Source organism: Streptomyces sp. CB01249, assembly GCF_001905735.1.
GTDB lineage: Bacteria > Actinomycetota > Actinomycetes > Streptomycetales > Streptomycetaceae > Streptomyces.
Map to the genome: position 1 here is coordinate 63,909 of NZ_LISW01000006.1, position 57,671 is coordinate 121,579.

Annotated in this window: 50 protein-coding genes (2 of these 50 cut by a window edge); 32 read left to right on the forward strand and 18 right to left on the reverse strand. The window is 72.1% G+C overall.

The features are described from left to right. The 4 genes from AMK18_RS25160 to AMK18_RS25175 form a co-directional block, all read right to left on the reverse strand. A protein-coding gene (locus AMK18_RS25160) for a DUF4126 domain-containing protein (RefSeq protein ID WP_018104435.1) crosses the window boundary here: on the reverse strand, window positions 1–439 show its 5' portion. Its footprint begins 191 nt before the window's first position; 439 of the gene's 630 nt are visible here — the first part of the coding sequence; its start codon is at window positions 437–439; the stop codon falls past the left edge of the window. A gap of 355 nt (window positions 440–794) precedes the next feature. Beyond that, window positions 795–1,406, reverse strand: a complete 612-nt coding sequence (locus AMK18_RS25165) for a TetR/AcrR family transcriptional regulator (RefSeq protein WP_073864598.1) — start codon at window positions 1,404–1,406, stop codon at window positions 795–797. A 29-nt stretch (window positions 1,407–1,435) separates the two neighbouring features. Then, window positions 1,436–3,523 (reverse strand): YhgE/Pip family protein, encoded by a 2,088-nt coding sequence (locus AMK18_RS25170; RefSeq protein WP_073864599.1) that lies wholly within the window; start codon window positions 3,521–3,523, stop codon window positions 1,436–1,438. Continuing rightward, window positions 3,495–4,262: an ATP-binding cassette domain-containing protein gene (locus AMK18_RS25175; protein ID WP_073864600.1), complete on the reverse strand. Its 768-nt coding sequence runs from the start codon at window positions 4,260–4,262 to the stop codon at window positions 3,495–3,497. Before AMK18_RS25175 ends, AMK18_RS25170 begins: the two co-directional genes overlap by 29 nt. A gap of 166 nt (window positions 4,263–4,428) precedes the next feature. On the opposite strand from AMK18_RS25175, the gene AMK18_RS25180 reads away from it, so the two are divergent. From AMK18_RS25180 to AMK18_RS25190, 3 genes are all read left to right on the forward strand, one after another. Further along, window positions 4,429–4,956: an SAV_6107 family HEPN domain-containing protein gene (locus tag AMK18_RS25180; protein ID WP_018104439.1), complete on the forward strand. Its 528-nt coding sequence runs from the start codon at window positions 4,429–4,431 to the stop codon at window positions 4,954–4,956. 97 nt (window positions 4,957–5,053) lie between these two features. Then, window positions 5,054–5,812, forward strand: a complete 759-nt coding sequence (locus AMK18_RS25185; protein WP_073864601.1) for a class I SAM-dependent methyltransferase — start codon at window positions 5,054–5,056, stop codon at window positions 5,810–5,812. 282 nt (window positions 5,813–6,094) lie between these two features. Next, the gene (locus tag AMK18_RS25190; RefSeq protein ID WP_018104441.1) at window positions 6,095–6,493 is read left to right on the forward strand and encodes a DUF3040 domain-containing protein; all 399 of its coding nucleotides are present in this window, start codon (window positions 6,095–6,097) and stop codon (window positions 6,491–6,493) included. A gap of 159 nt (window positions 6,494–6,652) precedes the next feature. On the opposite strand, the gene AMK18_RS25195 is transcribed toward AMK18_RS25190, so the two are convergent. The 4 genes from AMK18_RS25195 to AMK18_RS25210 form a co-directional block, all read right to left on the reverse strand. Then, window positions 6,653–9,067 carry a transglutaminase TgpA family protein gene (locus tag AMK18_RS25195; protein WP_073864602.1) on the reverse strand — a complete coding sequence of 805 codons (2,415 nt, stop codon included), beginning with the start codon at window positions 9,065–9,067 and terminating at the stop codon, window positions 6,653–6,655. A gap of 10 nt (window positions 9,068–9,077) precedes the next feature. Continuing rightward, a complete protein-coding gene (locus AMK18_RS25200) occupies window positions 9,078–10,448 on the reverse strand; it encodes a DUF58 domain-containing protein (protein ID WP_018104443.1) in 1,371 nt (456 codons plus the stop codon). Further along, a complete protein-coding gene (locus AMK18_RS25205; RefSeq protein WP_026171700.1) occupies window positions 10,448–11,497 on the reverse strand; it encodes an AAA family ATPase in 1,050 nt (349 codons plus the stop codon). The genes AMK18_RS25200 and AMK18_RS25205 overlap by 1 nt, the downstream gene beginning before the upstream one ends. A gap of 259 nt (window positions 11,498–11,756) precedes the next feature. Further along, window positions 11,757–12,287: a beta-class carbonic anhydrase gene (locus tag AMK18_RS25210; protein WP_018104445.1), complete on the reverse strand. Its 531-nt coding sequence runs from the start codon at window positions 12,285–12,287 to the stop codon at window positions 11,757–11,759. A gap of 377 nt (window positions 12,288–12,664) precedes the next feature. Here AMK18_RS25210 and rsmH point away from each other — a divergent pair, with 377 nt between their 5' ends. The 16 genes from rsmH (at window position 12,665) to AMK18_RS25295 (ending at window position 30,396) form a co-directional block, all read left to right on the forward strand. Continuing rightward, window positions 12,665–13,630 carry a 16S rRNA (cytosine(1402)-N(4))-methyltransferase RsmH gene (gene rsmH, locus AMK18_RS25215; RefSeq protein WP_018104446.1) on the forward strand — a complete coding sequence of 322 codons (966 nt, stop codon included), beginning with the start codon at window positions 12,665–12,667 and terminating at the stop codon, window positions 13,628–13,630. A gap of 94 nt (window positions 13,631–13,724) precedes the next feature. Next, window positions 13,725–14,198, forward strand: coding sequence for an FtsB family cell division protein (locus tag AMK18_RS25220; RefSeq protein WP_073864786.1), 474 nt, complete (start codon window positions 13,725–13,727; stop codon window positions 14,196–14,198). Between the two features lie 4 nt (window positions 14,199–14,202). Then, a complete protein-coding gene (locus AMK18_RS25225) occupies window positions 14,203–16,170 on the forward strand; it encodes a peptidoglycan D,D-transpeptidase FtsI family protein (protein WP_073864603.1) in 1,968 nt (655 codons plus the stop codon). Window positions 16,171–16,187: 17 nt separating this feature from the next. Next, entirely contained in the window at window positions 16,188–17,906 is a 1,719-nt protein-coding gene (locus tag AMK18_RS25230; RefSeq protein ID WP_073864604.1) for a UDP-N-acetylmuramoyl-L-alanyl-D-glutamate--2,6-diaminopimelate ligase, read from the forward strand. Window positions 17,907–17,910: 4 nt separating this feature from the next. After that, window positions 17,911–19,317: a UDP-N-acetylmuramoyl-tripeptide--D-alanyl-D-alanine ligase gene (locus AMK18_RS25235; protein ID WP_018104450.1), complete on the forward strand. Its 1,407-nt coding sequence runs from the start codon at window positions 17,911–17,913 to the stop codon at window positions 19,315–19,317. Beyond that, the gene (mraY, locus tag AMK18_RS25240; protein ID WP_018104451.1) at window positions 19,314–20,384 is read left to right on the forward strand and encodes a phospho-N-acetylmuramoyl-pentapeptide-transferase; all 1,071 of its coding nucleotides are present in this window, start codon (window positions 19,314–19,316) and stop codon (window positions 20,382–20,384) included. Before AMK18_RS25235 ends, mraY begins: the two co-directional genes overlap by 4 nt. After that, window positions 20,366–21,808, forward strand: a complete 1,443-nt coding sequence (gene murD, locus AMK18_RS25245) for a UDP-N-acetylmuramoyl-L-alanine--D-glutamate ligase (RefSeq protein WP_241836643.1) — start codon at window positions 20,366–20,368, stop codon at window positions 21,806–21,808. The genes mraY and murD overlap by 19 nt, the downstream gene beginning before the upstream one ends. 49 nt (window positions 21,809–21,857) lie before the next feature. After that, window positions 21,858–23,192, forward strand: a complete 1,335-nt coding sequence (gene ftsW, locus AMK18_RS25250) for a putative lipid II flippase FtsW (protein ID WP_018104453.1) — start codon at window positions 21,858–21,860, stop codon at window positions 23,190–23,192. Window positions 23,193–23,198: 6 nt separating this feature from the next. Continuing rightward, complete coding sequence (gene murG, locus AMK18_RS25255; RefSeq protein WP_018104454.1) at window positions 23,199–24,293, forward strand: undecaprenyldiphospho-muramoylpentapeptide beta-N-acetylglucosaminyltransferase; 1,095 nt, start codon at window positions 23,199–23,201, stop codon at window positions 24,291–24,293. Between the two features lie 51 nt (window positions 24,294–24,344). Beyond that, on the forward strand, window positions 24,345–25,139 hold the full coding sequence (locus tag AMK18_RS25260; RefSeq protein ID WP_073864606.1) for a cell division protein FtsQ/DivIB: 795 nt from the start codon (window positions 24,345–24,347) through the stop codon (window positions 25,137–25,139). 276 nt (window positions 25,140–25,415) lie between these two features. Further along, window positions 25,416–26,639 carry a cell division protein FtsZ gene (gene ftsZ / locus AMK18_RS25270; protein ID WP_018104456.1) on the forward strand — a complete coding sequence of 408 codons (1,224 nt, stop codon included), beginning with the start codon at window positions 25,416–25,418 and terminating at the stop codon, window positions 26,637–26,639. Beyond that, on the forward strand, window positions 26,636–27,394 hold the full coding sequence (gene pgeF, locus AMK18_RS25275) for a peptidoglycan editing factor PgeF (RefSeq protein WP_376456011.1): 759 nt from the start codon (window positions 26,636–26,638) through the stop codon (window positions 27,392–27,394). Before ftsZ ends, pgeF begins: the two co-directional genes overlap by 4 nt. A 6-nt stretch (window positions 27,395–27,400) precedes the next feature. Then, complete coding sequence (locus AMK18_RS25280) at window positions 27,401–28,120, forward strand: YggS family pyridoxal phosphate-dependent enzyme (RefSeq protein ID WP_018104458.1); 720 nt, start codon at window positions 27,401–27,403, stop codon at window positions 28,118–28,120. A 124-nt stretch (window positions 28,121–28,244) separates the two neighbouring features. Then, window positions 28,245–28,862, forward strand: a complete 618-nt coding sequence (locus AMK18_RS25285) for a cell division protein SepF (RefSeq protein WP_018104459.1) — start codon at window positions 28,245–28,247, stop codon at window positions 28,860–28,862. A gap of 72 nt (window positions 28,863–28,934) precedes the next feature. Then, window positions 28,935–29,219 carry a YggT family protein gene (locus AMK18_RS25290; protein ID WP_018104460.1) on the forward strand — a complete coding sequence of 95 codons (285 nt, stop codon included), beginning with the start codon at window positions 28,935–28,937 and terminating at the stop codon, window positions 29,217–29,219. Between the two features lie 49 nt (window positions 29,220–29,268). Beyond that, window positions 29,269–30,396, forward strand: a complete 1,128-nt coding sequence (locus tag AMK18_RS25295) for a DivIVA domain-containing protein (protein WP_018104461.1) — start codon at window positions 29,269–29,271, stop codon at window positions 30,394–30,396. Between the two features lie 325 nt (window positions 30,397–30,721). Here AMK18_RS25295 and ileS read toward each other — a convergent pair whose 3' ends face one another. After that, window positions 30,722–33,865 (reverse strand): isoleucine--tRNA ligase, encoded by a 3,144-nt coding sequence (ileS, locus tag AMK18_RS25300; RefSeq protein ID WP_073864609.1) that lies wholly within the window; start codon window positions 33,863–33,865, stop codon window positions 30,722–30,724. Window positions 33,866–34,415: 550 nt separating this feature from the next. Between ileS and AMK18_RS25305 the strand changes: the two genes are divergently transcribed. The 5 genes from AMK18_RS25305 to AMK18_RS25325 all read left to right on the forward strand — a co-directional run bounded on the left by AMK18_RS25305 (window position 34,416) and on the right by AMK18_RS25325 (window position 38,943). Then, window positions 34,416–35,057: a TraR/DksA family transcriptional regulator gene (locus tag AMK18_RS25305; protein ID WP_018104463.1), complete on the forward strand. Its 642-nt coding sequence runs from the start codon at window positions 34,416–34,418 to the stop codon at window positions 35,055–35,057. Window positions 35,058–35,114: 57 nt separating this feature from the next. After that, window positions 35,115–35,768 carry a signal peptidase II gene (gene lspA, locus AMK18_RS25310; RefSeq protein WP_018104464.1) on the forward strand — a complete coding sequence of 218 codons (654 nt, stop codon included), beginning with the start codon at window positions 35,115–35,117 and terminating at the stop codon, window positions 35,766–35,768. A gap of 64 nt (window positions 35,769–35,832) precedes the next feature. After that, complete coding sequence (locus AMK18_RS25315; RefSeq protein ID WP_018104465.1) at window positions 35,833–36,774, forward strand: RluA family pseudouridine synthase; 942 nt, start codon at window positions 35,833–35,835, stop codon at window positions 36,772–36,774. Further along, window positions 36,771–37,247 (forward strand): GNAT family N-acetyltransferase, encoded by a 477-nt coding sequence (locus AMK18_RS25320; RefSeq protein WP_073864610.1) that lies wholly within the window; start codon window positions 36,771–36,773, stop codon window positions 37,245–37,247. Before AMK18_RS25315 ends, AMK18_RS25320 begins: the two co-directional genes overlap by 4 nt. A gap of 109 nt (window positions 37,248–37,356) precedes the next feature. Further along, window positions 37,357–38,943, forward strand: coding sequence for a Na+/H+ antiporter (locus tag AMK18_RS25325; protein ID WP_018104467.1), 1,587 nt, complete (start codon window positions 37,357–37,359; stop codon window positions 38,941–38,943). A gap of 2 nt (window positions 38,944–38,945) precedes the next feature. Here AMK18_RS25325 and AMK18_RS25330 read toward each other — a convergent pair whose 3' ends face one another. After that, a complete protein-coding gene (locus AMK18_RS25330; RefSeq protein WP_073864611.1) occupies window positions 38,946–40,079 on the reverse strand; it encodes a mechanosensitive ion channel family protein in 1,134 nt (377 codons plus the stop codon). A gap of 37 nt (window positions 40,080–40,116) precedes the next feature. Between AMK18_RS25330 and AMK18_RS25335 the strand changes: the two genes are divergently transcribed. Beyond that, entirely contained in the window at window positions 40,117–40,695 is a 579-nt protein-coding gene (locus AMK18_RS25335; protein WP_079199341.1) for a dienelactone hydrolase family protein, read from the forward strand. Window positions 40,696–40,746: 51 nt separating this feature from the next. On the opposite strand, the gene AMK18_RS25340 is transcribed toward AMK18_RS25335, so the two are convergent. The 3 genes from AMK18_RS25340 to AMK18_RS25350 are packed head-to-tail and all read right to left on the reverse strand — an operon-like array spanning window position 40,747 to window position 43,725. Then, window positions 40,747–41,571 (reverse strand): thioredoxin domain-containing protein, encoded by an 825-nt coding sequence (locus tag AMK18_RS25340; RefSeq protein ID WP_073864612.1) that lies wholly within the window; start codon window positions 41,569–41,571, stop codon window positions 40,747–40,749. Window positions 41,572–41,621: 50 nt separating this feature from the next. Further along, window positions 41,622–42,341, reverse strand: a complete 720-nt coding sequence (locus AMK18_RS25345) for a hypothetical protein (protein ID WP_198957083.1) — start codon at window positions 42,339–42,341, stop codon at window positions 41,622–41,624. Between the two features lie 58 nt (window positions 42,342–42,399). Then, on the reverse strand, window positions 42,400–43,725 hold the full coding sequence (locus AMK18_RS25350; protein ID WP_073864614.1) for a DUF2252 domain-containing protein: 1,326 nt from the start codon (window positions 43,723–43,725) through the stop codon (window positions 42,400–42,402). A gap of 201 nt (window positions 43,726–43,926) precedes the next feature. On the opposite strand from AMK18_RS25350, the gene dnaE reads away from it, so the two are divergent. Continuing rightward, complete coding sequence (gene dnaE, locus AMK18_RS25355; protein WP_073864615.1) at window positions 43,927–47,463, forward strand: DNA polymerase III subunit alpha; 3,537 nt, start codon at window positions 43,927–43,929, stop codon at window positions 47,461–47,463. Window positions 47,464–47,544: 81 nt separating this feature from the next. On the opposite strand, the gene AMK18_RS25360 is transcribed toward dnaE, so the two are convergent. After that, the gene (locus AMK18_RS25360) at window positions 47,545–47,724 is read right to left on the reverse strand and encodes a hypothetical protein (RefSeq protein ID WP_018104474.1); all 180 of its coding nucleotides are present in this window, start codon (window positions 47,722–47,724) and stop codon (window positions 47,545–47,547) included. Window positions 47,725–47,946: 222 nt separating this feature from the next. Here AMK18_RS25360 and AMK18_RS25365 point away from each other — a divergent pair, with 222 nt between their 5' ends. From AMK18_RS25365 to AMK18_RS25380, 4 genes are all read left to right on the forward strand, one after another. Then, window positions 47,947–49,257, forward strand: coding sequence for an NYN domain-containing protein (locus AMK18_RS25365; RefSeq protein ID WP_073864616.1), 1,311 nt, complete (start codon window positions 47,947–47,949; stop codon window positions 49,255–49,257). Between the two features lie 154 nt (window positions 49,258–49,411). After that, window positions 49,412–50,386 (forward strand): ABC transporter ATP-binding protein, encoded by a 975-nt coding sequence (locus AMK18_RS25370; RefSeq protein ID WP_026171704.1) that lies wholly within the window; start codon window positions 49,412–49,414, stop codon window positions 50,384–50,386. Beyond that, complete coding sequence (locus AMK18_RS25375; RefSeq protein ID WP_018104477.1) at window positions 50,383–51,168, forward strand: ABC transporter permease; 786 nt, start codon at window positions 50,383–50,385, stop codon at window positions 51,166–51,168. Before AMK18_RS25370 ends, AMK18_RS25375 begins: the two co-directional genes overlap by 4 nt. 34 nt (window positions 51,169–51,202) lie before the next feature. After that, the gene (locus tag AMK18_RS25380; protein ID WP_026171705.1) at window positions 51,203–51,940 is read left to right on the forward strand and encodes a hypothetical protein; all 738 of its coding nucleotides are present in this window, start codon (window positions 51,203–51,205) and stop codon (window positions 51,938–51,940) included. Between the two features lie 103 nt (window positions 51,941–52,043). On the opposite strand, the gene ybaK is transcribed toward AMK18_RS25380, so the two are convergent. The 4 genes from ybaK to AMK18_RS25400 form a co-directional block, all read right to left on the reverse strand. Continuing rightward, window positions 52,044–52,544 (reverse strand): Cys-tRNA(Pro) deacylase, encoded by a 501-nt coding sequence (gene ybaK / locus AMK18_RS25385; protein WP_073864617.1) that lies wholly within the window; start codon window positions 52,542–52,544, stop codon window positions 52,044–52,046. Window positions 52,545–52,548: 4 nt separating this feature from the next. Further along, window positions 52,549–53,292 carry an LON peptidase substrate-binding domain-containing protein gene (locus tag AMK18_RS25390; protein ID WP_073864618.1) on the reverse strand — a complete coding sequence of 248 codons (744 nt, stop codon included), beginning with the start codon at window positions 53,290–53,292 and terminating at the stop codon, window positions 52,549–52,551. A 5-nt stretch (window positions 53,293–53,297) separates the two neighbouring features. Further along, the gene (locus AMK18_RS25395) at window positions 53,298–54,338 is read right to left on the reverse strand and encodes a hypothetical protein (RefSeq protein WP_073864619.1); all 1,041 of its coding nucleotides are present in this window, start codon (window positions 54,336–54,338) and stop codon (window positions 53,298–53,300) included. Between the two features lie 224 nt (window positions 54,339–54,562). Further along, complete coding sequence (locus AMK18_RS25400) at window positions 54,563–56,164, reverse strand: oxidoreductase (protein WP_073864620.1); 1,602 nt, start codon at window positions 56,162–56,164, stop codon at window positions 54,563–54,565. A gap of 146 nt (window positions 56,165–56,310) precedes the next feature. Between AMK18_RS25400 and hisD the strand changes: the two genes are divergently transcribed. Next, window positions 56,311–57,633 (forward strand): histidinol dehydrogenase, encoded by a 1,323-nt coding sequence (hisD, locus tag AMK18_RS25405; RefSeq protein ID WP_026171706.1) that lies wholly within the window; start codon window positions 56,311–56,313, stop codon window positions 57,631–57,633. Then, window positions 57,630–57,671: the 5' end (the start) of a histidinol-phosphate transaminase gene (locus AMK18_RS25410; RefSeq protein ID WP_073864621.1), read on the forward strand. 1,095 nt of this gene lie beyond the right edge of the window; 42 of the gene's 1,137 nt are visible here — the first part of the coding sequence; its start codon is at window positions 57,630–57,632; its stop codon lies off the right edge, out of view. The genes hisD and AMK18_RS25410 overlap by 4 nt, the downstream gene beginning before the upstream one ends.

Sequence of the window (57,671 nt, forward strand, 5' to 3'; positions counted from 1 at the left end):
CGATCCCCGCGACGCCCAGGTCCTCGACGGCGCTCAGCGCGATGTTGCTGAAGGGCTCGGGCGATGTGTTGACCGCCATCCGCGTCCCGGCCTTCACCAGATGGCTCACCAGGGCGGTCGAGCCCCCGATGGCACCGGCCGCGATCTCCGGGAGCGAACCGCTCTCGCCGGCCAGCAGGGCCGCGACCACCGCGCCCGCCACCGGCCTGACGACCGTGTGCACCGCGTCCCACGCGGTGTCGACATAGGGGACCTTGTCGGCGACCACCTCGCAGAGGAAGAGGACCGCGACGACGACGAGCACGTCGGTGCGCTGCAACGAGGCGGGCACCTCGTCGCTGACACCGGTCGCGCCGAATATGCCGAGCAGGAGGACCACCGCGTACGCGTTGATCCCGCTCGCCCAGCCGCTTGTGAACACCAGAGGGAGTACCGACACGCAGGCGATCGTAGCCAGCAGGTCTGGCCCTCCGGCAGGGCGCGGGAAACCCGGCTCTGAGTACCCGTACTCAGTGCGCGGGATGAGTAGCCGTACGGATGGGCCGTGACCTGCCGGAACGGCAGAGTGGGTGTCCACGGAAGGGGCGCCGCCCCGCCACCGCCGGCACGGGGCGGCGGAGCGGGGCGGCACCTCCCTTCCGAACGGGGGTGCGCGACGGAGGACTTCGGGACCACGGGGGACACGGGGTCACGGGGGACGGTCCTCCGGCAGCACGGAAGGCGCCGGTCGGGCGGGCTCGGGGGACGGGCCACGCGCGACCGGCGCCTTCGTGCGTACGGGTGCGGGCGCGCCCTCAGTGCCCGCTGACGCGGCCGCGCAGCAGCAGGGACAGCGCCGAGTGCACATCGTCGATCGAGCGCTCCGGCTGGAACGCCTGCCAGTCGAGGGCCGCCACCAGCACCATCCCGACGAGCGCCGCCGCCGTCAGCGGCACGTCGATCTCCTCGCTCAGCTCGCCGTTCGCCACGCCCTCCGCGATGACGCCCTCCACCACGGCGACCGCCTCGCGGCGCACCACAAGGAGCGTGGACTGCCAGGCGCGGTTGGTGCGCCAGAGCTCGGCCACGTACAGCTGGGTGAAGGCCGGGTAGCGGTCGATGAAGACGAGACCGGCCCGGATCATGGCGTCCAGCGCCTCGACCCGGCTGCCGCCGCGGGCGCCGGTCTCCTCGGCCGCCGCGCGCAACGAGGAGGTGAGCAGCCCGACGCCGTGGCGCAGCAGCTCCTCGAAGAGCTCGGTCTTGCTCTTGAAGTTGTAGTAGACCGTGCCCTTGGCGACCCCGGCCCGGTCGGCGATCTCGTCCACCGTGGTCGCCGAGAAGCCCTTCTCGGCGATGAGCGTGACGGCCGCTTCGTAGAGCCTCTGCCGGGTGGCCTGGCGGCGCGTGCTGCTACTGCTTTCCATGGACCTGATTCTCACAGGTCCCGGCACGGTCACAGGCTCAGCTCCGGATGCAGCCGCTCCAGTGTCCACATCTGCTTGCGGCGGGCCGACAGGGCGGTCAGCGCGAGCGCCCCGGCGGTGAAGGCCGCGAGCACCGCGCAGCCCTGCCAGACCGGGCCGAGCCCGCCGCCCGTGATGAGCCGGCGCAGCCCCTCCACGACGTAGCTCATCGGCAGGTACGGGTGGATCGCGTTGAAGAAGCCCGGACTGGTCTGTACGGGGTAGGTGCCGCCGGCCGAGGTCAGCTGGAGCATCAGCAGCGCGAGGACGAGGATGCGCCCCGCCGCGCCGAAGCAGGCGTTCAGCCACTGCACGATCGCCGCGAAGCAGCAGGTGACCAGCGCCAGGAAGCCGAGCGTCCCGGCGGTGTGCGCCATGTCCAGGCCGGGGCCCCAGTGCAGGACGGACATCAGCGCGGCCGTCTGGAGCAGCCCGACCCCGGCCACCGGCAGCCAGCCCGCGAGGGCGATCCGCCAGGCCGGTGCCCCGGCGGCCAGGGCGCGCCTGCTGAGCGGCTGGATCAGCATGTACGCCACCATCGCGCCGACCCAGAGGGAGAGCGGGATGAAGTAGGGCGCGAAGCCGGTGCCGTAGTTCGGGGCGGAGTGCAGCGACTGCGAGGCCAGTCGTACGGGGTCGGCCATGACCTCCGTACGGGCGTCGCGGTCCTTCTTCCCGTAGTCGGGGATCTTGCCGACGCCGTCGCCGAGCCCCTGGGCGAGCGTGGTGGACCCGTCCTTCAGGCGGACCAGGCCCTTGTCGAGGTCGGTGGCGCCCGTCTTGAGCTTGCCGACGCCCGTGTCCAGGTCGGACGCGCCGGTCTTCGCCGTGCCCAGCCCGGTGTGCAGCCGGTCCGCGCCGGTGGCGACCTTGTGCGCGCCGGTGTTCAGCGCGTTGATCTTCTTGACCGCGGCTTCCAGATCCTCGTCCAGGTGCGGGGAGCGCGTGGCGAGTGCCTTCGCCTGCTTCTCCAGCGTGGTCAGCTGGGTGCGGAGCTTCGTCAGGTCCCCGTTCTGGTTCTTGACCAGGGCGTTCACGTCGTCGGCCACGGCGGCGACGTCGTCCGCCGCCGTCACGGCCCGCTTCAGCGGCGGGCAGACGGTGGGGTCGGGGACCGGCTGCTCCTCGCAGCGGGTGCGGTGGATGTCGGTGAGGTCGTCGGCGGCGGTGTGCGCGGCGGTGGCGGCGGTGGGCGCCGCCTTCACGAGCAGGTCCAGGTTGTCCCGTACGGTCTTCGAGGTGTCGGCGACCAGCCGGGCGGTGTCGCCGATGGCCTTCCCGTTGTCCTTCAGGAACGGGCGCACGTCGGCGGCGACCCCGTTGACCTTGTCGGCGAGGAGCTGGGTGCCGTCGGCGACCTGGCGCGAACCGGTCTCCAGGTCGCCCGCGCCCTTGTCGAGCTTCACGATCCCGCCGGACAGCTTCTTGCTGCCCGCCTTCGCGTCCTTCAGCCCGTCCGCGAGGTCCTTCGAGCCCTTCTTCGCCTTGCCGGTCCCGTCCCTGAGGTCGGCCGCGCCCTTGGCCGCCTTCGCGGTCTCGTCGTGCAGGTCGGAGAAGCTGATGAAGATCCGGTCGAGGAACCCGCGCGAGGCGTTCGCGGACGCGGCCGTGCGGACCTCGGAGAACACCGTCCGGGATATCTGCCCGACGATGTAGTTGTTCGCGTCGTTGGTCCGCACCTCGAGCGCGCCGGTCTCGGGGGAGTCACCGGCGCTGGAGGCGATGCGACTGCTGAAGTCCGACGGCATGCGCAGCGAGAGGTAGTACGTGCCGTCCTCGACGCCCCGGTCCGCCTCCTCGGCGCTCACCTCGTGCCAGTCGAAGGTCTTCGAGTCGAGGAGCTTGCCGGTGATCTGGTCACCGGCCGCGATCCGCTTGCCGTCGGCGGTGGCGCCCTTGTCGTCGTTGACCAGGGCGACCGGGATGCGGTCGAGGCGTCCGTACGGGTCCCAGAAGGACCACAGGTACAGGGCGCCGTAGAGCAGGGGGAGCAGCAGGAGCGCGGCGAGCGCGGCGCGCGGCAGCCGCCCCCTGCCGAAGCGCCTCAGCTCAAGCGCGGCCAGTCTCGGCGAACGCATCGGCCGGTTCCTCCTCGTGGGTGGTGGCTTCGGTGGTTTCCGGGGCGGTGCCCGTGCGTACGGTGACGGCGTCCTCGGGGGCCTCGCTGCAGACGGCCAGGACGGTGGTGCCGGCGGCGGCCACGGAGCGCAGCAGCTCCCACACCTCGGCCCGCTCGGCGTCGGAGAGCTTCAGGTCGGTGTCGTCCACCGCGAGCAGCCGGGGCCGGCCCATCAGCGCGAGGGCCACGGACAGCCGCAGCGCCTCGGTCCGCTCCAGATCGCGTACGGCGGTGCGCTCGGCCTTGGGCAGCGTGGCGGGGTCGAGCCCGGCGGCCTCCAGGGCGGCGTCGATCCGGGTCCGGGCGGCGGCGGCCCGCTCGCGGGGGCGGCGGAGCAGGGCGCGCGGGGAGCCGTCGTAGCGGCGCAGCAGCAGGGCCCGTTCGCGCAGGTGCTCGGCGACCGTGAACGCCGGGTCCAGCTCGCTGACCCCGGGCACCGGGCCCAGGGCCGTGACGCGGCGGACGGCGGCGGCCCGGCGCGGCAGGACGAGGCCGGCGGTCGCGGCCTCGCCCTCGGTGGGGCGCATACGGCCGGTGAGGGCGAGCAGAAGACAGGTACGGCCGGAGCCGGACGGGCCTTCGACGGCGATCAGGGCGCCGGGTTCCGCGCGGAGGCTCACCCCCCGGAAGGCCCAGCCGCGCGGCCCTTCGAGCCCCAGGTCCTCGGCGGTGACGGCCGCCCCGTGCGGACTCTCCACGCACCCTACCCCTCATTTGAACTGACTGGTCAGTCCAAAAAGTAGCCCGAACTTGCGAGCGAAGCAAAAGACCAGGTCAGAGGGGTGTCCGGGTCGATTGTCAGTGGGGGCCGTCACGATGGATACAGACGGCCACAGAGCCGTTACCGAGACAGGAGGTTCTGTCATGGCCCACTCGTCCGCAGCCGCCGCCCCGCGACGCCGCGCAGACGGCCCTGCTCCCTCACCGACCGGCCCGGCCCGCGATGTCCACCCCGTCGTCCGGCGCACCACCGCACCGCCCGCCGCCCTCGATCTCCTCACCCAGGCCCGCGCCGGCCTGGACGAGGCAGCTGTCCTCTCCGTGCCCAACGAGCGGTACGCCACCGCCCACCTCGCCGCCCTGCGCACCGCGGCCGCCGTCCTCGCCGCACGGGCCCGCCCCGAGCCCGTGCGGCGGCGCAGGGAACCGATCCGCAGCGCCTGGGAAATCCTTCCGGAGCTGGCCCCCGAGCTCGCCGAGTGGAGCGCCCTCTTCGCCTCCGGCGCCGCCCGGCGGGCCCGCGCCGAGGCGGGCATACCCGGCGCGGCCAGCCGACGGCAGGCCGACGACCTGCTGCGCGACGCCGCCATGTTCCTGCGCCTCGTGGAACGGCTGCTCGTGCTCCAGCCGGTGCTGCCCCAGCCGCGCGGGGAGCGGCCCGACGCGGGGTGACCGCGTGGACGGCGCCAGGCCATAGGGTGGGCGGTACCTGTTACCTGCGCTGTTCACGCTCCGCCCCCGGGCGGCCCGTGCCGAGGAGTCAACTGCCGTGTCCGACCCGCTGCGCCCCCGTGCCTCCCTCCGTACCGCCGTGGTCTGGGAGGTCCTGAAGGACGCCCTCGACCGCCGGGTCAAGGCGACCGGCCGGGACGCCCTGGACGTGCTGGACACCGGCGGCGGCACGGGCAACTTCGCGGTGCCCGCCGCCCGGCTCGGCCACCGGGTCACCGTGGTCGACCCCAGCCCCAACGCGCTCTTCGCGCTGGAGCGCCGCGCCGCCGAGGCCGGGGTCGCCGACCGGGTGCACGGGGTGCAGGGCGACATCCTCGGCCTGTTCGACGTGGTCGAGCGCGGGGGCTACGACGCGGTGCTCTGCCACGGCGTCCTGGAGTACGTGGACGACCCCGCCGAGGGCGTACGGCACGCGGTGGAGGCCCTCCGTCCGGCCGGGGCGCTGAGCCTGCTGGCCGCCGGGCTCGGCGGCGCCGTCCTGGCCCGCGCGCTGGCCGGCCACTTCAACGAGGCGCGGCACGCGCTGGGCGACCCGGAGGGCCGGTGGGGCGACGGGGACCCGATGCCCCGGCGGTACACGGCCGAGCAGCTGGCCGAGCTGGTCACCGCCGCCGACATCGAGGTGGGCGCCGTGCACGGGGTCCGGGTCTTCGCCGACCTCGTCCCCGGGGTCCTGGTGGACACCGAGCCGGGCGCGATGGAGGCCCTGCTCCGGCTGGAGGCCGCCGCCGCCGAACTGCCCGCGTTCCACTCCGTGGCCACGCAGCTGCACGTCCTGGGCACCAAGCGGGGCTGAACCCCCCGGGGGGTTACCGGCGGGAGCGCGGCTGATCAGCGACGCAGCGGCAGACGGAGTACGCACCGACCGCCCCGTTCGGCGCTCCGGCCCCGTATGATCGGGGGACACCATCCGGCATGACGGATCGGAGGTTGGGGAATCAACTCAGCAACCGAGCCGTCGTGGCGGCCCGGACTGGCAGTTTGGCAATGAGGGCGGGTTTCACGGGGGCGATTCCCTGCCTATCCTGGAAGGGCCGCATACCGGCCGCCCCCCGCGGCCGACGACGAGGAGGACTCCGTGCCGCTCTCGGAGCACGAGCAGCGAATGCTCGAGCAAATGGAGCGAGCGCTGTACGCCGAAGATCCCAAGTTCGCGACAGCGCTCGAGGGAAGTGGGCTGCGTACGTACACCCGGCGACGGGTCTACCAGGCGATCGCTGGCTTTCTGGTGGGTATCGCGCTCCTCATGGCCGGAATGGTCGCTCAGCAGATCTGGATCAGCGTGGTGGGCTTCCTCGTCATGCTGGGCTGCGCGGTGCTCGCGGTCACGGGATGGCGCAAGGCGCCCAAGCCGGGCGAACAGCAGTCGGTGCGCACCGGTGGTGCGGGTGACCGCAGGCAGTCCCGCCAGCGCCGGTCCGTGATGAACCGGATCGAACAGCGGTGGCAGCGCCGCCGCGACGAGCAGGGACAGTAGACACAGAACGCTTCAGCCGAAGGGCGGCCGCGATGTGAGCGGCCGCCCTTCAGCGTGTGCGGGACATTGCGGCTGCGCGGCGGCGGTTCCGGGCCGGGGTGACCACCGCCCGGCCCGGGGCGGCGGGCCCCGAAAGACCCGGCCGCCCCCGGCCCCCCCTCAGCCCTCCTGGCGGGACGGGCGTCGGGTCCAGGCCGGGCGGGGCGGGAGGCGGAAGCGGGCGGAGAGGGATGCCCGGCGCTTCGAGAGGGCCCAGGCCACCCGGACGGACGAGCGGGGGGCGAGGAGCGCGCGGAGGCGGGCCGGGCGGCCGGCGGACAGGCCCAGACCGGTCCGTACCGCCTGCGCGTCCTCTGCGAGGCCCGACGCCGGGCGCGGCTCGCGGGCGTAGAGCGCCTGCTCCACCGCTCCCGCGACCCGGTGCACCGCGTCCGCCGCCTCCGTGTCCAGTCGGCCCAGACGCACCAGCCGCTCGGCGGCCCGGCGCGGGGTCAGCGCCTCGTCCGGGGGAATGCCGTGGTCCCACGCCGTGTCGGTGACCTCCCGCCACACGGCCAGCGTCCGCGCGGTCGCGTCGGCCGGGGTGCGGCCGCCCGAGGATCCCAGGCGGCGGGCCCGCGCCCGCAGCCGCCAGAACATCGGCAGCAGGGGCAGCACCAGGACGAGCACCACCCCGGCGGCCACGCCCAGCACGGTCCCCGTCGGCGTCCCCGGGTCCGTCGGCGCGGCCGCACCGGGCGCCGCCGACTGCCCGCACTCGCCCTGCCTGCGCATCTGCGCCGGGCAGCTCTCCGACGCGGAGGGCGTGGCCGCGACCGGCGCCGAGGCGTCCGCCTCCGGCCGGGCCGGGTCCGCCGGGTCACCGGACGGCGCGTCGGGCAGGGTGTACGACGGGACGGAGCCCCGCGTCGGCGTCGGCTCGAAGCGCGTCCAGCCGATGCCCTCGAAGTACAGCTCGGGCCAGGCGTGCGCGTCGCGCAGGCCGACCGAGTACGAACCGTCCGCCTGCGCGCTGCCCGGCGTGAAGCCCACCGCGACCCGGGCCGGGATGCCCAGCGTCCGGGCCATCGCCGCCATCGTGAACGAGAAGTGGACGCAGAAGCCCTGCTTGTCCTTCAGGAAGCGGGCGATCGCCGCGCTGCCCGTACCGGAGTCCACCGAGGTGTCGTACCGGAACCCGCCGTCGGTGGAGAAGTAGTCCTGGAGCTTCACCGCCCGCTCGTAGGAGTTGGCGGCCCCCTTCGTGACCTCGTCGGCCGTCCGCGCGACGACCTTCGGCAGCGAATCGGGCACCTCCGTGTACTCGCGCAGCAGCTCCGGCGGCACCGCGCCCGCGTGGGCGAGCTGGTCGGCGGTCGGCTGCACGTCGAGGCTGGTCACCGTGTACTGCGCGCCGCCGGTGGTCTCCCCGTCGTCACCGACGAGGGTGCGCCCCTCCGGCTCGAAGCGCCACCGGCCGCCGACCCGCACCTCGGACGCCGGGTACGGCAGCGGCAGATACGTCTGCTTGTAGGACGCCGACGCCGAGACGGTCGACCTGATCTCCGCGACCGCGACGGACGAGGAAAGACCGGCCGGGGTCGGCAGCCGCTTCGGCACGTCCTGGAGCCCGCGGGTCGAGGCACGCCACTCGTTCCCGTTGAACTGGTCCAGGGCCAGGATGCGCAGATAGAAGTCGCCCGGGCTGCTCGCGTCGGTGCGGTACGACATCACCTGCCGGTTCTCCGGCTGGTTGAGGTTGTCCTGGAGCGAGACCAGCGGGTTCACCGCGGAGATCGTGCCGCCCCCGCGCCCCTTGCCGCCCCCGCCGCCCGTACCGCCCAGCAGCCCGCCGTCGAGCGCGGGCAGCGCCGCGGGCACCACCAGCGCGATCCCGAGGGCCACCACCCCGATCCGGCGCCCCGTACGCACCGGCGCGAGCGCCCGGCCGCCGCCCGTGCTGTCGAGCCCGGCGGACGAAGCGCCCCGGGGCCGTGCGGCCCCCGCGAAGACCCGGCCCCACTGGGAGAGCCGGTCGCGCCCCTCGGCCAGCAGGAGCAGCAGATAACCGCAGGCGGCCAGGAGGAACCACAGCCAGCCCGCGCTGCCCTCCGCCAGCCCGGCGGCCACCGAGTACAGCGCCAGCAGGGGCAGCCCGGCGGGCGCGGCACTGCGGAACGTCACCGCCAGTGTGTCCACCAGCAGCCCGACCAGCAGGACGCCGCCCACCAGCATCAGCCGGATGCCCGGGGTCGCCGGTGCCGGGATCGCGTACTGCCCGACGTCGTCCCCGCCGGCCGTCAGCAGGTCCACGAGCTGCCGCACGGCCTGCGGTCCGGGCAGCACGCCCGCCACCGCCTGCTCCCGGGCGAACGCCACGGTCAGCAGCACCACCATGACCAGCGCCTGGACGGCGGCCGTCAGCAGCCGGGGCAACGGCACCCGGCGGCCCAGCACCCCCACCCCGCACTGCACGGCCAGCAGGAAGGCCGCCTGCACGATCCAGCTCACCGGGTCCACCAGCGGCAGCATCGAACAGGACGCCATCAGCGTCGCCGCGAAGGCGGCCAGCGCCAGCCTGCCCCGACCGCTCATGACCGCCCCCTCATGACCAACTCCCGAATCCCGCCGGACCGGCCGCTCCACCGGACCCGGCCGCCGCACCGTGCCGGCCCGCCAGCTGCCACAACTCGGCCAGCCGCGCGCCCGGCTCCACCGGCACCACCGTCCACCCCGCCTCGCGCAGCAGCCGCAGCCGCCGCTCCGCCGCCTCCCGGGAGGCGGGCGATTCGCCGTTCACCCAGGCGGCGCTGTCCAGGACGAAGGCCACGGCCCCGCCGCTGCGCTGCCGCATCCGGGCGGCCATCCCCGTCTGCTCCTCGTCCAGATCGCCGAGGAAGGCGATCAGCAGTCCCTCGCCGCCCCCGCGCAGCACGTCGTGGGCGCGGGAGAGGCCCCCGCCGTCGGAGTGCCCGATCTCCGCGAGGGTGTCCATCATCAGCCCCGCCGCGTCCGCGGTGGCCTGGGTGGCACCCGCGAAACCGCCCTCGCCCTCGCCCGGCACCGCGTTCCCCGCGTCCGTCAGCAGCCGGACCGCGAAGCCGCGCTCCAGCATGTGCACCAGCGCGGACGCCGCCCCGGAGACGGCCCACTCGAACGCGGAGTCCGGCCCCGCCCCCCGGTAGGCGGTCCGGCGGGTGTCCAGCAGGACCGTGCACCGGGCGCGCTGCGGCTGCTCCTCGCGGCGCACCATCAGCTCCCCGTAGCGCGCGGTGGAACGCCAGTGGACCCGGCGCAGATCGTCCCCGTAGCGGTAACCGCGCGGGATCACGTCGTCGTCACCGGCCAGCGCCAGGGACCGCTGACGGCCCTCGCCGTATCCGGAGGACTCACCGGCCAGCGGCACGGGCGGCAGCGGTTCGGTGCGGGGGACCACGACCAGGGTGTCGTAGGCGCTGAAGGAGCGGGTCAGCTCGCACATGCCGAAGGGGTCGCTCAGCCGCAGTTGCAGCGGGCCGAGCGGATAGCGGCCGCGCAGGTCGGACCTGACCCGGTAGGACACCTCGCGGCGCCCGCCCGCCTCCACCCGGTCCAGCACGAACCGGGGCCGCGGCCCGAGCACGTACGGCACCCGGTCCTGGAGCATCAGCAGACCCGTGGGCAGCCGCGAGACGTTGTCCATGCGCAGGTGCACGCGGGCCTCGGAGCCCGCCGGGACGCGCGAGGGGGAGAGCCTGCGGGTGCCCGTGACCCGGTAGCGGGTCCGGTAGAGCACCGTCACGGACACCAGCGGCAGCACGGCGAGCAGCAGCCCGACCCGCAGCAGGTCGCCCTGGCCCAGCACATAGGCGCAGGCCGCCGCAGCGATGCCGGCCGCGAGGAAGGACCGCCCACGGGTCGTCAGGCCGCCGAGCGCGGCGCGTACCCCGCCCTTGTCGTCGCCGCCGTCCATCGCGACGGGCCCCGACGCGGCCATCACGGACGCCGCGCGCCGGGCTGCTGCCCTCCGCCGTACGCCTGGCCCGCCGGATACGCGGGGGCGGGGGCGCCGGACCCGCCGGAGGCCGTGGGCACCGGGGTCTGCTGAAGGATCTCCAGCACCACCTGCTCGGCGGTGCGGCGGTTGAGCTGGGCCTGCGCGGTGGGCAGCAGCCGGTGGGCGAGCACCGCGACGGCCAGGGCCTGCACGTCGTCCGGCAGGCAGTAGTCCCGGCCGGCTAGCGCGGCGGACGCCTTGGCGGCGCGCAGCAGGTGCAGCGTGGCGCGCGGCGAGGCGCCGAGCCGGAGGTCGGGGTGGCTGCGGGTGGCCGCGACGAGCTGGACCGCGTATCTGCGGACGGCCTCGGCGACGTGCACCGCGCGGACCGTCTCGATCAGCTTCACGATGTCGTGCGCGTGCGCCACGGGCTGGAGGTCGTCGAGCGGCGAGAGGCCGCCGTGCACGTCGAGCATCCGGAGCTCGGCCTCCGCGCTGGGATAGCCGATCGACACCCGGGCCATGAACCGGTCGCGCTGGGCCTCGGGCAGCGGATACGTGCCCTCCATCTCCACCGGGTTCTGCGTCGCCACGACCATGAAGGGGTCGGGCAGCTCGTAGCTGTGCCCGTCGATGGTGACCTGGCGCTCCTCCATCGACTCCAGGAGCGCGGACTGGGTCTTCGGGGAGGCGCGGTTGATCTCGTCGCCGATCACGACCTGCGCGAAGATCGCGCCGGGCTTGAACTCGAAGTCCCGGCGCTGCTGGTCGTAGATCGACACACCGGTGATGTCCGAGGGCAGCAGGTCGGGTGTGAACTGGATGCGCCGCACCGAGCAGTCGACGGACCGGGCCAGCGCCTTGGCCAGCATGGTCTTGCCCACGCCCGGGACGTCCTCGATCAGGAGGTGCCCCTCCGCGAGCAGCACGGTCAGCGAGAGCCGCACGACCTCGGGCTTGCCCTCGATCACGGCCTCCATCGACCTGCGCACCCGATCCACGGTGGTGGTCAGATCTGTGAGGCTCGCTCGATCGTCATAGGTCGTCACCCCGGCCCTCCTCGGCCCCGCCCCACGCTCACCAGGAGCAGGGGATTCCCCAGTCAACGGACCGGCGCCCTCGTGCGGCCCGGCCCACCCCGAATTGCGGACACCGCGCCGGACGGGGTCCGGCGGGGTGTCTCCCACGCATTCTTGTTGCCGTTACCGCTTCGTGTCACTCGCCTGTGGACAACCGGGGGCGATATGTCGGATTGGGTGAGGATTTCGTCACCGGAAGGTGGTGGTCCGGGACCACGCGGACCTTCGGTCAGGAAGCGGGCAGGACCTCGCGAAGCTTGCCGGTGGTCACGTCGAAGACGAAACCGCGCACGTCGTCGGTGTGCTTGAGGAACGGCGAGGTGCGGGCCCGCTGCATCGACTGCCGTACGTCCTGGTCGGCGTCGGTGTACGCCTCGACGGCCCAGGACGGCCGCTGGCCGACCTCGTGCTCCAGCTCCTGGCGGAAGTCCTCCGTGATCGACTCCATGCCGCAGCCCGTGTGGTGGATCAGGACGATGCTGCGGGTGCCCAGCGCCCGCTGACTGATCGCCAGCGACCGGATGACGTCGTCGGTGACCACGCCGCCCGCGTTGCGGATGGTGTGGCAGTCGCCCAGCGAGAGGCCGAGGGCCTTGTGCAGGTCGAGACGGGCGTCCATGCAGGCGACCACGGCGACCTGGAGCACCGGCTTGGCGTCCATGCCGGGGTCCTTGAAGTCTGCTGCGTAACGGCCGTTCGCCTCGACCAGGCGGTCGGTGACGGTGGGGCTGGAGGCGGGGGAGTGCGCGGAAGTCGACATGGTCAAGACGTTAGCCCGCACCACCCGTCCCCGGGCGAGAGGGAAGCGGACAAAAAACGTCAACGGTGCTTGTTGTGAGGTAATCCACAAGCCCGCCTCCGGCCACCCGTGCGGGTGAACGCGCGACGGCCGACGCGCTGTCGGGTTGATTGATCGGGAATCGATCGAGTGGCAGGGTGGACTAAAGTGACGGGAAGTTACCGACACCCTGCACATTTCGAACTTTTACCCGTGTGCGCGGCGTACGTACGGCCCGGCCCTCTCCCGCTCGCCGGTCGGCTGACGCCCCTTCCCCGGCGCCGGCGGACCTCCCCTTCGCGAGCGGGCGGGGACCAGGCCGTACGTCCCGCCACCGGGAGCTGAGCCTGAGAGGGCGCATGAGCCAGACCCGACACGTCCCGGTGATGCTCCAGCGATGCCTGGACCTGTTGGCACCGGCTCTGGAGGCCCCGGGCCCGCAGCCCCCCGTGGTCGTCGACTGCACCCTCGGCCTCGGCGGCCACAGCGAGGCGCTGCTCTCCGCCTTCCCCACCGCCCGGCTGATCGCCCTCGACCGGGACAAGGAGGCCCTGCGCCTCTCCGGCGAACGGCTCGCCCCCTACGGCGACCGCGCGACCCTGGTGCACGCCGTCTACGACGAACTGCCCGAGGTGCTCGACCGGCTCGGCATCCCCAAGGTGCAGGGCATCCTGTTCGACCTCGGCGTCTCCTCGATGCAGCTGGACGAGTCCGACCGGGGCTTCGCCTACGCCCGCGACGCACCGCTCGACATGCGCATGGACCAGACGACCGGCGTGAGCGCCGCCGAGGTCCTCAACACCTACCCGCCGGGCGAACTGGTGCGCATCCTGCGCGCGTACGGCGAGGAGAAGCAGGCCAAGCGCATCGTCTCCGCCGTCGTGCGCGAGCGCGAGAAGGAGCCCTTCACCAACAGCGCCCGGCTGGTCGAACTCATCCGCGAGGCCCTGCCGCAGGCCGCCATGCGCACCGGGGGCAACCCCGCCAAGCGCACCTTCCAGGCCCTGCGCATCGAGGTCAACGGAGAGCTCACCGTCCTGGAGCGGGCCATTCCGGCCGCCGTCGCCGCCCTCGCCGTCGGCGGGCGCATCGCGGTCCTCTCGTACCAGTCCCTGGAGGACCGGCTCGTGAAGCAGGTCCTCGCGGCGGGCGCCGCCAACACCGCACCGCCCGGCCTGCCCGTCGTCCCCGAGCGCTACCAGCCCCGGCTGAAGCTCCTCACCCGGGGCGCCGAACTCCCCACCGAGGAGGAGGTCGCGGAGAACCGCCGCGCCGCCCCCGCCCGGCTGCGCGGCGCCCAGCGCATCCGCGAGGACGAGCGGTGAGCCGCCGGACGGCCGCGCGCGCCGGGGACGGAGCGGCGCGGTGAGCAAACCGGCCGGGCAGCCCAAGGGCCGCGTCGCACGGCTCACCCGGCTGATGCCCGCCGGGCCGAGCACCGCGGCCAGGACCCCGTTCGTCCTGCTGGTCGTGGTGCTCCTGGGCGGCGGCCTGATCACGCTGCTGCTCCTCAACTCCGCGCTCAACGAGGGCTCCTTCGAGCTGAGCGAGCTGAAGAAGCGGACCACCGAACTCACCGACGAGCAGCAGGCCCTCCAGCACGACGTCGACGCCTCCTTCGAGCCCGACGCCCTGGCCCGCCGCGCCCGCGAGCTGGGCATGGTCCCCGGCGGCAGCCCCGCCTTCCTCGACCCCGACGGCAAGGTCCGGGGCGTCCCGTCCAAGGCCGCTCCGGCCCCGGTCGTCGCGCCCCCGCCGAGCAGGCCGGCCCCCACCCCGACGCCCACGCCCACCCCCACCGGTACGGCCGCCGTCACCCCGGCGCCCGGGCCCACCGGGTCCACGCCCTCCGGCACACCGGCAGCCCAGCCCTCCACGAGCCCCGGCAGGTGACGCAGTGCCCCCCAAGGAACCGCCGCGCCGCCGGGTACCCGGCCCCGCGCGTCCCCGTAACGCCTCCGCGGCGTCCGGCCGCCCCCAGCAGCGCCGGCGGCCGCCGTCCGCCGCTCAGCGCGCCCGCTCCCGGCGGCCGCTGCGGCTGGGCAGCCCGCGTCCCCGGCTGCGGCTGGTCAGCCTCGCCCTGACGCTCGTCATGATCGCGTTCGTCGTACGGCTCCTCCAGGTCCAGGCCGTCGACGCGCACGCGTACGCCGCGAAGGCCGAGACCAACCGCTACCTGAGCTACACGGTCGCCGCGGAACGCGGGGAGATCACCGACCGCAGCGGCATCGCGCTGGCCACCAGCGTGGACGCGTACGACATCACGGCCGACCCCAAGATGTTCACGCCGGCCGACAGCAAGGCACCCGACGCCCCCCAGCAGGCCGCCGCCCTGCTCGCGCCGATCCTCGGCGTCGACGCGGACGGGCTGGTCAAGAAGCTCTCCAAGCCCAAGAGCCGGTACGCGGTCCTGGCGCGCAGGCAGACCCCCCAGGTCTGGAAGCAGATCAAGGACCTCAAGTCCGTCTTCGCCGAGAAGGCCGCCAAGGACAAGGCGGCCGGCGGGCCCGGCGCCAACGTGCTGGCGGGTGTCTTCCAGGAGGGCACCACCAAGCGGGTCTACCCCAACGGCACCCTGGCCGCCGGGATACTGGGTTACGTCAACGCCGAGGGCAAGGGCGCCGGCGGCCTCGAATCCCAGCTCGACAAGGAGCTCGCGGGCGAGGACGGCACCATCAAGTACGCCCAGTCCGGCGGCCGCAGGGTGCCCACGGCGGGCACCAAGGAGGTCCCTGCGGTCCCTGGCTCCGACATCGAGCTGACCATCGACCGCGACATCCAGTGGGCGGCCCAGAAGGCCATCTCCGAACAGGTCACGAAGTCCAAGGCCGACCGGGGTTACGTCATCGTGCAGAACACCCGCACCGGCGAGGTCCTCGCCATGGCCAACGCCCCCGGCTTCGACCCCAACGACCTCTCCCAGGCCGACGCCGCCTCGCTCGGCAACGCGGCCCTCCAGGACGTCTACGAGCCCGGCTCCACCAGCAAGGTGATGTCCATGGCCGCCGTCCTCGAAGAAGGCGCCGCCACGCCCCTCACGCACGTCACGGTCCCCAACCGGCTGCACCGGGGCGACCGCCTCTTCAAGGACGACGTCGACCACGCGACCTGGCAGCTGACGCTCAACGGCGTGCTCGCCAAGTCCAGCAACATCGGCACCATCATGGCCACCGGCCAGCTCGGCAAGACCCAACCGCAGGCGAACAAGGTGCTGTACTCCTATCTGAGGAAGTTCGGCATCGGATCACCCACCGGGCTCGGCTACCCCGGCGAGACGCCCGGCCTCCTCGCCAAGCCGCAGGACTGGTCCACCTCGCAGCAGTACACGATCCCGTTCGGCCAGGGCCTCTCCCTCAACGCCATGCAGGCCGCCTCGATCTACTCGACCATCGCCAACGGAGGCGTACGGATCCAGCCGACGCTCGTACGCGGCACCAAGGGCCCGGACGGCCGCTTCAACCCGGCCGAGGCGCCCGAACAGACGCGCGTGGTCAGTGAGAAGACCGCGAAGACGCTCGCCACCATGCTCGAATCGGTGGTCGCCGACCAGGAGGGCACCGGTACCAAGGCCCAGATCCCCGGCTACCGGGTCGCGGGCAAGACCGGCACCGCCAACCGCGTCGACCCGGTGCGCGGCGGCTACCACGGCTACACCGCCTCCTTCGCCGGTTTCGCGCCCGCCGACGACCCCCAGGTCACCGTCTACTGCGCGATCCAGAACCCCACCAAGGGCAGCCACTTCGGCGGCCAGACCTGCGGGCCCATCTACAAGCAGGTCATGGAATTCGCCCTCAAGACCCTCCAGACACCCCCGTCCGGCCACGCGCCGGCCAAGCTGCCGGTGTTCTTCGGAACCGGCGAGTGAACGCGCGGAGACCACCAGTGACAACCATCACCCCCGACCCCGGGAACCGGAACGAGAACGTCCGGTCCGCGGGCCCCTCACTTCGCGAGAGGCCGGGTGAGCCCGGTACGCTCACCGCCGTGCCCCACGCCGAACAGCCCCGAACGACCCAGAAGGACGCGCCTGTGAACTACCCGGGAGCGCCTCGCCCGGACCGCCTGCGGCCCACCTCCCTGGTCACGCTGGCAGAGCGGCTGGGACTTGAACCGCCGGGCACCGGCGACATCACCGGCATCACCCACGACTCCCGTGCGGTGCGCCCCGGAGACCTGTACGCGGCCCTGCCGGGCGCCCGCCTGCACGGCGCCGACTTCGCCACCCAGGCGGCCGGTCTCGGCGCCGCGGCCATCCTCACCGACCCCTCCGGCGCCGACCGCGCCCGGGCCACCGGCGTGCCGGTCCTGGTCACCGAGGACCCGCGCGGCCGGATGGGCGAACTCGCCGCCGAGATCTACGGCCACCCCGGCACCGGCCTCCTCCAGGTCGGCATCACCGGCACCTCCGGCAAGACCACCACCGCCTACCTGGTCGAGGGCGGCTTCCGCGGTGCCGGACGCACCTCCGGGCTCATCGGCACGGTGGAGATGCGGATCGGCGACGAGCGCATCAAGTCCGAGCGCACCACGCCCGAAGCCACCGATCTCCAGGCCCTGTTCGCCGTCATGCGCGAACGCGGCGCCGACGCCGTCACCATGGAGGTCTCCAGCCACGCGCTGGTCCTCGGCCGGGTCGACGGCTGCGTCTTCGACGTCGCCGTCTTCAACAACCTCAGCCCGGAGCACATGGAGTTCCACTCCGGCATGGAGGACTACTTCCAGGCCAAGGCCCAGCTGTTCACCCCGCGCCGCAGCAGGCAGGGGGTCGTCAACTACGACGACGAGTACGGCCGCAGGCTCGTCACCGAGGCGACGGTGCCCGTCACGACCTTCTCCGCCGAGGGCCACCCGGACGCCGACTGGCGCGCCGAGGATGTCGTCGTCGGCCAGCTCGGCTCCACCTTCACCGCCGTCGGGCCGAACGGCGAGCGGGCCACCGCCAAGGCCCCGCTGCCCGGCCCGTTCAACGTCGCCAACACGCTGGCCGCGATCGTCGCCCTCGCCGTCGCCGGCATCGACCCGCAGACCGCGGCGGACGGCATCGCGACGGTGCCCGGGGTGCCCGGCCGACTGGAGCGGATCGACGCCGGACAGCCCTACCTCGCCCTGGTCGACTACGCGCACAAGACCGACGCCGTCGAGTCCGTGCTCCGGTCCCTGCGCAAGGTCACCAAGGGCCGGCTGCACATCGTCCTCGGCTGCGGCGGAGACCGCGACACCACCAAGCGCGGTCCGATGGGCGCGGCGGCGGCCCGGCTCGCCGACACCGCCGTACTGACCTCCGACAACCCCCGTTCCGAGGACCCCCTGGGCATCCTCGCCGCCATGCTCGCGGGCGCCGCAGAGGTGCCCGTCCACGAGCGCGGCGACGTCCTGGTCGACGCCGACCGCGCCGCGGCCGTCGCCGCCGCGGTGGCCCGGGCCGAGCCCGGCGACACCGTGCTCGTCGCCGGCAAGGGCCACGAGCAGGGCCAGGACGTCCACGGCGTCGTCCGCCCCTTCGACGACCGGGTCGTCCTGCGCGAGGCCATCGAGCGCTCCCTGGGGCACGAAGGCGCCGGACCCCGTGCCTCCCACCACGAGAACAACAGTCAGGGATGACCAAGTGATCGCCCTTTCCCTCGCCGAGATCGCCGAAATCGTCGGCGGGCAGACGCACGACATACCGGATCGGTCGGCAACCGTCAGCGGGCCCGTCGTCATCGACTCCCGCAAGGTGACCCCCGGCAGCCTCTTCGTCGCCTTCGCCGGCGAACGGGCCGACGGCCACGACTACGCCGAGCGCGCCGTCGCGGCGGGCGCGGCCCTCGTCCTGGCCACCCGCCCCGTCGGCGTGCCCGCCATCGTCGTGGACGACGTCGTGGCCGCCCTCGGCGCGCTCTCCCGCGCCGTCGTCGGCCGCCTCGGCGCCACCGTCGTCGCCCTCACCGGCTCCGCGGGCAAGACCTCCACCAAGGACCTCATCGCGCAACTCCTGGAGCGCAAGGGGCCCACCGTCTACCCGGAGGGCAACCTCAACAACGAGATCGGCCTGCCCCTCACCGCGCTGCGCGCCACCGACGAGACCAAGCACCTGGTCCTCGAAATGGGCGCCCGCTACATCGGGGACATCCGCTACCTCACCGAACTCGTCCCGCCGCGCATCGGCCTCGTGCTCAACGTCGGCAGCGCGCACATCGGCGAGTTCGGCGGCAAGGAGCAGATCGCCCAGGCCAAGGGCGAGATGGTCGAGTCGCTCCCCGAGGACGGCATCGCCGTGCTCAACGCCGACGACCCTCTCGTACGCGCCATGTCCTCCCGTACCAAGGCCCGCGTCGTCCTCTTCGGCGAGGGCGCGGATGCGGACGTACGGGGCGAAGACGTCCACCTCACCGACGACGGACGCCCCGCGTTCCGCCTCCGAACACCCACCGGGTGCAGCGAGGTGACCATGCGCCTGTACGGTGAGCACCACGTGTCGAACGCGCTCGCCGCGGCCGCCGTCGCCCATGAGCTGGGCCTGTCCGCAGACGAGATCGCCGAAGGGCTCTCCGAGGCGGGCACCCTCTCCCGCTGGCGCATGGAGGTCACCGAGCGTCCGGACGGCGTGACGTTCGTCAATGACGCCTACAACGCCAACCCCGAATCCATGAAGGCAGCGCTCCGCGCGCTGGCCGCCATGGGGAAGGGGCGTCGTACGTGGGCGGTGCTCGGCCTGATGGCCGAGCTCGGCGACGCCTCGCTCGCCGAGCACGACGCGGTCGGACGGCTCGCCGTCCGGCTCAACGTCAGCAAGCTCGTCGCGGTCGGGGGCAGAGAAGCCTCCTGGCTGCAACTGGGCGCATACAACGAGGGTTCGTGGGGTGAGGAGTCGGTGCACGTGTCCGACGCACAGGCTGCCGTCGACCTGTTGCGCAGGGAACTGCGCCCGGGAGACGTGGTGCTGGTGAAGGCGTCCCGGTCGGTCGGCCTCGAGCAGGTCGTCACAGCACTGCTGGAGAACGCGACCGAGGGCGAGGTCGCGGGCCGATGAGGCAGATCCTCTTCGCGGGAGCCATCGGGCTCTTCCTGACCCTGGTCGGCACGCCGCTGCTGATCAAGCTCCTGGCCCGCAAGGGATACGGGCAGTTCATCCGCGACGACGGCCCGCGTACCCACGGGTCCAAGAAGGGCACGCCCACGATGGGCGGCATCGCCTTCATCCTGGCGACGCTCATCGCGTACTTCCTGGCGAAGGTGATCACCGGCGAGGAGATGCGCTTCTCCGGTGTGCTGGTCCTCTTCCTGATGGCCGGCATGGGACTCGTCGGCTTCCTCGACGACTACATCAAGATCGTCAAGCAGCGCTCGCTCGGTCTGCGGGCGAAGGCGAAGATGGCCGGCCAGCTGATAGTCGGGATCGCCTTCGCGGTGCTCTCGCTCCAGTTCGCCGACGCCCGCGGCAACACCCCGGCCTCCACGAAGCTCTCCTTCGTGGAGGACTTCGGCTGGTCGATCGGCCCGGTGCTGTTCGTTGTCTGGGCGCTGTTCATGATTCTCGCCATGTCCAATGGCGTGAACCTGACGGACGGTCTGGACGGCCTGGCCACCGGCGCGTCGGTGATGGTCTTCGGCGCGTACACCTTCATCGGGCTCTGGCAGTTCCAGGAGTCCTGCGCCAACGCCACCACCCTCACGAACCCGAGCGCCTGTTTCGAAGTGCGCGATCCGCTCGACCTCGCGGTCGTGGCCTCCGCGCTGATGGGCTCCTGCTTCGGCTTCCTGTGGTGGAACACTTCCCCGGCCAAGATCTTCATGGGGGACACCGGTTCGCTCGCCCTCGGCGGCGCGCTCGCCGGTCTGGCGATCTGCTCCCGCACCGAATTCCTGATGGCCATCCTCGGCGGTCTCTTCGTGATGATCACGATGTCCGTCGTCATCCAGGTCGGCTCGTTCAAGATGACCCGCAAGCGCGTCTTCCGCATGGCCCCGCTCCAGCACCACTTCGAACTCAAGGGGTGGTCCGAAGTCCTTGTCGTGGTCCGCTTCTGGATCATCCAGGGCATGTGCGTGATCGTCGGCCTCGGCCTCTTCTACGCAGGATGGGCAGCCAAGAAGTGAGCAACGTGGACTGGCAGGGCAAGCACGTCACGGTCGCCGGGCTCGGGGTCTCCGGGATCCCGGCGGCCCGGGTCCTGCACGGCCTCGGCGCCGTCGTCACCGTGGTCAACGACGGCGACGACGAGCGCTCCCGCGCCCAGGCCGCCGAGCTGGAGGCGCAGGGCATCGCCGTGCGCCTCGGCGACGGCGACACCCTGCCCGCGTCCACCGAGCTGATCGTCACCGCCCCCGGCTGGAAGCCCGGCAAGCCGCTGTTCGCCGCGGCCGCCGATGCGGGCGTCCCGGTCTGGGGCGACGTCGAACTCGCCTGGCGGCTGCGCGGCCAGGACGGCCGCGAGCCGGCCCCCTGGCTCGCGGTCACCGGCACCAACGGCAAGACCACGACCGTACGGATGCTCGCCTCCATCCTGGAGGCCGCCGGGCTGCGCACCGCCGCCGTCGGCAACATCGGCGTCTCCCTGCTGGACGCCGTCCTCGGCGAGGAGACGTACGACGTGCTCGCCGTCGAACTCTCCAGCTACCAGCTGCACTGGGCGCCCTCGCTGCGCGCCCACTCCGCCGCCGTGCTCAACCTGGCCCCCGACCACCTCGACTGGCACGGCTCCATGGAGGCGTACGCCGCCGACAAGGGCCGGATCTACGAGGGCAACCAGGTCGCCTGCGTCTACAACGCGGCCGACCCGGCCACCGAGGACCTGGTGCGCGAGGCGGACGTCGAGGAGGGCTGCCGCGCCATCGGCTTCACCCTCGGTACGCCGGGGCCCTCGCAGCTCGGGGTGGTGGACGGCATCCTGGTCGACCGGGCGTTCGTGCAGAACCGCCAGAAGCAGGCCCAGGAGCTGGCCGAGGTCGGCGACGTCAACCCGCCGGCCCCGCACAACATCGCCAACGCGCTGGCCGCCGCGGCGCTGGCCCGCGCCTTCGGCGTCGAACCCGCCGCCGTCCGCGACGGGCTGCGGAACTTCCGCCCCGACCCGCACCGCATCGAGCACGTCGCGGACGTGGACGGGGTCGCGTACGTGGACGACTCCAAGGCCACCAACACGCACGCCGCCGAAGCCTCGCTCGCCGCCTACGACTCCCTCGTCTGGATCGCCGGCGGCCTGGCCAAGGGCGCCACCTTCGACGAGCTGGTGACCGGCTGCGCCAAGCGGCTGCGGGGCGTCGTGCTCATCGGCGCCGACCGCGCCCTGATCCGCGAAGCCCTCGCGCGACACGCCCCCGAGGTACCCGTGGTCGACCTCGACCGGACCGACACTGGGGCGATGTCCGAGGCGGTCCGCGAGGCCGCGCGGCTCGCCCGGCCGGGAGACACCGTACTGATGGCCCCGGCCTGCGCCTCCATGGACATGTTCGTCAACTACAACAAGCGGGGCGAGGCATTCGCGGACGCCGTCCGCGCACGCGCCGCCGAGAGCGTCTGACGGGCCCGGCCGCCGCGCCCCGGGCACGAGCAGTGGAGGGGACAGGGACATGCCGGCCGAAGAGAGCGTGCGGGTCAGGCCCGCGGCCAAGGCCCGGCGGCCCGCGTCGGTGCGGGTCCGGAGCACCGGCGGCCCCCGCAGCCCGCGCGGCGGCGGAGTGCGGCGGCTGTACGAGCGGGCACGGCGGGCCTGGGACCGGCCGCTGACGGCGTACTACGTGATCCTGGGCGCCGGACTGCTGATCACCGTGCTCGGCCTGGTGATGGTCTACTCCGCCTCGATGATCAAGGCGCTGGAGCTCGGCAAGCCCGGCACCTACTTCTTCCGCAAGCAGTTCCTGGCCGCCGTGATCGGGGCCGGGCTGATGGCGGCCGCCGCCCGGATGCCGGTGAAGCTGCACCGCGCGCTGTCCTACCCGCTGCTCATGGGCGCCGTCTTCCTGATGGTCCTGGTCCAGGTGCCGGGGATAGGGATGTCGGTCAACGGCAACCGCAACTGGCTCTATCTGGGCGGGCCCTTCCAGCTCCAGCCCAGCGAGTTCGGCAAGCTGGCGCTCGTGCTGTGGGGGGCCGACCTGCTCGCCCGCAAACAGGACAAGCGGCTGCTGACCCAGTGGAAGCACATGCTGGTGCCGCTGGTGCCGGTCGCCTTCATGCTGCTCGGGCTCATCATGCTCGGCGGCGACATGGGCACTGCGATCATTCTCACGGCCATCCTGTTCGGCCTGCTCTGGCTGGCCGGGGCACCCACCCGGCTGTTCGCCGGAGTGCTCGCCACCGCCGGGCTCATCGGATTCCTGCTGATCAAGACCAGCCCCAACCGCATGTCCCGGCTGGACTGCATGGGGGCCAGCGAGCCGGGGCCGGGAGGCTCCTGCTGGCAGGCCGTGCACGGCATCTATGCTCTGGCGTCGGGCGGATGGTTCGGTTCCGGTCTCGGCGCGAGTGTGGAAAAATGGGGCCAACTTCCCGAACCGCACACCGACTTCATCTTCGCCATCACCGGGGAGGAACTGGGGCTGGCGGGGACGCTGTCGGTGCTCGCCCTCTTCGCGGCTCTAGGCTATGCGGGTATCCGCGTGGCCGGACGCACGGAGGACCCCTTCGTGAGGTACGCAGCGGGAGGTGTGACCACCTGGATCACGGCGCAGGCCGTGATCAACATCGGTGCGGTGCTCGGCCTGCTGCCGATCGCCGGTGTCCCGCTCCCGCTGTTCTCCTACGGGGGGTCGGCCCTGCTGCCGACCATGTTCGCCGTCGGGCTGCTGATCGCGTTCGCGCGGGACGAGCCCGCCGCGAAGGCGGCCCTGGCCGTGCGGAGGCCCGGGGTGAGATGGAAGACGATGAGACGGCGCGTCAAGAAGCGGCCGTCCGGAGAGCGGTGAAATTCGGTGCATGTCGTACTCGCCGGCGGGGGGACCGCCGGCCACATCGAGCCCGCGCTTGCCCTCGCGGACGCCCTGCGCAGGCAGGACCCGAGCGTGGGGATCACCGCTCTCGGCACGGAGCGCGGACTCGAGACCAGACTCGTACCCGAGCGGGGGTACGAACTGGCGCTGATCCCGGCCGTACCGCTGCCGCGCAAGCCCACCCCCGAACTCATCACCGTCCCGGGCCGGCTGCGCGGCACCATCAAGGCCGCCGAGCAGATCCTGGAACGCACCAGGGCCGACTGCGTGGTCGGCTTCGGCGGTTACGTGGCCCTGCCGGGCTATCTCGCCGCCAAGCGCGCGGGCGTCCCGATCGTGGTGCACGAGGCCAACGCCCGCCCCGGCCTGGCCAACAAGATCGGCTCGCGGTACGCGCACGGCGTCGCCGTCTCCACGCCCGACAGCAAGCTGCGCGGCGCCCGCTACATCGGCATCCCGCTCCGCCGCACCATCGCCACCCTCGACCGGGCCCGGGTCCGCCCCGAGGCGCGCGCGGCGTTCGGCCTCGACCCCAACCTGCCGACGCTGCTGGTCTCCGGCGGCTCGCAGGGCGCCCGCCACCTCAACGAGGTGGTGCAGCGCGTCGCTCCGCTGCTCCAGCGCTCCGGCATCCAGATCCTGCACGTGGTCGGGCCGAAGAACGAATTGCCGCGCGTGGACAACATGCCCGGGATGCCCCCCTACATCCCGGTACCGTACGTGGACCGGATGGATCTCGCGTACGCCGCGGCCGACATGATGCTCTGCCGCGCGGGCGCGATGACCGTCGCCGAACTCTCCGCCGTCGGACTGCCCGCCGCCTACGTCCCGTTGCCCATCGGCAACGGCGAACAGCGGCTCAACGCCCAGCCGGTGGTCAACGCCGGCGGCGGTCTGCTGGTGGACGACGCCGCGCTCACCCCCGAGTGGGTGCAGGGCAACGTCCTCCCAGTGCTGTCGGATCCGCACCGGTTGTATGAAATGTCCCGGGCCGCGGCCGAGTTCGGCCGCCGGGACGCCGACGATCTGCTGGTCGGCATGGTGTACGAGGCGATCGCCGCACGCCGTAACGCGTGAGGCCGACGGGTCCGGGGGCGGTGGCCCCCGGACCCGGCATAAGGAGCGAGCGTGGCCGGACCGACGACCGCCCAGCGCGGTGCAGGGAAGCAGGAGGACGCCCCGGACCGGCCGCCGCGGCCACGCCCCGAGGGGCGCCGCGTCTCCCGGCGCCGGCTGCTGCTCCTGATCGCCGGAGCCGTACTGCTGCTCGGCTCCGGCGCCGTCTGGGCGCTGTACGGCTCCTCCTGGCTGCGGGTCGAACAGGTCAGGATCACCGGAGTCGGGGTGCTGACACCGGACGAGGTGGAGCGCGCCGCGGCGGTGCCGGTGGGCGCCCCGCTCGTCTCCGTCGACACCGGCGCCATCGAGAAGAGGTTGCGCCAGAAGTTGCCTCGTATCGACAAGGTGGATGTCGTTCGGTCATGGCCGCACGGGATCGGACTTAAGGTGACCGAGCGAAAGCCGGTCCTGTTGGTGAAAAAGGGCGGAAAGTTCATCGAAGTGGACGCCGAGGGCGTGCACTTCGCAACGGTGGACAAGTCGCCCGGGCACGTGCCTCTGCTGGAAGTGGCCAAGGGCCGTTCCGCGAGCCTGCGCCGCTTCGGCAGTGACCGGCTGGTGCGGGAAGCGGTCCGTGTCGCGGGTGACCTCCCGGACGGCGTCGCCGAGGACACCCGGGTCGTCCGGGTCGACTCGTACGACGCCATCTCCCTGGAACTCAGCGGGGATCGCACGGTGATGTGGGGAAGCGGCGGAGCGGGCGCGGTGAAGGCGAAGGTCCTCACCGCTCTCATGAAGGCCGCCCCCAAAGCGGGACACTTCGACGTGAGTGCCCCCACCGCCCCTGCGGTGTCGGGTGGTTGACGCACATTTGGCCTGGCCAGCACCCTGGTTGGTCAGCGCTACGGGTGATCACATAGGGTGAAAAGAAAAACGGGAGGTTCGGCGTGTTCGTTGAACGTGCGCCACTTGTCGACTTAGTGTCCTGTTCGGAAGAGTCCATGAAGCAGACACACTGGTAACCCTAAACTTGAACGTTAGGGTTTGGGTCGGCGTTCGGACCGTCCCAATCGGCATCCGTCGTCGCGGCGGGATCACCGCGAAGCGACGACACGTAACTCGAGGCGAGAGGCCTTCGACGTGGCAGCACCGCAGAACTACCTCGCAGTCATCAAGGTCATCGGTGTCGGCGGCGGTGGTGTCAATGCCATCAACCGAATGATCGAGGTCGGTCTCAAGGGCGTCGAGTTCATCGCGATCAACACGGATGCGCAAGCCCTGTTGATGAGCGACGCCGACGTCAAGCTCGACGTCGGCCGCGAACTCACCCGCGGCCTCGGCGCCGGGGCGAACCCGGCCGTCGGTCGTAAGGCGGCAGAGGACCACCGTGAGGAGATCGAGGAGGTCCTCAAGGGGGCCGACATGGTCTTCGTCACCGCAGGCGAAGGCGGCGGCACCGGCACCGGTGGCGCCCCCGTGGTCGCCAACATCGCGCGCTCGCTCGGCGCCCTGACGATCGGTGTGGTCACCCGCCCGTTCACCTTCGAGGGCCGGCGTCGCGCCAACCAGGCGGAGGACGGCATCGCCGAGCTCCGCGAAGAGGTCGACACCCTCATCGTCATTCCCAACGACCGGCTGCTGTCCATCTCGGACCGCCAGGTCAGCGTGCTCGACGCGTTCAAGTCGGCGGACCAGGTCCTGCTCTCGGGCGTCCAGGGCATCACCGACCTCATCACCACGCCGGGCCTGATCAACCTCGACTTCGCCGACGTCAAGTCGGTCATGTCCGAGGCCGGTTCCGCGCTCATGGGCATCGGCTCCGCCCGCGGCGACGACCGCGCGGTGGCCGCCGCGGAGATGGCGATCTCCTCGCCGCTCCTGGAGGCGTCCATCGACGGCGCCCGCGGTGTCCTGCTCTCCATCTCCGGCGGCAGCGACCTCGGTCTCTTCGAGATCAACGAGGCCGCCCAGCTGGTGAGCGAGGCGGCCCACCCGGAGGCGAACATCATCTTCGGCGCGGTCATCGACGACGCCCTCGGCGACGAGGTGCGGGTCACCGTGATCGCGGCGGGCTTCGACGGCGGACAGCCGCCGGCCCGGCGGGAGAACGTCCTCGGTGCGAACAGCGCCAAGCGCGAGGAGCCGGCCCCGACGCCGGTCCGGTCCGCGCCCGAGCCGGTGCGCCAGTCCGGCGGGCTCGGTTCGGTGCCGCCGCGCGAGGAGCAGCCGGCGCAGGCCGAGCCGGTCCCGGTGTCGGGTGAGACCCACCTTCCGCCGGTCGTCTCGCCGCCGCACGTCCCGCCGGCCCGTCCCTACTCGGACTCCCAGGCCGAAGAGCTGGACGTACCGGACTTCTTGAAGTGATAGGTCCGCATGACGCAGTGAACCCGACGGTCTCTGTCTTTTCGCGGGGCGGCGCTCATTTCTCCTTCACCGACAGGTGGGGCGGAGTGAGCGCCGCCCCGTACGCGGAGCTGAATCTCGGCGGCGCGGTCGGTGACGACCCCGCCGCCGTTCTCGCCAACCGCGAACGGGCCGCGCGCGCCCGGGGGCTCGACCCGGCGCGGGTCGTCTGGATGAACCAGGTCCACGGCCGGGACGTGGCCGTGGTCGACGGACCCTGGGGCGAGGCGGCGGAGATTCCCGCCGTGGACGCGGTGGTCACCGCGCGACGCGGACTCGCGCTCGCCGTGCTGACCGCCGACTGCACGCCCGTCCTGCTCGCCGACCCGGAGGCCGGTGTCGTCGCCGCGGCGCACGCCGGGCGGCCGGGGCTGGTCGCCGGGGTCGTGCCGGCCGCGGTCGAGGCCATGGTCCGGCTGGGCGCGGAGGTCTCCCGGATCACCGCCCGGACCGGGCCGGCCGTCTGCGGGCGGTGCTACGAGGTGCCGGCGGCGATGCGGGACGAGGTCGCCGCGCGGGTGCCGGGCACCTGGTCCGAAACCAGCTGGGGCACCCCCGCGGTGGACGTCACCGGCGGGGTGCACGCCCAGCTCGCGGAGCTCGGCGTCACCGACCGGCAGGCGTCGCCCTTCTGCACCCTGGAATCGGGCGACCACTTCTCGTACCGACGCGACCGCACCACCGGGCGGCTCGCCGGATATGTCTGGCTGGACTGATAGGGCATGACGGAACGCAAGGAACAACTCGCGGCGAATCTGGCGCGGGTGGAGGAACGGATCGCTTCGGCCTGCGTCGCGGCCGGTCGCAAGCGGGAGGAGGTGACCCTGATCGTGGTCACCAAGACCTACCCCGCGAGCGATGTGCGGATTCTGCATGGACTCGGTGTGCGTCAGGTCGCGGAGAACCGCGACCAGGACGCCGCACCCAAGGCTGCGGAATGCGCAGATCTGTCTCTCTCCTGGCACTTTGTCGGTCAGTTGCAGACCAACAAGGTCCGTTCCGTGGCCGGTTATGCCGATGTCGTGCAGTCCGTGGACCGTACGAAGCTCGTCACCGCCCTCTCGGCGGCGGCCGGGCGCCGCGAGCGCGAACTCGGCTGTCTCATCCAGGTCGCGCTCGACGCGGAGAGCGGCGAGCGGGGTGCCCGCGGGGGCGTCGCGCCCGACGGGATCGAGGAGTTGGCGGACGCGGTCGCCGCCGCGCCCGGGCTCCGGCTGGACGGACTGATGACCGTCGCGCCGCTCGCCGGGCCCTTCGCCGGGCGGCAACGGGCCGCGTTCGACCGGCTGATGGAATTCTCATCCCGGCTGCGCGGGAACCATCCGGCTGCGAACATGGTCTCTGCAGGGATGAGTGCGGACCTCGAGGACGCGATCGCGGCCGGAGCGACACATGTGCGCGTCGGTACTGCGGTACTCGGAGTCCGACCCGGGCTCGGGTAACGTCGCCAAGAAGTCGGACCACAGCAGAAAATATGGTCATTACCGCCCAGGGCGGGAAGGCCGGAGTGGATCGCGGGCACTTGGTGACAGATGCCGATCCACCACAGAGCGGAGGACTCAGAGCATGGCCGGCGCGATGCGCAAGATGGCGGTCTACCTCGGCCTCGTGGAGGACGATGGGTACGACGGCCCGGGGTTCGACCCCGACGACGAATTCGAACCCGAGCCGGAGCCCGAGCGCGACCGGCGCCGGCACCAGCCCGCGCATCAGGTGGAGCGGGACCGCGAGCGCGACGAACCGGTCCGCGCGGTCCAGCCGCCGGCGCAGCGGGAGCCGGTCCAGATCCCTGCGGAGCGTGAGCGACCCGCCCGGATCGCACCCGTGGCATCCATCACACCTGAACGTCCGAACATGGAGAAGAACGCACCGGTGATCATGCCCAAGGTCGTGTCCGAGCGCGAGCCCTACCGGATCACGACGCTGCACCCCAGGACGTACAACGAGGCCCGTACCATCGGGGAACACTTCCGTGAGGGCACTCCGGTGATCATGAATCTCACGGAGATGGACGATACGGACGCAAAGCGACTTGTCGACTTTGCCGCGGGACTCGTCTTCGGTCTCCATGGCAGCATTGAGCGAGTGACACAGAAGGTGTTCCTGTTGTCGCCTGCTAACGTCGATGTCACGGCGGAGGACAAGGCCCGCATCGCAGAGGGCGGATTCTTCAACCAGAGCTGAGAACACGACACCGGGAACAACCCGGCCGAGAGGCCGGTGCTACGAGAGCCAGGGGAGAGGGAAGCGCGAGAGATGGGCGTCGCACAAAGTGTTGTCTACATCGCGTTGATGTGTTTCCTCATCGTGCTGATCTTCCGGCTCGTCATGGACTACGTCTTCCAGTTCGCACGTTCATGGCAGCCGGGCAAGCCGATGGTGGTCGTCCTGGAGACGACCTACACGGTCACCGATCCACCGCTCAAGCTCCTGCGGCGGTTCATCCCGCCGCTGCGTCTCGGGGGCGTGGCACTCGACCTGTCCTTCTTCGTTCTGATGATCATCGTTTCCATCCTGATCAGCATCGTGGTCAGGCTGTGAGCGATACGGTCTTGCCGACTGCCGACGACTACGTAGAGGTGAAGAAGAGATGCCGCTGACTCCCGAGGATGTGCGGAACAAGCAGTTCACGACGGTCCGCCTCCGAGAGGGCTACGACGAGGACGAGGTCGATGCCTTCCTCGACGAGGTCGAGTCGGAGCTGACCCGCCTGCTCCGTGAGAACGAGGACCTGCGCGCCAAGCTGGCCGCCGCCACGCGTGCCGCCGCGCAGAACCAGCAGCAGGGCATGCGTAAGCCGCCTGAGCAGCAGGACCGGCCGGGTGCCCCGGTGCCCGCCGCCATATCGGGCCCGCCGGTCCAGCAGCAGCCCCCGCAGATGGGTCCCCCCCAGCTGCCCGGTGGTGCTCCGCAGCTGCCCGCCGGTCCCAGCGGTCACGGCCCCCAGGGCCCGCACGGCCCCGGTCCGCAGGGCCCCCACGGCCCCGGCCCGATGCAGGGTGGCCCCATGGGCGGCCCGATGGGCGGTCCCATGGGCGGTCACAACCCGCAGCAGCAGATGCAGCAGATGCAGCCCCCGCCGCAGATGCAGCAGCAGGGCCCCGGTGGCGACAGCGCCGCCCGTGTCCTGTCCCTGGCCCAGCAGACCGCCGACCAGGCGATCGCGGAGGCCCGTTCCGAGGCCAACAAGATCGTCGGCGAGGCGCGCAGCCGCGCCGAGGGCCTGGAGCGGGACGCCCGCGCCAAGGCGGACGCGCTGGAGCGGGACGCGCAGGAGAAGCACCGCGTGGCGATGGGCTCGCTGGAGTCGGCCCGCGCGACGCTGGAGCGCAAGGTCGAGGACCTGCGGGGCTTCGAGCGCGAGTACCGGACGCGTCTGAAGTCCTACCTGGAGAGCCAGCTGCGTCAGCTGGAGACCCAGGCGGACGACTCGCTGGCTCCGCCGCGCACCCCGGCCGCCGCCTCGCTGCCGCCGTCGCCCTCGCTGGCTCCGGCCGGTGCGGGTGCCATGGGGCACACGATGGGCGGCAACCACGGCGGACAGCCGATGGGTGGCGGAAACCCGTCCATGGGCGGTGCCCCGTCGTACGGCGGTCAGCAGCAGATGTCGCCGGCGATGACGCAGCCGATGGCGCCGGTGCGGCCGCAGGCGCCGCAGCCGATGCAGCAGGCGCCGTCGCCGATGCGTGGGTTTCTGATCGACGAGGACGACAACTGAGCGGGGCGCGCTCGTTGAGCGCGTAGCCGTCGGCAGGCTGAGGGCCGGGCCCCGGGGTTTCCCCGGGGCCCGGCCCTTTTGCGTGCCCGATCCGCTGCGCGGGGCTTGTTCCCCACCCCGCCCCTTCCCGGAACTGGGGCTCCGCCCCAGACCCCGCGCCTCAAACGCCGGCGAGGCTGAAGGTTGCGGCGCGGCGAAATCAAGCCTCTCCGGCGATTGAGGAGCGGGGGTCCGGGGGCAGAGCCCCCGGTTCGGGAAGGGGCGGGTAGGGGAACAGGAAAGGGCCCGGCCGGAGCGGTCTCCGGCCGGGCCCCTCGGGTTACGGCTACGCCTTGCGGAGGTGGAACGTGAGGGACAGGCCCTCGTCTTCGAAGGGGGGGCCGTACGTGGTGTCCGGGGCGGACTCCGCGTAGTCCAGGGCCAGGACCTCGTCCGCGATCAGGGTCGCGTGCTCGGTGAGGGCCTCCGTCGTCGCGGGGGACGTGGAGGTCCAGCGGACGGCGATGCGGTCCGCGACGTCCAGGCCGCTGTTCTTGCGGGCCTCCTGGATCAGGCGGATCGCGTCGCGGGCCAGACCCGCGCGCCGCAGCTCCGGGGTGATCTCCAGGTCCAGGGCGACCGTCGCGCCTGAGTCCGAGGCGACGGACCAGCCCTCGCGCGGGGTCTCCGTGATGATCACCTCGTCCGGCGAGAGGGTGACCGTCTCGCCGTCCACCTCCACCGACGCCGTGCCCTCGCGCAGGGCCAGCGACAGGGCCGCCGCGTCCGCGTTCGCGACCGCCTTGGCCACCGCCTGGACGCCCTTGCCGAAGCGCTTGCCGAGCGCCCGGAAGTTCGCCTTGGCCGTGGTGTCGACCAGCGAGCCGCCCACCGCGGAGAGGGAGGCGAGCGAGGAGACGTTCAGCTCCTCCGTGATCTGGGCGCGCAGCTCCGCGGACAGGGCCTCGAAGCCCGAGGCCGCGACCAGCGCCCGGGACAGCGGCTGGCGGGTCTTGACGCCCGACTCCGCCCGCGTGGCCCGGCCCAGCTCGACCAGGCGCCGTACCAGCGCCATCTGCGCCGAGAGCGCGGGGTCGCTCGCCGCCGGGTCCGCCTTCGGCCAGGACGACAGGTGGACCGACTCCGGCGCGTCCGGGCTGACCGGCACGACCAGGTCCTGCCAGACCCGCTCGGTGATGAACGGGGTCAGCGGGGCCATCAGCCGCGTGACGGTCTCCACCACCTCGTGCAGCGTGCGCAGCGCCGCCTTGTCGCCCTGCCAGAAGCGGCGACGGGAGCGGCGCACGTACCAGTTGGACAGGTCGTCCACGAACGCGGACAGCAGCTTTCCGGCCCGCTGCGTGTCGTAGCCCTCCAGCGCCTGCGTGACCTGGTCGACCAGCGTGTTCAGCTCGCCGAGCAGCCAGCGGTCCAGGACGGTCCGCTCGGCGGGCGCCGGGTCCGCGGCCGAGGGCGCCCAGCTCGACGTACGGGCGTACAGGGCCTGGAAGGCCACCGTGTTCCAGTACGTGAGGAGCGTCTTGCGGACGACCTCCTGGATCGTGCCGTGGCCCACGCGCCGGGCCGCCCAGGGGGAGCCGCCCGCCGCCATGAACCAGCGCACCGCGTCCGCGCCGTGCTGGTCCATGAGCGGGATGGGCTGGAGGATGTTGCCCAGGTGCTTGGACATCTTCCGGCCGTCCTCGGCGAGGATGTGGCCCAGGCAGACGACGTTCTCGTACGACGACTTGTCGAAGACGAGCGTGCCGACGGCCATCAGCGTGTAGAACCAGCCGCGGGTCTGGTCGATGGCCTCCGAGATGAACTGCGCCGGGTAGCGGCTCTCGAAGATCTCCTTGTTCTTGTACGGGTAGCCCCACTGCGCGAACGGCATCGAGCCCGAGTCGTACCAGGCGTCGATGACCTCCGGGACGCGGCGCGCCTCCAGGCCGCAGCCCTCGTGCGTACAGGCGAAGGTGACGTCGTCGATGAACGGGCGGTGCGGGTCCAGGCCGGAGAGGTCCGTGCCGGACAGCTCGCCCAGCTCGGCGCGGGAGCCGACGCAGGTGAGGTGGCCCTCCTCGCAGCGCCAGATCGGCAGCGGGGTGCCCCAGTAGCGGTTGCGCGACAGCGCCCAGTCGACGTTGTTGGTCAGCCAGTCGCCGAAGCGGCCGTGCTTGACGGAGTCCGGGAACCAGTTGGTCTTCTCGTTCTCCTGGAGCAGCCGCTCCTTGACCGCCGTGGTGCGGATGTACCAGGACGGCTGCGCGTAGTACAGCAGCGCGGTGTGGCAGCGCCAGCAGTGCGGGTAGCTGTGCTCGTACGGGACGTGGCGGAAGAGCAGACCGCGGTCCTTGAGGTCCTCGGTCAGCGCCTCGTCGGCCTTCTTGAAGAAGACCCCGCCGACCAGCGGCAGGTCCTCCTCGAAGGTGCCGTCGGGGCGGACCGGGTTGACCACCGGCAGGCCGTACGCCTTGCAGACCAGGAGGTCGTCGGCGCCGAAGGCGGGGGACTGGTGGACCAGCCCCGTACCGTCCTCGGTCGTCACGTACTCGGCGTTGACGACGTAGTGCGCGGGCGCCGGGAAGTCGAGCAGGGCGAACGGGCGCTCGTACGTCCAGCGCTCCATCTCGCGGCCCGTGAACGACTGGCCGGTGAGCTCCCAGCCCTCGCCGAGCGCCTTCTCCACCAGCGGCCGCGCGACGACGAGCTTCTCCTCGCCGTTCGTCGCGACGACGTAGGTGACGTCCGGGTGCGCGGCGACGGCGGTGTTGGACACCAGGGTCCACGGGGTCGTCGTCCAGACCAGGAGCGCGGCCTCGCCGGCCAGCGGTCCGGAGGTGAGCGGGAAGCGCACGAAGACGGAGGGGTCGACCACCGTCTCGTAGCCCTGCGCCAGCTCGTGGTCGGACAGACCGGTGCCGCAGCGGGGGCACCAGGGGGCGACGCGGTGGTCCTGGACCAGCAGGCCCTTGTTGAAGATCTCCTTCAGCGACCACCACACGGACTCGACGTACTCGGGGTCCATCGTGCGGTACGCGTCGTCCAGGTCGACCCAGTAGCCCATGCGGGTCGTGAGCTCGGCGAAGGCGTCGGTGTGCCGGGTCACGGACTCGCGGCACTTGGCGTTGAACTCGGCGATGCCGTACGCCTCGATGTCCTTCTTGCCGTTGAAGCCCAGCTCCTTCTCGACCGCCAGCTCGACCGGCAGGCCGTGGCAGTCCCAGCCGGCCTTGCGGCCGACGTGGTAGCCCTGCATGGTCCGGAAGCGGGGGAAGACGTCCTTGAAGACGCGGGCCTCGATGTGGTGGGCGCCGGGCATGCCGTTGGCGGTCGGCGGGCCCTCGTAGAACACCCACTCGGGGCGGCCCTCGGACTGGTCGAGGCTCTTGTCGAAGACCTTGTTCTCGCGCCAGAAGTCGAGCACGGCGTGCTCGAGGGCGGGCAGGTCGACCTGGGCGGGTACCTGGCGGTACTGCGGCGATGTCATGTGCGGGCTTCCTCCGGCGGACGTCTTCCACTTCCGTCGGAGGGACGAGAACCGAGCCGGTCCCCGCGGTACCACCCTCCTTGGCCCCGGGCGTGCGCCCCGGGCCCCCTCATTGGGGTGCGATGCCGGTTCTACTGGCCCCTCGGGGCGTTCTTCCGGCGGCTCCGGGGTGATCTTCACGACGCGCTCGCCCCCGGGCTCCCACCGTCCCCGGGTCGCTGCTGGCTGCGTACGACGCTACTCGTCCCATCCATGCCTCTCGCTGAGGCCAGTGTACGGGCCCCGGAGCACGCCGTCCGACCGGTTTACGGAGGGCCCGGGGGTGACCCGAATGGCCATACGGGGCTTGTGCGGCCGGAGCGCGGCCCGGCGCGGGACGGAAAGCCGGATTACCCGGCGGGGAGCTGGGCACAACGGAGGCAGACACACGGTGATCCGGACACGGGGAGGCGGGATGCGGCGGCGTGCCCCGTTGCCGCGGGACCTGGGTCGACTTATCGTCCCAGCACGACTGGCGAGCAAGATCACAGTGTGTGAAGGGGCCGCGGCCATGGTGGAGAAGAAGGCGCCCGGCAAGAAGACCTCCGCCAAGAAGGCGGCGGCCCGGAAGACCGCGGCGAAGAAGACCACGCCGAAGAAGACCGGGGCCACCGCGGCCTCGGCGACCACGGGGGCGGCCGAGGCCGCCGATCAGACGGGAGCCCACACGGTGGTAGCCAAGAAGAGCGCGGCCGGTACCCGGACCGCGGGCGAGGACACGGCACCCGTGCCGCCCGCCCGGGGCGCCACGGCGCCGGGAGAGCTGGCCGTACGGCCGGGCGAGGACCCCTGGACCCCGGAGGAGGTCGCCTCCGCGCGGGACGGGCTGACCGGCGAGGCCACCCGGCTCCGCAACGAGCTGGAGGCCTCCGGTCTCGCGCTGGCCGGGCTGATGCGGGACTCCGGCGACGGGGCGGGCGACGACGAGGCCGACACCGGCACCAAGAACATCACCCGCGAGCACGAGATGCAGCTCGCCGCCAACGCCCAGGAGATGCTGGACCAGACCGAGCGCGCCCTGGCCCGCCTGGAGGCCGGCACGTACGGGCTCTGCGAGGTCTGCGGCAAGCCGATCGGCAAGGCGCGGATGCAGGCGTTCCCCCGGGCCACGCTGTGTGTCGAGGACAAGCAGAAGCAGGAGCGACGAGGCTGATTCGCACGGGCGTGCCGTACCCTCGTCCTCAGTCGGGAACTAGGTTGAGGGACTCACGTGGCAGAGGCGGAGCGCATCATCGGTACGCCGGACATCACCGGGGCTGAGGGAAGCGGAGAGACCGGGCCGGAAGGCGCGGCCGCTTCCCCCGACCAGGGTGCGCCGGAGGCTCCGGACACCGGGGCCACCGCGGCGGACGCGGACGTCGACCGCTCGCCGGCCACCCGGCGGCGCCGGGTCATCCTGCTGTTCTGCGTCGCCGTCGTGGCGTACCTGCTCGACCTCGGCAGCAAGATGCTCGTCGTGGCGAAGCTGGAGCACCAGGAGCCGATAGAGCTCCTCGGCGACTGGCTCAAGCTGGACGCCCTGCGCAACTCGGGGGCCGCGTTCGGCTTCGGCGAGGCGTTCACGATCATCTTCACGATCATCGCGGCGACCGTCATCGTGGTGATCGCGCGGCTTGCCCGCAAGCTGTACAGCCTGCCGTGGGCCATCGCGCTCGGCCTGCTGCTCGGCGGGGCCCTCGGGAACCTCACCGACCGCATCTTCCGCGCGCCGGGCGTCTTCGAGGGCGCGGTGGTGGACTTCATCGCCCCCGCCCACTTCGCCGTCTTCAACCTGGCCGACTCCGCGATCGTCTGCGGCGGCATCCTGATCGTGTTCCTCTCCTTCAAGGGCCTGGACCCCGACGGCACCGTGCACAAGGACTAGGTCCTTCCCCAGGGCCTTTCGGACCGTGGGACGGGGACCGGCGGGGGCAAGGCATACTCGACTGGTGAGTACGCAACCCGAGGTCCGCACCCTGCCCGTCCCCGATGGTCTGGAGGGCGAGCGCGTCGACGCCGCCATCTCCCGGATGTTCGGCTTCTCCCGCACCAAGGCCGCCGACCTGGCCGCCGCAGGAAAGGTGCAGGTGGACGGCTCGGTGGTCGGGAAGTCCGAGCGGGTGCACGGCGGTGCCTGGCTCGAAGTCGAGATGCCGCAGGCGCCCGCGCCGGTGCAGATCGTCGCCGAACCCGTCGAGGGCATGGAGATCGTCCACGACGACGACGACATCGTGGTGATCGTCAAGCCGGTCGGTGTCGCCGCCCACCCCAGCCCCGGCTGGACCGGCACCACCGTCATCGGCGGTCTCGCCGCAGCCGGGTACCGGATCTCGACCTCCGGCGCCGCCGAGCGCCAGGGCATCGTGCACCGCCTCGACGTCGGCACCTCCGGGCTGATGGTCGTCGCCAAGTCCGAGCGCGCCTACACCCTGCTGAAGGCCCAGTTCCGCGACCGGGTCGTGGAGAAGAAGTACAACGCGCTGGTCCAGGGCCACCCGGACCCGATGAGCGGCACCATCGACGCCCCCATCGGCCGCCACCCGAACCACGACTACAAGTGGGCGGTCGTCGCGGACGGCAAGCCCTCGGTGACCCACTACGACCTCATCGAGGCGTACCGTGCCGCCAGCCTCCTCGACATCAAGCTGGAGACCGGGCGCACCCACCAGATCCGGGTGCACATGGCCGCCCACCGCCACCCCTGTGTCGGCGACCTCACCTACGGCGCCGACCCCACCATGGCCAAGCGCCTCGGCCTGACCCGGCAGTGGCTGCACGCGGTGAAGCTGGGCTTCGAGCACCCCGCCGACGGGAGCTGGGTCGAGTTCACCAGCACCTACCCCGACGACCTCCAGCAGGCGCTGGACCGCATCGCGGAGGAGAGCCAGTGACGGCCGGGCCTCTCGCGTACACCACCAGGCCCGTCGCCGACGAGCAGGACCGCGCCGCGTGCTTCCAGGTCCGCAAGGAGGTCTTCGTCGGTGAGCAGAACGTGCCCGAGGAGATCGAGTACGACGCCCACGACGCGGACGCGCTGCACGTCATAGCCGTCGCCGCCGACGGCACCGCGCTCGGGACCGGGCGGCTGCTGCACGGCCCCGCCGCCGCCTCGCACACCGGCGGGGACCCGGCCGTCGGCTCGCTCGGCCGGCTCGCGGTGAGCAAGGAGGCCCGGGGCCTCGGCGTCGGCGCCGCGCTCGTGCGGGCCATCGAGGACGCGGCCCGGAGCCACGGCCTCACCGCCGTCGACCTGCACGCCCAGACGCACGCCCTGCGCTTCTACGAGCGCCTCGGCTACGAGCCGTACGGCCCCGAGTTCATGGACGCGGGCATCCCGCACCGGGCGATGCGCCGGACGATCTGACGCCCCGCCGCACCCCCTGAGCTCGGCCGGCGGGGGGCGCATGGCAGGGTGAGGGGCATCGGCCGGGCGTGGGACCGGGCCCCGGCCGGAGCGCTTCGGAAGGCACCCCGTGGACCAGATGTCACTGCTGCTCCTGCTGCTGCTCGGTGCCGTGGTCACGGTTCCGCTGGGGGACCGGTTGAAGCTGCCGGCGCCGGTGCTGATGACGCTCTTCGGCGTCGTGCTGGCCTTCCTCAGCTTCGTGCCGAACGTGGACATCCCGCCGGAGATCATCCTCCCCGCGCTGCTGCCGCCGCTGCTCTACGCCTCGGTGCAGCGCACCTCCTGGCGGCAGTTCGCCGCGAACAAGCGGCCCATCTTCCTGCTGGCCGTCGCGCTGGTCTTCCTGACCACGGCGGCCGTCGCGGCGGTGGCCCACTCGATCGTGCCCGGCCTGCCGCTCGCCGCCGCCGTCGCGCTCGGCGCGCTCGTCGCCCCGCCCGACCCGGTCGCCGCCACCGCCGTCGCCGGGTCCGTCGGGCTGCCCCGGCGGCTCATCTCCATCCTGGAGGGCGAGGGGCTGTTCAACGACGTCACCGCGATCGTGCTGTACCACGTGGCCATCGCGGCGGCCGTCAGCGGGACCTTCTCGTGGCCCGAGGCGTTCGGGCTGCTCGTGCTGTCCGCGGTGGTCGCCGTCGCGGTGGGCGTCGCGCTCGGCTGGCTCACCATCAAGCTGATGGGGCTGCTCGGCGACGCCACCCTCCAGGTCGGCCTGACCCTGCTGGTGCCGTTCGTCAGCTACGTGCTCGCCGAGGAGCTGATGGGCTCCGGGGTGCTCGCCGTCCTGATGACCGCGATGTTCCTCGCGGAGCACACCGCGGACGCCGACGACGTCCTCGGCCGGCTCACCGGACGCACCTTCTGGGAGATCGTGGACACCCTCGTCACCGGGATCGCCTTCGGGCTCATCGGCCTCGAACTCCACAACGTGTTCGGTACGGCCGACGGGCGCCTGCTGGAGACGGCCGGCTGGGGCCTCGCGGTCGTCGCGGTCGTCGTCGGCGTACGGCTGCTGTATCTGCTGCCGGCCACCTGGCTCGCGAAGCGGCTGCACACCCGGCGGGACGTCAGCGAGGAGATCCCCACCAGCTGGCGGGAGACCGTGATCATGTGGTGGGCCGGGATGCGCGGGGTGGCCTCCGTCGCGCTGGCCCTCGCGATCCCGCTGGAGACGGACGACGGCAAGCCGTTCCCCGGCCGCGACGAGATCGTCTTCATCGCGTTCTCCGTGATCATGGTGACCCTGGTCTTCCAGGGGCTGACGCTGCCCTGGCTGGTGCGGAAGCTCGGGGTGCGCGCGGACACGGACGCCGAGGCGGCCCTGGAGAAGGACCTCGCGATCCGGGCGGCCAAGGCGGCCCGGGAGCGGCTGAAGAAGATCGAGGCGACCGAGGACCTGCCCGAGGACGTGGTCGAGCGGCTGCACCGGCTCGCGTACGACGTGGGGGCGCGGATCAGCCCGGAGATGGTGGACGACGAACGGCGCGACGCCTACGCCAAGCGCGTCGAACGGTTCCAGGCGGTCAGCCGGATCCAGCGCGAGATGATGTCGGCCGCCCGCCACGCCGTGCTCTCCGCACGCAGCGAACCCGGCTCCGACCCGGAGGTCGTGGACCGGGTCCTGCGGCAGCTGGACGTACGCAGCCTGCGCTGAGCTCAGCCCCGGCCGGTGCGCGGGGTCCGGTTCCAGCTGCTCGCGGGCCGCTCGTCCTTGCCGTTCCCGTTCACCGACGGCCAGGCGTCGCCGGGCGGGAGCGCCGCAGGGGCCGTCGCGACCCGCGGCAGCGCGTACGGGTGGTGGTCGCGCAGCCAGCCGATCAGCTGCTCCCGGACCGCGCAGCGCGCCGTCCAGATGTCGTCCGCGTCCTTCGCCGTGACCACCGCGCGCACCTGGATCGTCGTCGGGGTGGTGTCCGTGACCGCCAGGGACCAGTTCCGGCCGTCCCAGGCGGCGCACTCGCCGAGGATGTCCCGCAGCTTGTCGCGCATCGCCTCGATCGGCGCCGAGTGGTCGAGGTGGAAGAAGACCGAGCCGGTCATCTGCGCCCCGCCGCGCGACCAGTTCTCGAACGGCTTGCCCGTGAAGTACGAGACCGGCATCGTGATCCGCCGCTCGTCCCACGTCCGCACCGCGAGGAAGGTCAGCGTGATCTCCTCGATCGTGCCCCACTCGCCGTCCACCACCACGGTGTCGCCGATGCGGACCATGTCGCCGAACGCGATCTGGAGGCCCGCGAAGAGGTTGCCCAGCGTGGACTGGGCGGCCACACCGGCGACGATGCCGAGGAGACCGGCCGACGCCAGCATCGAGGTGCCCACCGCCTGCATCTCGGGGAACGTCAGCAGCATCGCCGCGACCGCCAGGGTCGTCGCCACGGCGATGACCACGCGCTGGATCAGCGTCACCTGCGTCCGCACCCGGCGCACCCGCGCCGGGTCCCGGTTGTGGGCCGCCGCGTAGCGCGCGTACACCGAGTCCACGACCGCGATGGCGATCCGCACCACCAGCCAGGCCGACGCGCCGATCAGCACCAGCGTCAGCAGCCGGCCGATGCCCACCCGGTGGTCCTGGACCGGGCCGAGGCCCGTCCGCGCGTACGTACCGCGCAGCAGCGCCGCGCACATGACCAGCTGGAACGGGATGCGGCAGCGCCGCAGCAGGCCCCACAGCGGGGTCTCGTGGTGCCGGGCGTCGGCGCGCCTCAGCAGGAAGTCGAACAGCCAGCCCGCCGCCAGGGTGATCACCACCGAGCCGCCGAGGACGATCAGCGGCCGCAGAACATTCTCCATGCTGTCGCTCTCCATCCTTTCGAACGCAACTGGCACCATGGGCGTCATGAACATCATGCTTTTCCACTCGATGTACGGTCTGCGCCCCGCCGTGCACGCCGCAGCCGACCGGCTGCGCGCCGCCGGGCACGAGGTGCGCGTGCCCGATCTGTTCGAGGGGCACACCTTTGATTCGGTGGAGGAAGCGGAGGCGTTCCGGGAGGAAACCGGCCAGGAGGAGCTGCTCAAGCGGGCCGTGCTCGCCGCCGCGCCCTACTCCGACCAGGGCCTCGTCTACGCCGGTTTCTCGCTCGGCGCCTCGGTCGCCCAGACGCTGGCCCTCGGCGACGAGAAGGCGCGCGGGCTGCTGCTCCTGCACGGCACCTCGGACATCGCCGAGAACGCCTCGGTGGACGAGCTTCCCGTACAGCTGCACGTCGCCGACCCCGACCCGTACGAGACGGCGGACTGGCTGAACTCCTGGTACCTGGACATGCAGCGGACCGGGGCGGACGTGGAGGTCTACCGCTACCCGGGCGCCGGGCACCTCTTCACCGACCCGGGGCTGCCCGACTTCGACCGGGAGGCGGCGGAGCTGGCCTGGAAGGTCGCGATCGGGTTCCTCGCCACGCTGTGACGCGCGAAGGGCTCCGCGCGGTGGCCGTGCGGAGCCCTTCGAAGGAGCGGGTCAGCCCTTCAGCGCGGTGGTGAGCGCCGTCGTGTACTCGTCGACGGTCATCGGCGCGTTCTTGCCGTCGTTGCCGGTCACCTTCTTGTCGTCCATGACGAGGGTCGGCGTGCCCTGGAAGTCGTACTTCTTGCCGTCCTCATCGAACTTCTTGCTCAGCGTCAGGGCCCACTTGTCGAAGGTCCCGTCCTTGACGGCCTTCTGGAACGCGGAGTTCCCCTTCAGCGCGTCCACGGTGTCGGCGACCTTGATCAGGTACGAGTCGTCCTTGAACTTGTCGTCCTGCTCCTCGGGGTGGTACTTCGCCGAGTAGAGCGCGCTCTTGTATTCGAGGAACGCCTCGGGGCTCACGTCGAGCGCGGCGCCCAGCGCGCTCAGCGCGTTCCGGGAGCCCTCTCCGGGGATGTTGGTGTCGAGGAAGGTCGCTCCGACGAACTGGACCTTGTACTTGCCGTCGTCCATGTCCTTCTTCATGGTCGCGCCGACGGTCTGTTCGAGCTGGGCGCAGATCGGGCAGCGCGGGTCCTCGTACACCTTGAGGGTCTTCTTCGCGGTGTCCTTGCCGACGACGACGGTGGTGCCGTCCTTGCCGGAGGTGTTCTTGGGCGCGACGAGCTTGGCGTCCTTGGCCGCCTCCCAGTAGGCGGGCTCGTTGAGCTTCTTCACGCCGTAGGCGACACCGCCCGCGACGGCGAGGACGGCGACGACCGAGACGCCGACGATGACCTGGCGGCGGGCCTTGTCCTTCTTCGCCTGGCGCTCGCGCTCCGCGCGCAGCCGCTCGCGGGCGGCGGACTTGTTGGCCTGGCTGTTGCGCTTGCTCATGGTGGTGTTCTCCGTGGGATATGGGGCGTACGGTCCGGGGTTCGCGTTGCTCAGAGGGCACAGGCCCCGAGCGGCGGACCCCTCCGTCCCACGGAGTGCACGAGGAGGCGGGCGCGGCCCGGCAGCAGCGGCCCGGAGGCGGCGGCGCGGACCCGGGCGCGCGGCGGGCGGCCCGCCGTGCGCACCACGGCCACCGCGATCAGCAGCGGCCGGAACGCCAGCAGCGCGCCCGCCCGGAGCAGCCCGGCGAGCGCCAGCTCCCCGCGGTGCAGCCAGGCGGCGGCGAGCAGCCCGACCGTGACATGGGCGGCCAGCAGCAGCCAGGGGACCAGCGGGCCGGGGGAGGCGAGCAGTGCGGCGGCGCCCTGGCCGCCCGCGGTCACCGAGGCGAGCGGGGTGCCGACGTCGCCGAGCTGGGCCGTGCCGGGGCCGAGGTCGCCGCCGCCGCACAGGACGTCGACGCCCACCGAGCGCAGGGGGCCCGCTATCGGGCCGCCCGCCGCCCCGTAGCAGAGGTGCTGGCCGGTGGTGAAGAAGGTGTCGGCGGCCAGTTCCAGGGGGACAAGCAGCCCGGCGATGGCCCCGAAGCCGCGCTGGCGGCCGGCCAGGGTGTAGGCCGCCGCGAAGACGGCCCCGGCCAGCACGGCGACGGGGACCAGGGGCAGCGCGACCTGGGAGAGCAGGACGTGGGACGCGGCGGAGAGCGTCACGACGAGCGCTGTGAAAAGCGCCGCGCGTGCCGCTCTGAGCTGCGTCCCGGATATGTCCATCGCCCAGGAGTGTCGCATGCGAACCTGTAAGCGACCCCTAAAGGTTCCGTTCCGTCGGCTACAGCCCCGGGATGCGCCCGTTGCGGAAGAGGTCCACGAAGATCTGGTGGTCCGCGCGGGCCCGGGCACCGTAACTGTGGGCGAAGTCCACGAGGAGGTCCCCGAAGCCCTCCTCGTCGGCCGCGATGGCGGCGTCGATCGCCCGCTCCGTGGAGAACGGCACCAGCGAGTGGCCGCTCTCGTCGTCCGCCGCCGAGTGCATCGTGGCCGTGGCCCGGCCGAGGTCGGCGACCAGCGCCGCGATCTCGTCGGGCTCGTCGATGTCGGACCAGTCCAGGTCCACCGCGTACGGCGACACCTCGGCGACGAGCTGGCCGGCGCCGTCGAGCTCGGTCCAGCCGAGCCACGGGTCGGCGTGGGCCTGGAGGGCGCGCTGCGAGATCACCGTGCGGTGGCCCTCGTGCTGGAAGTAGCCGCGGACCGCCGGGTCCGTGATGTGCCGGGAGACGGCCGGGGTCTGGGCCTGCTTGAGGTAGATCACGACGTCGTTCTCCAGGGCGTCGCTGTTGCCCTCCAGGAGGATGTTGTACGAGGGCAGGCCCGCCGAGCCGATGCCGATGCCGCGCCGCCCCACGACGTCCTTGACCCGGTAGGAGTCGGGCCGGGTCAGGCTCGCCTCCGGCAGCGTCTCCAGATAGCCGTCGAACGCGGCCAGCACCTTGTACCGCGTGGCCGCGTCCAGGTCGATCGCGCCGCCGCCCTCGGCGAACCGGCGCTCGAAGTCGCGGATCTCCGTCATCGAGTCCAGCAGCGAGAACCGGGTCAGCGAGCGGGCGGTGCGCAGCGCGCCGAGCAGCGGACCCTCGGCGGTGTCCAGGGTGAAGGGCGGCACCTCTTCGTCCTTGGCGCCCGTGGCCAGGGCGCGGATGCGCTCGCGGTAGGCCGCCGCGTAGACCCGTACCAGCTCGGTGATCTGCTCGTCGCCCAGCGCCTTCGCGTACCCCAGCAGGGCGACGGAGGCGGCGAAGCGCTTGAGGTCCCAGGTGAAGGGGCCGACGTACGCCTCGTCGAAGTCGTTCACATTGAAGACGAGGCGGCCGTTGGCGTCCATGTAGGTGCCGAAGTTCTCCGCGTGCAGGTCGCCGTGGATCCAGACCCGGCCGGTGCGCTCGTCCAGATACGGGCCGCCGTGCCGCTCGCGCTCCAGGTCGCTGTAGAACAGGCAGGCCGTGCCCCGGTAGAACGCGAAGGCGGAGCCCGCCATCTTGCGGAACTTGACCCGGAACGCGGCCGGATCGGCCGCCAGGAGCTCCCCGAAGGCGGTGTCGAAGACCTCGAGAATCTGCTCCCCGCGCCGCTCCGCGCCGGTCTGCGTGTCCGACATCTGTGACTGCCTCCTGGTACCTGACCTGGCTGATGACGTGCATGACAAATGGGACGGGTGGTCCCGCCCTTCCAACGCGCGACCGTATCGCGGAGTGCCCGTCGCCGCGCTCCTCGGAGACGTAGACTTCCACGCTGTCCCCCCAGACATCCCGAGACGTCACCCGTCCCGTCATCCACATTTCCCCGGAGGCACAGCGCCGTGACCAAGCCGCCCTTCACGCACCTTCACGTCCACACCCAGTACTCGCTGCTGGACGGTGCCGCGCGGCTCAAGGACATGTTCAACGCGTGCAACGAGATGGGCATGTCCCATATCGCCATGACGGACCACGGCAACCTGCACGGGGCGTACGACTTCTTCCACTCGGCGCAGAAGGCGGGTGTGACGCCGATCATCGGGATCGAGGCGTACGTCGCGCCCGAGTCGCGCAAGCACAAGCGGAAGATCCAGTGGGGGCAGCCGCACCAGAAGCGCGACGACGTCTCCGGTTCGGGTGGTTACACCCACAAGACGATCTGGGCGGCCAACAGCACCGGTCTGCACAACCTCTTCAAGCTGTCGTCCGACGCCTACGCCGAGGGCTGGCTCCAGAAGTGGCCGCGTATGGACAAGGAGACCATCGCCCAGTGGTCCGAGGGCCTGATCGCGTCCACCGGCTGCCCCTCAGGCGAGGTCCAGACGCGGCTGCGGCTCGGCCAGTTCGACGAGGCGGTCAAGGCGGCCTCCGACTACAAGGACATCTTCGGCGAGGGGCGCTACTTCCTGGAGCTGATGGACCACGGCATCGAGATCGAGCGCCGGGTCCGCGACGGGCTCCTGGAGATCGGCAAGAAGCTCGGTATCCCGCCGCTCGTGACGAACGACTCGCACTACACGTACGCCTCCGAGGCGACCGCGCACGACGCCCTGCTCTGCATCCAGACCGGCAAGAACCTCTCCGACCCGGACCGCTTTCGCTTCGACGGCACCGGCTACTACCTGAAGACCACGGACGAGATGTACGGGGTCGACTCCTCCGACGCCTGGCAGGAGGGATGCGCCAACACCCTCCTGGTCGCCGAGCAGATCGACACCACCGGGATGTTCGAGAAGCGCGACCTGATGCCGAAGTTCGAGATCCCCGAGGGCTACACGGAGATCACCTGGTTCCAGGAGGAGGTCCGGGTCGGGATGAACCGCCGTTTCCCGAACGGCGTCCCCGAGGACCGGCAGCGGCAGGTCGAGTACGAGATGGACATCATCATCCAGATGGGGTTCCCGGGGTACTTCCTGGTCGTCGCCGACTTCATCATGTGGGCCAAGAACAACGGCATCGCGGTCGGCCCCGGCCGAGGCTCCGCGGCAGGCTCGATCGTCTCGTACGCGATGGGCATCACCGACCTCGACCCGATCGAGCACGGGCTGATCTTCGAGCGGTTCCTCAACCCCGAGCGCGTCTCCATGCCCGACGTCGACATCGACTTCGACGAGCGCAGGCGCGTCGAGGTCATCCGGTACGTGACCGAGAAGTACGGCGCCGACAAGGTCGCCATGATCGGCACCTACGGCAAGATCAAGGCCAAGAACGCGATCAAGGACTCCGCCCGCGTCCTCGGCTACCCGTACGCCATGGGCGACCGCCTCACCAAGGCCATGCCCGCCGACGTCCTCGGCAAGGGCATCGACCTCAACGGCATCACCGACCCCAGCCACCCGCGCTACAGCGAGGCGGGCGAGATCCGGGGGATGTACGAGAACGAGCCGGACGTCAAGAAGGTCATCGACACCGCCAAGGGCGTCGAGGGCCTGGTCCGGCAGATGGGCGTGCACGCCGCCGGCGTCATCATGTCCAGCGAGCCGATCGTGGACCACGCCCCGGTCTGGGTGCGGCACACCGACAACGTCACCATCACGCAGTGGGACTACCCGCAGTGCGAGTCGCTCGGCCTCCTCAAGATGGACTTCCTGGGGCTGCGCAACCTGACGATCATGGACGACGCCATCAAGATGGTGAAGGCCAACAAGGGCATCGACCTGGAGATGCTCGCCCTCCCGCTGGACGACCCCAAGACGTACGAGCTGCTGTGCCGCGGTGACACGCTCGGCGTGTTCCAGTTCGACGGCGGGCCGATGCGCTCGCTGCTGCGCCAGATGCAGCCCGACAACTTCGAGGACATTTCCGCCGTCTCGGCCCTCTACCGGCCGGGCCCGATGGGCATGAACTCGCACACGAACTACGCCGAGCGCAAGAACGGCCGCCAGGAGATCACCCCGATCCACCCTGAGCTGGAGGAGCCGCTCAAGGAGGTCCTGGGCCTCACCTACGGCCTGATCGTGTACCAGGAGCAGGTGCAGAAGGCCGCCCAGATCGTCGCCGGCTACTCGCTCGGCGAGGCCGACATCCTGCGCCGCGTGATGGGCAAGAAGAAGCCCGAGGAGCTGGCGAAGAACTTCGTCCTCTTCGAGGCCGGCGCCAAGAAGAAGGGCTTCTCGGACGCGGCGATCAAGGCGCTCTGGGACGTCCTGGTCCCGTTCGCCGGGTACGCGTTCAACAAGGCGCACTCCTCCGCGTACGGGCTCGTCACCTACTGGACCGCGTACCTCAAGGCGAACTACCCCGCCGAGTACATGGCCGCCCTGCTGACCTCGGTCAAGGACGACAAGGACAAGTCCGCGGTCTACCTCAACGAGTGCCGGCGCATGGGCATCAAGGTGCTCCCGCCGAACGTCAACGAGTCGGAGTCCAACTTCGCCGCCCAGGGTGACGACGTGATCCTCTTCGGGCTCACCGCCGTCCGCAACGTCGGCCAGAACGTCGTGGACTCGATCATCCGGTGCCGCAAGGCGAAGGGGAAGTACAGCACCTTCCCCGACTTCCTGGACAAGGTCGAGGCGGTCGTCTGCAACAAGCGGACCGTGGAATCGCTCATCAAGGCGGGCGCCTTCGACGAGATGGGCCACACCCGCAAGGGGCTCGTCGCCCACCACGAGCCCATGATCGACAACGTGGTGCAGGTCAAGCGCAAGGAGGCCGAGGGGCAGTTCGACCTCTTCGGCGGCGGCGAGGAGGACAGCGACGAGCCGGGCTTCGGGCTCGACGTGGAGTTCTCCGACGTCGAGTGGGAGAAGTCCTATCTGCTGGCCCAGGAGCGCGAGATGCTCGGGCTCTACGTCTCCGACCACCCGCTCTTCGGTCTGGAGCACGTGCTGTCCGACAAGTCGGACGCGTCGATCTCGCAGCTCACCGGCGGTGAGCACGCCGACGGCGCGATCGTCACGGTGGGCGGCATCATCTCCGGCCTCCAGCGCAAGATGACCAAGCAGGGCAACGCCTGGGCCATCGCCACCGTGGAGGACCTGGCCGGCTCCATCGAGTGCATGTTCTTCCCCGCCACCTACCAGCTGGTCTCCACGCAGCTGGTCGAGGACACCGTCGTCTTCGTCAAGGGGCGCCTCGACAAGCGCGAGGACGTGCCGCGCCTGGTCGCGATGGAGATGCAGGTCCCCGACATCTCGAACGCGGGGACCAACGCGCCCGTCGTCCTGACCATCCCGACGGTCCGGGTCACGCCGCCCATGGTCAGCCGGCTCGGCGAGGTGCTGAACAGCCACCGGGGCGACACCGAGGTGCGCATCCGGCTCCAGGGTCCCCGCAAGACCACGGTGCTCCGGCTCGACCGGCACCGGGTGAAGCCGGACCCGGCGCTCTTCGGTGACCTGAAGGTGCTGCTCGGGCCGTCCTGCCTGGCGGGCTGAGCTCCGGTACGCGTACGAGAGGGGCGGCTCCGCTTGCGCGGGGTCGCCCCTCTCGGTGTGCCGGCCTTACCGGGAGTCCGGTCAGTTGTGGCCGAAGCGCCGCTGATGCTTACGCGCAACATCGGCAGGGCTGCCCTGGGCCTGCGAATCCATCGCGCTCCGCGCCTCGGCGGCCGTCGAGCGTGCCTGCTCGGCAGCGCGCTCCGACTGCGAAGAGCGATCCTGCTGGCTGCCCTGCTTGCGGTTCTTGTTCTTGGCCATGGTGTTCCTCCTATAAGGACTCTTGGGGCCAGGACCACCGTCAGATTCACATAATCGGATAAACATCGCATGTCGGATCATTACCGTGCGTAGTGACGGGGTATGATGCGCGCTTTTCGCGATCCGCCACGCCGATGATCGAGTTCCGGCCGTTAACCCCGGCGTGGTCGGGCAGACTCGAAGGAACCCTGAGAAAACCCGATCCCGATTGCCTGGAAGAGGGTGGAACGCGTGGACCGTTGCGTCGTCCTGGTGGACGCCGGCTACTTGCTGGGCGCAGCCGCGAGTCTGCTGGCAGGAGAGCCCGCCCGGTCCCGCATCACCGTCGACCACGCGGCCCTCATCCAGCAGCTGCGCGAGCGCGCCGAGGCCGACACCGCGCAGCCGCTGCTGCGGATCTACTGGTTCGACGGTGCCCCCGACCGCGTCCCGCAGCCCGAGCACCGCAGGCTGCGCGTGATGCCCCGGGTCACCGTCCGGCTCGGCGCCCTCACCCGCAGTGACGGACGCTGGGCGCAGAAGGGCGTCGACGCCGCGATGCACGCCGAGCTGACCGAGCTCGCCCGCAACCGCGCCTGCTCCGACGTGGTCCTGGTGACCGGCGACGGCGACCTGCTCCCCGGTCTGATGTCCGCCAAGGAGCACGGCGTCGCCGTCCACCTCTGGGCCGTCCAGGCCGCCGACGGCGACTACAACCAGTCCGAGGACCTGGTCGCCGAGGCCGACGAGCGCCGCGTCCTGGACCGCGCCTGGATCACCCAGGCCGTCCGGGCCAAGGAGACCGGCGGCCTCTGCGCCCCGCCGCCCGTCCCGCGCCCCGAGATCGCCGCGATCCTCTCCGCCCCGCTGCCCGAATCGGCCCTCGCCGCCTCCGCCGAGCGCGCGTCCAGGGCCGCCGCGCAGGCCGACACGGCCCGCGACGACGAGGAGGCGGCGCCCCGGCCCGGTGAGGCCCCCGCCCCGCCCGCGCACGGCCCCGGCACCAAGGGCGTGCCCACCCCGAAGGACCTGGCCGGCACCCTGCGCGGGCCCGCCGGACCGGCCGAGCGGCAGCCCGCCCCGCAGCCCGCGGCGACCCTGCGCTGGTCGTCGGACCGGGGCTGGGTGGAGCGCGGCGGTCCGCTGGGCGAACCCCCGGAGACCGCGTCCCTGCCGACGCTCGCCCAGCTCACCAGCGCCGAACAGCGCTGGGCCGACCGCGAGGAGGACATCACCACGGTCGGCGGCGACCCCTTCGAGGTGGGCCAGGTCTTCGCCCGGCGCTGGATGGAGCGGCTGCCGGAGGCCGGCCACCTGCAGAAGCTCTCCGCCCTCTACCCGCGCATCCCGCACCGCATCGACGGCGAACTCCTGCGGTACGCGGCCCGCTTCGGCCTCCTCGCCCACAAGGACGACCAGATCGACGAGCACGACCGGTACGCGATCCGGGCGGGCTTCTGGCGCGAGATCGACGTACGGACCGCCGCCGACCACGCCCCGGCGGCCGAGCGGGCCGCGGAGAAGGCCGGGAAATCCGGGCCCGCCGGAGACTGAGTCCACATTCGCGTGAGGGCCGCTCAACCCGGCCGCCGTCCGTGGCGTTGATGTCCGATCGGTGCGGCCCCGGGCGTAATGCCGGTCCCCGGACCCCGTACCCTCGTACCTCGTGAGTACGGGGACAGTGCAGGCGCCGACGGCGAGCGCCACCGTGTGCGCGGTGCGCGATCTGGTGAAGACCTACCCCCCGGCCCGGGGCCGCCGCGGCACGCCCGCGACCCCCGAAGTACGCGCCACCGACGGCATCAGCCTCGACGTCCGGCGCGGGGAGATCTTCGGACTGCTCGGGCCCAACGGAGCCGGCAAGTCCACCCTCGTACGCCAGCTCACCGGGCTGATGCGGCCCGACTCCGGCAGCGTCGACATCCTCGGCCACGACCTCGTGCGCCACCCCGAGCGGGCCTCCCGGCTGATCGGCTACCTGGGGCAGGAGTCCACCGCCCTGGACGAGCTGACCGTCGCCCTCGCCGCCGAGACCACCGGGCGGCTGCGCGGGCTCCCGGTGCGCGAGGCCCGGGCCGAGCGCGACGCCGTCCTGGACGAGCTCGGGCTCACCGACCTCGCGGGCCGCCCGCTGAAGAAGCTCTCCGGTGGCCAGCGGCGCCTTGCCTGCTTCGCCGCCGCGCTCGTCGGGGAGCGCCCCGTGCTCGTCCTGGACGAGCCCACGACCGGCATGGACCCGGTGGCCCGGCGCGCCGTCTGGGCCGCCGTCGACCGGCGGCGCGCGGAGCGCGGCGCCACGGTCCTGCTGGTCACCCACAACGTCATCGAGGCCGAGACCGTCCTCGACCGGGTCGCCGTCATCGAACGCGGCAAGGTCATCGCCTGCGACACCCCCGGCGGGCTCAAGGAGCGCGTCGCCGGGGAGGTCCGGGTCGAGCTGGTGTGGCGCGACCGCGCCCCCCTGGAGGTACCCGAGGTCGCGGCCCTGCGCGCGCGTGCGCAGGAGTCCGGGCGGCGCTGGGCGCTGCGGCTCGCGCCCGACGAGGCGCGGGCGGCGGTCGCCGCGGTGACCGGGGGAGCGGCCTTCGCGGCGCTGGACGACTTCAGCCTGGCGACGCCGAGCCTGGAGGACGTCTACCTCGCGCTCGGCGGCGGCGCGACCAAGGGACTGGTGAAGGCATGAGCGGAATCGGTGCGGTGGCCGGGGCGGCCGCGACGCTCGCCCCCCGGGCCCGGCTGTTCCCCTCCCTCGCGGCCGTCTACCGCGCCCAGCTCTCCCGGGCCCGGGTGGCCCGCATCCCGCTGCTCTTCGTGGCGACCTTCCAGTCCATCGGCATCATGATCCTCATGCGCGGGGTGGTGGACGGCGGCTCCGAGGCGCGGGCCGTCGTCGCCGGGTCCAGCGTCCTGGTCGTCGCCTTCGTCGCGCTGAACCTCCTCGCCCAGTACTTCGGGCAGCTCCGGGCGGGCGGCGGGCTCGACCACTACGCCACCCTGCCCGTGCCGCCCGCCGCCGTCGTGCTCGGCGCGGCGGGGGCGTACGCCTCCTTCACCGTGCCCGGCACCGTCGTCACCGCGGTGACCGGCAGCGTGCTGTTCGGGCTGCCGATGGCGCATCTGTGGGTGCTCGTGGCCGTCGTGCCGCTCTCCGGCGCGGCGCTCTCGGGCCTCGGCGCCGCGCTGGGGCTCCTCGCGCCGCGCCAGGAGCTCGCCACGCTCCTCGGACAGCTCGGCATGTCCGCCGCGCTCCTGCTGGGTGTCCTGCCGGCCGACCGGCTGCCGGAGCCGGTGGGCTGGGCGCGCGATCTGCTGCCGTCCACGTACGGGGTCGAGGCGCTGGCCCGATCCTTCGGCGCCCACCCCGACTGGGCGGTCGTCGCGCTCGACCTCGCGGTCTGCGCCGTCGTCGGGGTCGTCTCGCTCGCCGTCGCCACCTGGGCGTACCGCAGGGCGGCGGTCCGGTGAGGCGCGGCTCACGGGCGCCTGGCACGATGGCACGGTGACCGCACCTCTGACGCCGCCGAACCGGCCCTCGTCCGACGACCACCACGACTGGCAGAAGCCGGGTCCGGGGGGTGAGCCGGGCGGTCCCGCCGCTGTGTACGGCTCCCACCTGGCGCCCTCGCCGGGGGTGGACCGGGAGGAGCTGCGGGCGGATCTGCGGCGGGCGGGGATCGTCGCCGCCGTGGTGACCGTCGCCGGTGTCCTGCTGGGGCTGCTGTGGCTGTGGCTGGCGCCCCGGGTGCCGCTGATCTCCGACAACACCGCGGTCTTCCTCAACGACAGCGAGGGCGAGGAGGCGATCGGGGCCGACGGCACGTTCGCCCTGCTCGGGCTGGCGTTCGGGGCGGTCTCGGCGGGGCTCGTGTTCTTGTTCCACCGGCGCGGCGGGATCTGGCTGACGGTGGGTCTCGCGGTGGGCAGCGTCCTCGGGTCGCTGCTGGCGTGGCAGCTCGGGACGCGGCTGGGGCCGACCTCGGATGTGGTCGCGCACGCGCGGGAGGTCGGCAAGGGGGTCGTGTTCGACGCGCCGTTGGAGATGCACGCGCATGGGGTGCTGCTGGCTTGGGGGCTGGCGGCGATGGTGGTGCATCTGGGGTTGACCGCGGCTTGGGGGCCGCGGGAGTTCGAGGGGGAGTGGGCGTCTTACGGGGGGTGGGGGCCCGGGGCGCCTTCGGCGCCGTCGTCCGGGGTGCCGTCCTCCGGGTCCGGCGCGCCGTCGTCCGACCAGGCTTAGGGGGCCGCTGCGCGGGGCTTTCCCCTCCCCGCCCCTTCCCGAAACCGGGGCTCCGCCCCGGACCCCGCGCCTCAAACGCCGGCGAGGCTGGATGGCTCCCCGCTCAACCCCGGCCGATGTCCGCGAACACCGCGCCCGTCAGCGTCGCCAGGTCCTCCGGGGACAGCTCCACCTCCAGGCCGCGGCGGCCCGCCGAGACGCAGATCGTGGGGTGGGTGCGGGAGGAGGCGTCCAGGACCGTGGGGAGGCGTTTGCGCTGGCCCAGGGGGGAGATGCCGCCCCGGACGTAGCCCGTGGTGCGTTCCGCCGCGGCCGGGTCCGCCATCGTGGCGCGTTTGCCGCCGGCCGCCGCGGCCAGGGCCTTCAGGTCCAGGGAGCCGGCGACCGGGACGACCGCGACCGTCAGGCGGCCGTCCACGTCGGCGATCAGCGTCTTGAAGACGCGGTCGGGGGAGACGCCCAGGGCCTCGGCCGCCTCCTCGCCGTAGGAGGGCGACGCCGGGTCGTGCTCGTACGCGTGCACGGTGAACTCCGTGCCCGCCGCCGTCAGGGCGACCGTGGCGGGGGTGCCGCCGGACGGGGACTTCTTCTGCTTCTTGGCCATGGCCTCAGTTGGGGTGCGTCGGGGCGACGGTCAGGTCCACCGCCGGGAGGGAGGGCAGATGCCGGATCACCGCCGTCTCCGCGCGCAGGATCCGCAGCTCCTCGCGGAGCCGGGTCGCGGTGTCCGGGGCCTGGAGGAGCCGCTGCTTGGCGGGGACGTCCAGGACCACCGTGGAGGCGACCAGGTAGGAGACGACCGACGGGTCGTCCGGCAGCTCCGCGCCCGTGGTGAGGGAGCGTTCGCTCGCACCCGCCAGGCGCTTCTGGTAGCCGCGGAAGGCGCGCAGGACGCCCTCGGCGAGCGGGCCCGCCTCGTCGCCCGGGTCCTCCTCCAGCTCCTCCAGCTCGGCCGTGAGGAAGGGTCCGCTCGCGTCCACGGACAGCAGCCGGACCCGGGTGGTGCCGGTGGCCAGGACCTCGAAGCTGCCGTCCGCGCGCTCCCGGACGGTCGCGGCGTCGGCGACGCAGCCCACCCGGTGCAGCGACTGGAGGGGATCGGGTCCGAAGCCGTCGGCCGGGCCGCGTTCGACGGGCTTGCGGACCGCCTCCGGCATGCCGAGCCCCGTGACGGCGGTCTCCCGGCCGTCGCGGATGGCGACCACGGCGAACCGGCGCGGTTCGTCCTCATCGATGGTCAGGAGCTCCCGCATCATGGCGCGATATCGCTCCTCGAAGACGTTGAGGGGCAGCACGAGGCCCGGGAACAGCACCGCGTTCAGCGGGAACAGGGGCAGGCGAGCGGTGGTCACAGCGGTCAAGCGTAATGGCCGCGCGCCCGCCCTCGCCCGGAGCCTTGCCTCAGCGGGGTCGCGGAGGCCACCCGGAGCCGTGCGCCGTCCCGTGCGTCCAGGAACCGGCCCAGCGGATCGCCGGACACCGAAGCCCACGGGAACGAGGACGCGTGCGGGCCGATCCGGCCGAACTGTTCCAGCGCCTCGGCCCACCGGCCCCGTACCACCAGGACGTACGCGAGCAGATTGCGGACCTCGGCCGGCCACGGGTCGCCGGGGGCGAAGGAGGCCGACAGCGAGATCGCCAGGTCAGCCGCCGCGTCGATCCGCTCCACCTGCACCGAGGTCGACCGGGTGTCCCACGGCCCTTCGGTGAGCATCGCGAACGCGGCCCGCAGCGGCAGCGCCTGCACCAGGGAGTTGGGCACCGAGTCCTCGGCGGCCCGCTCGGCGAAGTCGAAGCACTCGCGGTGCGAGCCGTACCAGGCGGCCGAGAGGTACTGGAGGGCGGCGACATGGCAGCCGTAGTGGTGCGTGGAGCGCCGGAGGGCCTCCCCCCACAGCTCCTCGAACGTGGTGTGCGTGGCCTGCGTGCCCCGGGCGTGGTCCAGCGCCAGGCGCCAGGGCACCGGGTCGCGCGGATCACCGGCCGCGGCCGCCGTGATCAGCGGCCCCACCTCGCGCAGCTGCTCCGCGCGCGCCGGGGACTCCCAGGCGCGGTCGACCGAGAGCTGCGCCTTGACGAGCAGCGCGTCCGGATCGTGCGGCGCGGCGGCCAGCCAGTCCGCGAGCCAGCCGTCCCGATTGCGGGCGAACGCGACGAGCCGTCTCAGATAGCGGTCCCGGCTCTCCCACTCGGCCGCGTCCCGGGTGGTCGCCAGGAGCTTCGCGGCCGGTTCGTACTCCCCGGCAGCGGCGGCCACCAGCGCGGGCGACAGCCGTTCGTCGGGGGCGTCGAGCAGCACGGCGTGGTCCGTGGGCAGCCCGGTGGAGAGCACCGGGGTGTGCCGGATCACGCGCGCGGTTCGGAGCAGAGCGCGGAGGAAAGGCATGGTGCAGACCATTCAAAAGCGCTGGTGGAGGCGGGCGCCAGAGGGAGCGCTGTGAAGCATTTGTGCCGAGCGGATGGGTTGCCCGGCCATCGGTCAAGGAGCGGTAAAGGAATCCGGGGATTCTGGCTGATTCTCGTTGCTCCTGGGCAGAAGGTCCGTGGTCTGCCGCGCCCTGACCGGCCGCCGTACGGCCCGCCGTCACCGGGGAGGGCCGCCCGCGCACCGGCGCCCGGCGGTCAGCCCCGGCGCAGCATCCGGGAGGCGCCCGCCGCGACCGTGGTGGCCAGTATCCAACCCACCAGGATCAGCGCGGCCGCCATCCACTGCCAGCCGCCCTCCATCCGCCAGTAGCCGTCCTGGCCGAGATCGATCACCGGGATGAGCAGATCCAGCGCGTACAGCGCCGCGTTCCACTGCGGGTGCTCCTCGCCCTTGAGCGACGCCGGGTGGTAGCGCGAGAACGCCAGCGTGCCCGCCGCCCACAGCACCGCCATCCACACCGCGGCCCGCCCCGGCCGGTATCCGTACGCCACCGTCCAGTCCTGGAGGTAGCCCCACAGCTTCCCGGCCGGCGGCAGGGTCTCGCGGCGGCGGCGCTGCTTGGCGAGCAGCACCTCCCGGGCGTCCGCGTCCTCCCCGCAGCTCCGGAGCACCGCCGCCAGCCGCTCGTACGGCTCCGGCACGTACTCCGGCGTCGCCGCCGCCACCCACTCCAGGCGCCGGGACAGCGGGAAGTGTCCGTACGGGACGAGGTTCTCGTACACGAAGCCGCCCATCGCGAGGCCGCCCGGGCCCGGCCAGCTGGACGACACGTCGATCAGCGTGACGACCTTCGCGCCGTTGAGCACCACCCGGCCGCGCACCGGGCGCTCCGGGTTGAACCGGAGCTCCGGAGTGACCGTCCGGCGCAGCGACAGCTCCTCGTGCGCGTCCAGCACGAACACCGCCTTGTGCAGGTCCACCGCGTCCCCGAACCTGCCGTCGTCCAGCCGCACCCCGCCCCGGCAGCGGAACACCTGCGAGCGGGTGCCGTGCGCCGGGGTCGGCGAGGTCGCGATGCCGTACGGGGGAGTGGTGCCCTGGTTCCCCGTGTCGACGCTGACCCACGCCTCGCTCATGTACAGCGTCCGCTCGACGCTGAGCTGCGGGGCGTTCAGCGCGCGGCGGCCCCGGCCCGCGCGCAGCCGGCTGCCGCGCAGGCTCAGCGAGCCGCCCACCTTCGCCCCGCGCAGACTCAGCTCGCCCAGCATGTCGGCCATCTCGGCCTGGAGGTCCTGGGCGACCGCGAGGCCGTCCCCGAGCAGCGCCCGCCCCTGCCGGTCCGGGCCGACCTCGATCTGGTTGACCAGCAGGTCCGTGCCGATCTGGGCGTCCGTCAGCCGGATCCCGCGCTCCACCCGGCAGCGCGGCAGATGCAGATCGCCCTCGGTGCGCAGCCGGGCCGCGTCGATCCGGGGCACCGCGCACCCCACCAGCCGCAGGGTCGTGAAGTGGCACTCCGGGAACGCCACCTCCTCGTCGAACCGGCAGCCGGTCAGCTCCACGTACGGATCGACGCGCCCGCCCGCCAGGTCCAGCTTCCCCGTGATCCGTACGCCCCAGAGCTTCAGCGCCGTCACCCGGCCCGGTCGGGCCGGCGGGCCGCTCAGCAGCAGCCGGGCGACGACCCGGGCCGCCACACTGCGCTCGGGGCCCCACTCGTGCGGGGCGAACGGATCGTCGCGGGCCCGGTCGCGGGACCGGAGGTCGTAGGTCGTGCCGTTCCGGAAGGACTGCCACATGCCCAGCTCCGCCGCGCTGAGGCCGTCCGGGAGATCATCGTCGTGCCGCTCCGTCACCGGTGCCCCTTTCGTTCGGAGGCGTGATCCCGTTATTCCCTCTGAGTGACGGAATGAACGCACATAGTCAGCCGTCACAGCACCGGCATGTATCAGCCAGTGATACGGCCGTCCGGCCGCGCGTGGCGGTCTGCGAGAATTGCGGTGTGATCTCTCGAATCGATCTGCGCGGCGATGCCCTCCCCGAGGGTGGCGCCCTGCGCGACCTGCTGCCCCGTGCCGAGTTCGACGTGGAAGCCGCCCTGGAGACGGTGCGGCCCATCTGCGAGGACGTACGCCATCGTGGCTCGGCGGCAGTGATCGACTGGGGGGAGAAGTTCGACGGCGTCCGGCTGGAATCGGTCCGGGTGCCCGCCGCCGCCCTCGCCCGGGCCCTGGACGAGCTCGACCCGGCCGTCCGCGCCGCCCTCGACGAGTCCATCCGCCGCGCCCGCCTCGTCCACCGCGCCCAGCGCCGCACCACGCACACCACCCAGGTCGTCCCCGGCGGCACGGTCACCGAGAAGTGGGTGCCCGTCGACCGCGTCGGGCTCTACGTGCCGGGCGGCCGCGCGGTCTACCCGTCCTCCGTCGTGATGAACGTCGTCCCGGCCCAGGAGGCGGGCGTCCCCGGCCTCGCCGTCGCCTCGCCGCCCCAGAAGGAGTTCGGCGGCCTCCCGCACCCGACGATCCTGGCCGCCTGCGCCCTCCTCGGCGTGGACGAGGTCTACGCGGCGGGAGGTGCCCAGGCCGTCGCGATGTTCGCGTACGGCACCGAGGACTGCCGCCCCGTCGACCTGGTCACCGGCCCCGGCAACATCTACGTCGCCGCCGCCAAGCGCCTCCTCAAGGGCCGTATCGGCATCGACGCCGAAGCCGGACCCACCGAGATCGCGATCCTGGCCGACGCCACCGCCGACCCGGTGCACGTCGCCGCCGACCTGATCAGCCAGGCCGAGCACGACCCGATGGCCGCCGCCGTCCTCGTCACCGACTCCGAGGAGCTGGCCGCCGCCACCGAGGCCGAGCTGGTCACCCAGGTCGCCGCGACCAAGCACGTCGAGGAGCGCATCGAGCCCGCCCTCGCCGGCCGGCAGTCCGCGATCGTCCTCGTCAACGACCTGGAGGACGGCCTCACCGTCGTCAACGCGTACGCCGCCGAGCACCTGGAGATCCAGACCGCCGGTGCCGCCGCGCTCGCCGACCGCGTCCGCAACGCCGGGGCGGTCTTCGTCGGCCCCTGGTCGCCCGTCTCGCTCGGCGACTACTGCGCGGGCTCCAACCACGTGCTGCCCACCGGCGGCTGCGCCTGCCACTCCTCGGGCCTGTCCGTGCAGTCCTTCCTGCGCGGCATCCACATCGTCGACTACACGCGCGACGCGCTCGCCGAGGTCACCCACCACGTGGTGACCCTCGCCGAGGCGGAGGACCTCCCCGCCCACGGCGCCGCGCTCAAGGCCAGGTTCGGGTGGAAGGTTCCCCAGCAGTGACGAACAGCAACGCGGGCGGTCCCACGGCCAACCCCTGG

Coding starts and splice junctions, on each gene's coding strand:
- AMK18_RS25165 (WP_073864598.1), bottom strand. CDS start 1,406: ATGGAAAGCAGTAGCAGCACGCGCCGCCAGGCCACCCGGCAGAGGCTC.
- AMK18_RS25170 (WP_073864599.1), bottom strand. CDS start 3,523: ATGCGTTCGCCGAGACTGGCCGCGCTTGAGCTGAGGCGCTTCGGCAGG.
- AMK18_RS25180 (WP_018104439.1), top strand. CDS start 4,429: ATGGCCCACTCGTCCGCAGCCGCCGCCCCGCGACGCCGCGCAGACGGC.
- AMK18_RS25195 (WP_073864602.1), bottom strand. CDS start 9,067: ATGAGCGGTCGGGGCAGGCTGGCGCTGGCCGCCTTCGCGGCGACGCTG.
- AMK18_RS25200 (WP_018104443.1), bottom strand. CDS start 10,448: ATGGCCGCGTCGGGGCCCGTCGCGATGGACGGCGGCGACGACAAGGGC.
- AMK18_RS25210 (WP_018104445.1), bottom strand. CDS start 12,287: ATGTCGACTTCCGCGCACTCCCCCGCCTCCAGCCCCACCGTCACCGAC.
- rsmH (WP_018104446.1), top strand. CDS start 12,665: ATGAGCCAGACCCGACACGTCCCGGTGATGCTCCAGCGATGCCTGGAC.
- AMK18_RS25220 (WP_073864786.1), top strand. CDS start 13,725: ATGCCCGCCGGGCCGAGCACCGCGGCCAGGACCCCGTTCGTCCTGCTG.
- mraY (WP_018104451.1), top strand. CDS start 19,314: ATGAGGCAGATCCTCTTCGCGGGAGCCATCGGGCTCTTCCTGACCCTG.
- murD (WP_241836643.1), top strand. CDS start 20,366: ATGGGCAGCCAAGAAGTGAGCAACGTGGACTGGCAGGGCAAGCACGTC.
- ftsW (WP_018104453.1), top strand. CDS start 21,858: ATGCCGGCCGAAGAGAGCGTGCGGGTCAGGCCCGCGGCCAAGGCCCGG.
- AMK18_RS25280 (WP_018104458.1), top strand. CDS start 27,401: ATGACGGAACGCAAGGAACAACTCGCGGCGAATCTGGCGCGGGTGGAG.
- AMK18_RS25285 (WP_018104459.1), top strand. CDS start 28,245: ATGGCCGGCGCGATGCGCAAGATGGCGGTCTACCTCGGCCTCGTGGAG.
- AMK18_RS25290 (WP_018104460.1), top strand. CDS start 28,935: ATGGGCGTCGCACAAAGTGTTGTCTACATCGCGTTGATGTGTTTCCTC.
- AMK18_RS25295 (WP_018104461.1), top strand. CDS start 29,269: ATGCCGCTGACTCCCGAGGATGTGCGGAACAAGCAGTTCACGACGGTC.
- ileS (WP_073864609.1), bottom strand. CDS start 33,865: ATGACATCGCCGCAGTACCGCCAGGTACCCGCCCAGGTCGACCTGCCC.
- AMK18_RS25305 (WP_018104463.1), top strand. CDS start 34,416: ATGGTGGAGAAGAAGGCGCCCGGCAAGAAGACCTCCGCCAAGAAGGCG.
- AMK18_RS25330 (WP_073864611.1), bottom strand. CDS start 40,079: ATGGAGAATGTTCTGCGGCCGCTGATCGTCCTCGGCGGCTCGGTGGTG.
- AMK18_RS25335 (WP_079199341.1), top strand. CDS start 40,117: ATGGGCGTCATGAACATCATGCTTTTCCACTCGATGTACGGTCTGCGC.
- AMK18_RS25340 (WP_073864612.1), bottom strand. CDS start 41,571: ATGAGCAAGCGCAACAGCCAGGCCAACAAGTCCGCCGCCCGCGAGCGG.
- AMK18_RS25345 (WP_198957083.1), bottom strand. CDS start 42,341: ATGGACATATCCGGGACGCAGCTCAGAGCGGCACGCGCGGCGCTTTTC.
- AMK18_RS25350 (WP_073864614.1), bottom strand. CDS start 43,725: ATGTCGGACACGCAGACCGGCGCGGAGCGGCGCGGGGAGCAGATTCTC.
- AMK18_RS25360 (WP_018104474.1), bottom strand. CDS start 47,724: ATGGCCAAGAACAAGAACCGCAAGCAGGGCAGCCAGCAGGATCGCTCT.
- AMK18_RS25375 (WP_018104477.1), top strand. CDS start 50,383: ATGAGCGGAATCGGTGCGGTGGCCGGGGCGGCCGCGACGCTCGCCCCC.
- ybaK (WP_073864617.1), bottom strand. CDS start 52,544: ATGGCCAAGAAGCAGAAGAAGTCCCCGTCCGGCGGCACCCCCGCCACG.
- AMK18_RS25395 (WP_073864619.1), bottom strand. CDS start 54,338: ATGGTCTGCACCATGCCTTTCCTCCGCGCTCTGCTCCGAACCGCGCGC.